The organism is Clostridium tanneri, assembly GCF_033659955.1.
Taxonomy (GTDB): Bacteria; Bacillota; Clostridia; order Clostridiales; family Clostridiaceae; genus Clostridium_AM; species Clostridium_AM tanneri.
In genome coordinates this window covers 1-57671 of the sequence record NZ_JARUJP010000009.1, presented here as the reverse complement: position 1 = coordinate 57671, position 57671 = coordinate 1, and the positions used below count along the sequence as shown (strand labels likewise).

General features: G+C 31.4%; 52 protein-coding genes and 1 tRNA gene (1 of these 53 running past the window's edge). 40 read left to right on the top strand and 13 right to left on the bottom strand.

The genetic code is table 11. The features are described 5' to 3' along the window. Positions 1 to 139 carry the final stretch of an MFS transporter gene (locus P8V03_RS09435; protein WP_318797977.1) on the top strand. It extends 1292 nt beyond the left edge of the window, so only the last 139 of its 1431 coding nucleotides appear in the window; the start codon falls outside the window, past its left edge; it ends in the stop codon at positions 137 to 139. Between the two features lie 80 nt (positions 140 to 219). Here the strand turns inward: P8V03_RS09435 and P8V03_RS09430 are convergent, their stop codons facing one another. Beyond that, the gene (locus tag P8V03_RS09430; protein WP_428978972.1) at positions 220 to 903 is read right to left on the bottom strand and encodes a methyl-accepting chemotaxis protein; all 684 of its coding nucleotides are present in this window, start codon (positions 901 to 903) and stop codon (positions 220 to 222) included. 338 nt (positions 904 to 1241) lie between these two features. On the opposite strand from P8V03_RS09430, the gene P8V03_RS09425 reads away from it, so the two are divergent. Continuing rightward, on the top strand, positions 1242 to 3548 hold the full coding sequence (locus P8V03_RS09425; protein ID WP_318797976.1) for an ABC transporter substrate binding protein: 2307 nt from the start codon (positions 1242 to 1244) through the stop codon (positions 3546 to 3548). Positions 3549 to 3741: 193 nt separating this feature from the next. On the opposite strand, the gene P8V03_RS09420 is transcribed toward P8V03_RS09425, so the two are convergent. After that, on the bottom strand, positions 3742 to 4422 hold the full coding sequence (locus P8V03_RS09420) for a Crp/Fnr family transcriptional regulator (protein ID WP_318797975.1): 681 nt from the start codon (positions 4420 to 4422) through the stop codon (positions 3742 to 3744). Between the two features lie 137 nt (positions 4423 to 4559). Here P8V03_RS09420 and P8V03_RS09415 point away from each other — a divergent pair, with 137 nt between their 5' ends. Together P8V03_RS09415 and P8V03_RS09410 are read left to right on the top strand one after the other, a co-directional pair. Continuing rightward, positions 4560 to 5366: an ATP-binding protein gene (locus tag P8V03_RS09415; RefSeq protein WP_318797974.1), complete on the top strand. Its 807-nt coding sequence runs from the start codon at positions 4560 to 4562 to the stop codon at positions 5364 to 5366. Between the two features lie 274 nt (positions 5367 to 5640). Next, entirely contained in the window at positions 5641 to 6123 is a 483-nt protein-coding gene (locus P8V03_RS09410) for a hypothetical protein (RefSeq protein WP_318797973.1), read from the top strand. Between the two features lie 74 nt (positions 6124 to 6197). On the opposite strand, the gene iadA is transcribed toward P8V03_RS09410, so the two are convergent. Beyond that, the gene (gene iadA, locus P8V03_RS09405; protein ID WP_318798041.1) at positions 6198 to 7388 is read right to left on the bottom strand and encodes a beta-aspartyl-peptidase; all 1191 of its coding nucleotides are present in this window, start codon (positions 7386 to 7388) and stop codon (positions 6198 to 6200) included. A gap of 247 nt (positions 7389 to 7635) precedes the next feature. On the opposite strand from iadA, the gene P8V03_RS09400 reads away from it, so the two are divergent. The 3 genes from P8V03_RS09400 to P8V03_RS09390 all read left to right on the top strand — a co-directional run bounded on the left by P8V03_RS09400 (position 7636) and on the right by P8V03_RS09390 (position 10427). After that, the gene (locus tag P8V03_RS09400; protein ID WP_318797972.1) at positions 7636 to 8028 is read left to right on the top strand and encodes a zinc ribbon domain-containing protein; all 393 of its coding nucleotides are present in this window, start codon (positions 7636 to 7638) and stop codon (positions 8026 to 8028) included. Positions 8029 to 8635: 607 nt separating this feature from the next. Beyond that, entirely contained in the window at positions 8636 to 9385 is a 750-nt protein-coding gene (locus P8V03_RS09395; protein ID WP_318797971.1) for a flagellar motor protein MotB, read from the top strand. Between the two features lie 145 nt (positions 9386 to 9530). Continuing rightward, positions 9531 to 10427, top strand: a complete 897-nt coding sequence (locus P8V03_RS09390; RefSeq protein ID WP_318797970.1) for an HD domain-containing protein — start codon at positions 9531 to 9533, stop codon at positions 10425 to 10427. 70 nt (positions 10428 to 10497) lie between these two features. On the opposite strand, the gene P8V03_RS09385 is transcribed toward P8V03_RS09390, so the two are convergent. The 3 genes from P8V03_RS09385 to P8V03_RS09375 all read right to left on the bottom strand — a co-directional run bounded on the left by P8V03_RS09385 (position 10498) and on the right by P8V03_RS09375 (position 12866). After that, complete coding sequence (locus tag P8V03_RS09385) at positions 10498 to 11436, bottom strand: dipeptidase (protein WP_318797969.1); 939 nt, start codon at positions 11434 to 11436, stop codon at positions 10498 to 10500. A gap of 97 nt (positions 11437 to 11533) precedes the next feature. Continuing rightward, complete coding sequence (locus P8V03_RS09380; RefSeq protein WP_318797968.1) at positions 11534 to 12529, bottom strand: biotin--[acetyl-CoA-carboxylase] ligase; 996 nt, start codon at positions 12527 to 12529, stop codon at positions 11534 to 11536. A gap of 166 nt (positions 12530 to 12695) precedes the next feature. Then, positions 12696 to 12866, bottom strand: coding sequence for a hypothetical protein (locus tag P8V03_RS09375; protein WP_261670100.1), 171 nt, complete (start codon positions 12864 to 12866; stop codon positions 12696 to 12698). 258 nt (positions 12867 to 13124) lie between these two features. On the opposite strand from P8V03_RS09375, the gene P8V03_RS09370 reads away from it, so the two are divergent. The 3 genes from P8V03_RS09370 (at position 13125) to P8V03_RS09360 (ending at position 14621) form a co-directional block, all read left to right on the top strand. Further along, the gene (locus P8V03_RS09370) at positions 13125 to 13346 is read left to right on the top strand and encodes a helix-turn-helix domain-containing protein (RefSeq protein ID WP_261670101.1); all 222 of its coding nucleotides are present in this window, start codon (positions 13125 to 13127) and stop codon (positions 13344 to 13346) included. Positions 13347 to 13412: 66 nt separating this feature from the next. Then, positions 13413 to 13607, top strand: coding sequence for a hypothetical protein (locus P8V03_RS09365; protein WP_261670102.1), 195 nt, complete (start codon positions 13413 to 13415; stop codon positions 13605 to 13607). A 102-nt stretch (positions 13608 to 13709) separates the two neighbouring features. Beyond that, positions 13710 to 14621 (top strand): ribonuclease Z, encoded by a 912-nt coding sequence (locus P8V03_RS09360; protein ID WP_318797967.1) that lies wholly within the window; start codon positions 13710 to 13712, stop codon positions 14619 to 14621. Between the two features lie 63 nt (positions 14622 to 14684). Here P8V03_RS09360 and P8V03_RS09355 read toward each other — a convergent pair whose 3' ends face one another. Next, complete coding sequence (locus tag P8V03_RS09355) at positions 14685 to 18785, bottom strand: AAA domain-containing protein (RefSeq protein ID WP_318797966.1); 4101 nt, start codon at positions 18783 to 18785, stop codon at positions 14685 to 14687. Between the two features lie 206 nt (positions 18786 to 18991). On the opposite strand from P8V03_RS09355, the gene P8V03_RS09350 reads away from it, so the two are divergent. The 5 genes from P8V03_RS09350 to P8V03_RS09330 all read left to right on the top strand — a co-directional run bounded on the left by P8V03_RS09350 (position 18992) and on the right by P8V03_RS09330 (position 23469). Further along, entirely contained in the window at positions 18992 to 19849 is an 858-nt protein-coding gene (locus tag P8V03_RS09350; RefSeq protein ID WP_318797965.1) for a YitT family protein, read from the top strand. Between the two features lie 165 nt (positions 19850 to 20014). Continuing rightward, positions 20015 to 20242 (top strand): DUF1450 domain-containing protein, encoded by a 228-nt coding sequence (locus P8V03_RS09345; RefSeq protein ID WP_318797964.1) that lies wholly within the window; start codon positions 20015 to 20017, stop codon positions 20240 to 20242. 287 nt (positions 20243 to 20529) lie between these two features. Beyond that, entirely contained in the window at positions 20530 to 22188 is a 1659-nt protein-coding gene (locus P8V03_RS09340; protein ID WP_261670380.1) for a glutamine--tRNA ligase/YqeY domain fusion protein, read from the top strand. A 252-nt stretch (positions 22189 to 22440) separates the two neighbouring features. After that, positions 22441 to 22923 carry a hypothetical protein gene (locus P8V03_RS09335; protein WP_318797963.1) on the top strand — a complete coding sequence of 161 codons (483 nt, stop codon included), beginning with the start codon at positions 22441 to 22443 and terminating at the stop codon, positions 22921 to 22923. Positions 22924 to 23067: 144 nt separating this feature from the next. Continuing rightward, the gene (locus P8V03_RS09330; protein WP_318797962.1) at positions 23068 to 23469 is read left to right on the top strand and encodes a bacteriohemerythrin; all 402 of its coding nucleotides are present in this window, start codon (positions 23068 to 23070) and stop codon (positions 23467 to 23469) included. Between the two features lie 81 nt (positions 23470 to 23550). On the opposite strand, the gene P8V03_RS09325 is transcribed toward P8V03_RS09330, so the two are convergent. Then, positions 23551 to 24051 carry a hypothetical protein gene (locus P8V03_RS09325; RefSeq protein WP_261670109.1) on the bottom strand — a complete coding sequence of 167 codons (501 nt, stop codon included), beginning with the start codon at positions 24049 to 24051 and terminating at the stop codon, positions 23551 to 23553. Positions 24052 to 24316: 265 nt separating this feature from the next. On the opposite strand from P8V03_RS09325, the gene P8V03_RS09320 reads away from it, so the two are divergent. After that, the gene (locus tag P8V03_RS09320; protein WP_261670110.1) at positions 24317 to 24583 is read left to right on the top strand and encodes a CPCC family cysteine-rich protein; all 267 of its coding nucleotides are present in this window, start codon (positions 24317 to 24319) and stop codon (positions 24581 to 24583) included. A 75-nt stretch (positions 24584 to 24658) separates the two neighbouring features. Here the strand turns inward: P8V03_RS09320 and P8V03_RS09315 are convergent, their stop codons facing one another. Continuing rightward, positions 24659 to 25222 carry a DUF1256 domain-containing protein gene (locus tag P8V03_RS09315; protein WP_318797961.1) on the bottom strand — a complete coding sequence of 188 codons (564 nt, stop codon included), beginning with the start codon at positions 25220 to 25222 and terminating at the stop codon, positions 24659 to 24661. A 223-nt stretch (positions 25223 to 25445) separates the two neighbouring features. Between P8V03_RS09315 and P8V03_RS09310 the strand changes: the two genes are divergently transcribed. Further along, positions 25446 to 25519, top strand: a tRNA-Gly gene (locus P8V03_RS09310). A 42-nt stretch (positions 25520 to 25561) separates the two neighbouring features. Here P8V03_RS09310 and P8V03_RS09305 read toward each other — a convergent pair. After that, positions 25562 to 26023, bottom strand: a complete 462-nt coding sequence (locus tag P8V03_RS09305) for a DUF441 domain-containing protein (RefSeq protein WP_261670112.1) — start codon at positions 26021 to 26023, stop codon at positions 25562 to 25564. Positions 26024 to 26270: 247 nt separating this feature from the next. Between P8V03_RS09305 and P8V03_RS09300 the strand changes: the two genes are divergently transcribed. The 10 genes from P8V03_RS09300 (at position 26271) to P8V03_RS09255 (ending at position 37673) form a co-directional block, all read left to right on the top strand. Continuing rightward, entirely contained in the window at positions 26271 to 27845 is a 1575-nt protein-coding gene (locus P8V03_RS09300) for a ClC family H(+)/Cl(-) exchange transporter (protein WP_318797960.1), read from the top strand. Between the two features lie 238 nt (positions 27846 to 28083). Further along, a complete protein-coding gene (locus tag P8V03_RS09295; RefSeq protein WP_318797959.1) occupies positions 28084 to 29361 on the top strand; it encodes a 4Fe-4S dicluster domain-containing protein in 1278 nt (425 codons plus the stop codon). 543 nt (positions 29362 to 29904) lie between these two features. After that, a complete protein-coding gene (locus P8V03_RS09290) occupies positions 29905 to 30405 on the top strand; it encodes a TspO/MBR family protein (protein ID WP_318797958.1) in 501 nt (166 codons plus the stop codon). Between the two features lie 84 nt (positions 30406 to 30489). Further along, positions 30490 to 31200, top strand: coding sequence for an MBL fold metallo-hydrolase (locus P8V03_RS09285; protein WP_261670116.1), 711 nt, complete (start codon positions 30490 to 30492; stop codon positions 31198 to 31200). A 269-nt stretch (positions 31201 to 31469) separates the two neighbouring features. Continuing rightward, positions 31470 to 31655 carry a hypothetical protein gene (locus P8V03_RS09280; protein ID WP_261670381.1) on the top strand — a complete coding sequence of 62 codons (186 nt, stop codon included), beginning with the start codon at positions 31470 to 31472 and terminating at the stop codon, positions 31653 to 31655. Between the two features lie 348 nt (positions 31656 to 32003). Then, complete coding sequence (locus P8V03_RS09275; protein ID WP_261670117.1) at positions 32004 to 32840, top strand: ABC transporter substrate-binding protein; 837 nt, start codon at positions 32004 to 32006, stop codon at positions 32838 to 32840. 188 nt (positions 32841 to 33028) lie between these two features. Beyond that, entirely contained in the window at positions 33029 to 33679 is a 651-nt protein-coding gene (locus tag P8V03_RS09270) for an amino acid ABC transporter permease (protein ID WP_261670118.1), read from the top strand. Next, a complete protein-coding gene (locus P8V03_RS09265) occupies positions 33672 to 34394 on the top strand; it encodes an amino acid ABC transporter ATP-binding protein (protein WP_261670119.1) in 723 nt (240 codons plus the stop codon). Before P8V03_RS09270 ends, P8V03_RS09265 begins: the two co-directional genes overlap by 8 nt. Positions 34395 to 34500: 106 nt before the next feature. Continuing rightward, positions 34501 to 35658 (top strand): M20 family metallopeptidase, encoded by a 1158-nt coding sequence (locus P8V03_RS09260; protein WP_318797957.1) that lies wholly within the window; start codon positions 34501 to 34503, stop codon positions 35656 to 35658. A gap of 257 nt (positions 35659 to 35915) precedes the next feature. Then, positions 35916 to 37673, top strand: a complete 1758-nt coding sequence (locus P8V03_RS09255) for a helicase-related protein (protein ID WP_318797956.1) — start codon at positions 35916 to 35918, stop codon at positions 37671 to 37673. 119 nt (positions 37674 to 37792) lie between these two features. Here P8V03_RS09255 and P8V03_RS09250 read toward each other — a convergent pair whose 3' ends face one another. Then, on the bottom strand, positions 37793 to 39025 hold the full coding sequence (locus P8V03_RS09250) for an aminopeptidase (RefSeq protein ID WP_318797955.1): 1233 nt from the start codon (positions 39023 to 39025) through the stop codon (positions 37793 to 37795). A 204-nt stretch (positions 39026 to 39229) separates the two neighbouring features. On the opposite strand from P8V03_RS09250, the gene P8V03_RS09245 reads away from it, so the two are divergent. The 9 genes from P8V03_RS09245 (at position 39230) to P8V03_RS09205 (ending at position 50288) form a co-directional block, all read left to right on the top strand. After that, positions 39230 to 39691, top strand: coding sequence for a hypothetical protein (locus P8V03_RS09245; RefSeq protein WP_261670123.1), 462 nt, complete (start codon positions 39230 to 39232; stop codon positions 39689 to 39691). Between the two features lie 211 nt (positions 39692 to 39902). After that, the gene (locus P8V03_RS09240) at positions 39903 to 40568 is read left to right on the top strand and encodes a B3/B4 domain-containing protein (RefSeq protein ID WP_318797954.1); all 666 of its coding nucleotides are present in this window, start codon (positions 39903 to 39905) and stop codon (positions 40566 to 40568) included. A 67-nt stretch (positions 40569 to 40635) separates the two neighbouring features. Continuing rightward, a complete protein-coding gene (locus tag P8V03_RS09235; RefSeq protein ID WP_318797953.1) occupies positions 40636 to 43059 on the top strand; it encodes a hypothetical protein in 2424 nt (807 codons plus the stop codon). A 39-nt stretch (positions 43060 to 43098) separates the two neighbouring features. Further along, entirely contained in the window at positions 43099 to 45123 is a 2025-nt protein-coding gene (locus P8V03_RS09230) for a Ppx/GppA phosphatase family protein (protein WP_318797952.1), read from the top strand. An 18-nt stretch (positions 45124 to 45141) separates the two neighbouring features. Then, the gene (locus P8V03_RS09225; RefSeq protein ID WP_261670127.1) at positions 45142 to 46857 is read left to right on the top strand and encodes a protein kinase domain-containing protein; all 1716 of its coding nucleotides are present in this window, start codon (positions 45142 to 45144) and stop codon (positions 46855 to 46857) included. Positions 46858 to 46878: 21 nt separating this feature from the next. Next, positions 46879 to 47541: a vWA domain-containing protein gene (locus P8V03_RS09220; protein WP_261670128.1), complete on the top strand. Its 663-nt coding sequence runs from the start codon at positions 46879 to 46881 to the stop codon at positions 47539 to 47541. A 14-nt stretch (positions 47542 to 47555) separates the two neighbouring features. Continuing rightward, the gene (locus P8V03_RS09215; protein WP_261670129.1) at positions 47556 to 48533 is read left to right on the top strand and encodes a PP2C family serine/threonine-protein phosphatase; all 978 of its coding nucleotides are present in this window, start codon (positions 47556 to 47558) and stop codon (positions 48531 to 48533) included. Positions 48534 to 48562: 29 nt separating this feature from the next. Further along, positions 48563 to 49582, top strand: a complete 1020-nt coding sequence (locus P8V03_RS09210; protein WP_318797951.1) for a pyruvate kinase — start codon at positions 48563 to 48565, stop codon at positions 49580 to 49582. A 70-nt stretch (positions 49583 to 49652) separates the two neighbouring features. Beyond that, complete coding sequence (locus P8V03_RS09205; RefSeq protein ID WP_318797950.1) at positions 49653 to 50288, top strand: hypothetical protein; 636 nt, start codon at positions 49653 to 49655, stop codon at positions 50286 to 50288. Positions 50289 to 50367: 79 nt separating this feature from the next. Here the strand turns inward: P8V03_RS09205 and P8V03_RS09200 are convergent, their stop codons facing one another. Continuing rightward, positions 50368 to 51081, bottom strand: coding sequence for an HAD family hydrolase (locus tag P8V03_RS09200; RefSeq protein WP_318797949.1), 714 nt, complete (start codon positions 51079 to 51081; stop codon positions 50368 to 50370). Positions 51082 to 51345: 264 nt separating this feature from the next. Between P8V03_RS09200 and P8V03_RS09195 the strand changes: the two genes are divergently transcribed. The 3 genes from P8V03_RS09195 (at position 51346) to P8V03_RS09185 (ending at position 55080) form a co-directional block, all read left to right on the top strand. Beyond that, positions 51346 to 52098 (top strand): DeoR/GlpR family DNA-binding transcription regulator, encoded by a 753-nt coding sequence (locus P8V03_RS09195; RefSeq protein WP_318797948.1) that lies wholly within the window; start codon positions 51346 to 51348, stop codon positions 52096 to 52098. Further along, on the top strand, positions 52095 to 53006 hold the full coding sequence (gene pfkB / locus P8V03_RS09190; RefSeq protein ID WP_318797947.1) for a 1-phosphofructokinase: 912 nt from the start codon (positions 52095 to 52097) through the stop codon (positions 53004 to 53006). The genes P8V03_RS09195 and pfkB overlap by 4 nt, the downstream gene beginning before the upstream one ends. Before the next feature lie 181 nt (positions 53007 to 53187). Further along, positions 53188 to 55080: a PTS fructose transporter subunit IIABC gene (locus tag P8V03_RS09185; protein WP_318797946.1), complete on the top strand. Its 1893-nt coding sequence runs from the start codon at positions 53188 to 53190 to the stop codon at positions 55078 to 55080. 113 nt (positions 55081 to 55193) lie between these two features. Here P8V03_RS09185 and P8V03_RS09180 read toward each other — a convergent pair whose 3' ends face one another. After that, a complete protein-coding gene (locus P8V03_RS09180) occupies positions 55194 to 56054 on the bottom strand; it encodes a TerC/Alx family metal homeostasis membrane protein (protein ID WP_261670136.1) in 861 nt (286 codons plus the stop codon). A gap of 411 nt (positions 56055 to 56465) precedes the next feature. Here P8V03_RS09180 and P8V03_RS09175 point away from each other — a divergent pair, with 411 nt between their 5' ends. Next, entirely contained in the window at positions 56466 to 57629 is a 1164-nt protein-coding gene (locus P8V03_RS09175; RefSeq protein ID WP_318797945.1) for an iron-containing alcohol dehydrogenase, read from the top strand. The last annotated feature ends 42 nt before the right edge of the window (positions 57630 to 57671 follow it).

Sequence of the window (57671 nt, the reverse complement as noted above, 5' to 3'; positions counted from 1 at the left end):
TGTGCCAGGAAGACCGGATGTGTTTATTCATGCTATGAAATTTGTATATCTTTCAGCAGCTGCCTTATGTATTTTAGGAATGACACTTACTATTTTTAGAATAAGAGATAAGAAAAGAACACAGCTTGTGCTGCACTAAAGTACTTAGTGCAGCATTGAAAGGTAATTAACAATACTTTTAAAGAAATTAATATGGGACTTAGCATAATATTGTAGATCTTATTCAGTTAGATCCATTAGCTTAGCAGCCATAGAATTTAAATTATGTATTGCAGCATCCATTTGCTGAATTTGAGAAAGCTGTTCTTTAAAGGTATCTGTAGTTGAAGTTATGCTATGAGAAATATTATTTACGGATTTTTCGATTTTTGTTAGTGTACTATTAATTTCATTAATGGATTTGTTGCTTGAACTGGATAGCTTTCGTATTTCCTTGGCTACCACAGAAAAACCTTTTCCCTGTTCTCCAGCTCTAGAGGCTTCTATGGCAGCATTGAGGCCTAGGAGATTTGTTTGCGAGGCAATATTTTTTACAAAGCTAAGAACTTCATCTGTGTTTTTTGCATTATGAGCAGCTTCTTCAACTTCATATAGCACCGTATCATTTGCTTGGACAGCAGCCTCTATTCCAGAAGATATCAAACTAGAAACTTTTGAAATATCTTCAATAGCTTCTGACAAGATTTTAGACAGCTTTAGAATCTCATAATGTCTTTTTAAACTTTTAACTAGAACTATACTTCCAATTATAACTCCCTTTTCATCTTTTACCGGAATTCCGGTGGCCTTGATTTCTACTCCAAATACTTCCTTTGGCACTATAAGAGATAGTGTCTTTTTGGCTTTAATGCATTCATAAGCTGCTCCACCTGGTCTTAAAGGGTCTCCAGGTTTAGCATTCATATTAATATTTTTACTATTTACTACCTTTATAAAATGTTCAGTTGAAGACATGGTAAAGGCGATTTCATCTTCAAAAAAATCCTGCATGTAGGGCATCATTTCATTAAAAGCCTGCTGGAGTTTACTTTCTATTCTTAGTTCTTCCACAATTATTCCCCCCTTAGTATGAATTAAATATTAATGTCTGTATTCCATATAGTTATATATATAATACCACAATAATTTTTACTATTAAAAAGGTTTTTATAAGTTTAATTAGGTGCAATTATATGAAAAATGGTATAATATATAGAAATAAAGTTAATTTTTACAAAATATGCTTTGGGGGAATTATATAAATGACAAAAAAGAAGAGATATTTATTTACAGTAATGTTTTTCATGATAAGTACATTTTTTTTGGCTCAGCAAAAATCCCTTGCAGCTGAAGGTGAGAAAAAATATGTGCTTATATTGAATTCCTATAATGAAAGTTTCCAGTGGACAGGTGAAATCGTACAATCAATAAAAGAATCTATAAGATATAACAAAGAAAAACTCTTTATAGATATAGAATATATGGATGCTAAAAGAAAGTGGAATGAAGAATACTATGAAAAATTGTATGAATTTTATAAGTATAAATATAACGACAGAAAATATGATGTGATAATTTGTAGTGACAATGATGCCCTAAATTTTCTTCTTAAATATGGAGAAAGTCTTTTTCCTAAAACACCAGTAGTATTTTGTGGCATTAACAATTTTAGTGAAGATAGTATAAAAGAAAAAACTTTATATACAGGTATAGTAGAAAATTTAGATTTTAAAAACACAATAGACGCTGCTTTAAGGCTTAATCCTAGGGTAGAAAAAGTAATTGTTTTAGCAGATACCACCACTACCGGAATGCAGGAAGTTTTACAATTACATAAAGTTATTCCGAATTATAAAAATTTAGATTTTATGTTTTACTACTGCTCTAATATGTCTGATATAAAAAAAACATTGTCTAGTGCAGAAAAAGATACTGTAGTACTGCTAATGGGTATAATAGAAGAAAGTCATGGCAAATATATACCTTCTAAGGAATTTGCAGAAATTGTTGCAAAATACTCACCGGTACCGGTATATACTCTATGGGAATTTAACTTAAATACAGGTGTATTAGGAGGTGCAATTACAAGCGGCAAATATCAAGGAGAGAAGGCTGGAGGGTTAGCAGGGGAGATTTTAAAAGGACAAAGTATAAAAAATTTGCCTATAATACGAGAATCTGAGAGTAGATACATGTTTGACTATAATGCTATGAGAAAGTTTAATATTAAGGCGCAAGATTTACCTACTAGTAGTATTATTGTAGGTAAACCAAGTACTAGATACAATATACCTAAAACATATGTTTTATATGGGCTGCTTGTTTTAATCATAATATCTATTATAGGTAACTATGTATTAGTATTTAACATAGCTGAGCGCAAGAAATCGGAATATCTTCTTAGAGAGAGAGAAGAACAGTATAGAAAGCTTTTTGAGTTATCTCCAGACGCAATTTTGGTGAATAAAGATGGTATTATAAAGCTAGCTAATAAAGCGTCATTAAGACTTTTCGGAGTGGAAAGCTATGATCAGTTGTTAGAAAAATCCTTAGATGATTTTATACCCTCCAGCATTGGAAATCCTTATCAGCTAAGGAAAATAGATAATAACTATAATAGTACAGTACTAAGAGAAGGAAAAATAATGAGAAAAAATGGAACTATTATAGATGTGGAAATATCAACTACTTCTTTTCCTTATAAGGGAGAGAATATGGTACTTACAGTAGAAAGAGACATAACAGATAGTAAGAGACTACTAGAGACTCTTGAATATGATAAAATAAAAACTGAATTTTTTTCTAATATTTCTCATGAACTTAGAACCCCATTAAATGTTTTATTAAGTGCAATTCAACTATGGGAATTATACCATAGGAAGGGAGAAGAATTTGATAAAAAAGGGTATAAATATATAGATATAATGAAACAAAATTGTTTTAGATTATTAAGGTTAATTAGCAATTTAATCGATATAACCAAAGTGGATTCTAACTACATACAGCCTAACTTTGAAAGGCGTAACATAGTAAGTCTAGTGGAAGATATAACTTTGTCTGTAGCTGACTATATAGAAGATAAAAATATAAAACTTATTTTTGACACAGAGGTTGAAGAAAAATTTCTATTTTGTGATTCAGATAAAATAGAAAGAATAGTACTAAATCTACTCTCAAATGCTGTAAAGTTTACAAATCCAGGGGATTTTATTTATGTAAATATTTATGACAAAATTAATTATATTGCCATTTCTGTTAAGGATACAGGAATAGGCATTCCTGAGGATAAGCTTCAAATAATTTTTGAGAGGTTTAAACAGGTAGACAAGTCTCTTTCAAGAAACAGAGAGGGAAGTGGAATAGGGTTATCCTTAGTAAAGGCTTTTGTAGAGATGCATGGTGGAAGAGTTTCTGTTAAGAGCAGTTATGGCAGCGGAAGTGAGTTTATTATAGAGCTTCCAGTTACAGAGCTGGCGGAAGAAGAGTGTGCAGTAGCTTTTGAAGAGAATAGTAGTAAAAATTTTGATGAAAGAGTGACTATAGAGTTTTCTGATATTTATAAGGAGTAGGAAGCATAGTCTTTGCAATTATTATACACTGTGAAACTATGATAGCACTATGAATTTTAAGTGTATTCATAGTGCTATTATTAAAAAAATAAATCAGTTCTTAAAAAGTTTTGGTGTTTTCCATTTTCATTGAACCTCTGGAACTCTTAAGAAAATAACCTGAGGATATATATCTAATTAAGACTTAATGCTGTTAGTTAATTAAAATGTCTTCAAGAAAGTCTAAATCTACTATTGTGATTAAATTCCTTTCAAAATCTATTATTCCTTCCTCCTTCATACTAATCAATTCTCTAGAGAGAGAGGGTCTTGGAATACCAAGCTGTTCCGCCATTTCTTTTTTTGTGCACTTTAGAGAAAAGGTTAGCTTATTTTCACTTTTATATTGGTCTAAAATATATGATGCAACTTTCTGTCTTATAGTCTGATAAGATATATTTCTTAGTTTCTTGTTTAGCATAAGAATTTTGTTAGATAAAAGTGTCATAAAATTACTTAAGAAATCAGAATTTATACTGCATAATTTCAATATGTTATCCTTTGATATAAACATAATTTGGCATTGTTCTGAGGCTAATATGGTTGCTGGGTAAGTATTTTTATTTGAAAATATTATAACCTCACCAAATATGTTTCCAACTTCTAATTTAGACATTGTAATTGTTTTGCCTGATCCATAAATTCTCTGAACTTCCACAGTACCTTTTATCACTATGCCGATACTTGAGCAGTGAGAGCCTTCAAGAGCTATAACTTCTCCTTTATTAAAATTGTTTAAACTATAATTAATATTTACTAGCGTTTCCTCTATAGATTTTTCGGAAAACCCCTTCATCAAAATACAATTTTTAAGTATATTTATTATTTCCTTCATAGAAAGTACCTCCTGATATTAAGTTTACTTGACAAAAGAATTATAGGTTTTAAAATATAATAGTGTAACATCTGTTACTGAATTTATATTTGTATTTTATTATAATAAAGTTATTAATACAAGTGGAGGGAACAATTATGATAAGAAGAATTGTAGATATAGATGAAAAAAAATGTAATGGTTGTGGACTATGTATCCATGCCTGTCATGAAGGAGCTATAGAGCTTAGAGATGGTAAAGCTGTGCTTATCAGTGATGAATACTGTGACGGGTTAGGAGATTGTCTGCCAGAATGTCCTACAGATGCAATAAAGATTATCGAAAGAGAAAGTTTAGAATACAATGAGGAATTGGTTATGAAAAAAATAGCTGAGAAAAAACAGGCTGTAAAAGAAAATAGTTTACCTTGTGGTTGCCCTGGAACAATGGCTAAAAAAATAGAGAGAAAAAATCCTGTAGAAGAGACAAAATTAGATTGCGGTTGCCCTGGAACTTCTACAAAAAAGATTGAAAGAAAGGCTTTAAATGTATTATCAGATATAAAACCAATGAAGAAGGTATCAGCTAAGGGGACTTCAACATCTGAATTAAATCAGTGGCCAGTTCAATTAAGGCTTATAAATACACAGGCATCATATCTTAAAGGAGCTAATTTATTGGTTGCTGCAGATTGTACTGCTTATGCCTTTGCAGATTTTCATAAAGAATTTATAAAAAACCATATTACAGTTATAGGATGTCCTAAGTTAGATGATATTAAATACTATGAAGAAAAGCTAGCAGAGATTATTAAAGTAAATGATTTAAAAAGTATAACAGTAGTAAGAATGGAAGTTCCTTGCTGTGCAGGTATTGTAAATGCGGTAAAGAAAGCTATGCTTGATGCTCAAACTATTGTTCCTTATAGAGAAGTAACTATATCCACTGATGGAAATATACTATAAGTTATAGTATAGGCATGAAAATCTTTTGTATATAGAATAACTATGAAAAATTTTTATATTTAATTTATATAATTAAAGAAAGCACTATCAATTCTTAAATAGAATTTGAGAGTGCTTTTTATGCACATAATTTGAATATTTTCCTTTTCGTTTATGTTTACAACTTTTTTTATATATTGGCAATATCTTATTTAGTAAATACGGTATATATATATTTAAGGAGGAAAAAATACTTTTGTACTTAATTATTTAGTAAACAAGGAGGAAAAGAATAATGGACGAAAAAAACAGGGAAATTTTAAAAAACTTTTACGAAAAAAAGGCAGATGCAGAAGTTGCAAGGGAACTAAGCACTGTTAAAAATCAACAGGATTCTTTGGAACATACTCTAAGTGAAATTAAATCTACTTTAGGAAATGTTATAAAGGATAAAAAGAATTCATCTGATAACCAGGGTCAGTCTCAACCACAGAATAATCAACAAATATCAAGTCAGCTTACACAGGAGATAGAAGGACTTAGAAACCGTGCACAACAGCAGCAGCAGCAAGTTCAACAACAATTACAATCAACAATTCAACAGGCTATGCAAGCTTTAAATGAAGCTAATGATCAAATACAAGCAAACACTGCACTTACACAAGCTAACCAGCTTATAGACCAAGTTCAAGGACAATTAAACCAAATGGGACAGCAAGGACAGCAGGGACAACAAGGACAACAAAATCAACAGGGTCAAAAACGCAATAATAGTTAAAATATAAAAAGATAGAAGGTTATTAGATATATGTTAAAAATAACCTTCTATCTTTGTTTTATATTAAATCAGAGTTAACCATTGATGTTTTGAGAAGTCCGATTTTCAAAATTGCCATAGACAACAGGTTTATAGTTATTCACCATTATTCGTCCTTTACATAGAACTGTATGTATTTTAAATTTATTATCCATTAAAATTAAGTCAGCATCATAGCCTTCTCCAATTATACCTTTATTGTTTAGCTTTAAAAGCTTTGCTGGAGAAGAGGTTAAAGGAATAAGTGCCTCTTCAATAGATAAATCCCTATCTGATACACATTCCTTGATAATATCTAAGTTAGCAGAGGGTAGTTCAGTTGTAATTTTTAGAAGTTTGCCATTTTCATCAAATATTGGCATACTTCCTCCGGCATCGGAACTCATAGTAATATTGTAAGGAGATATACCTTCATTAAGCATGGTTTTATACACTTCTGACGCACTAACGGCATCATCACCGCCTGGTTTTATTCCCGTTGTTATGTCTACAAACCCTCCACTCTTAGCGTATTCTACTGATTGTTTGTAGACAAGACTATTTCTATTTACATGAGTAGGCAGTAAGTTTTCAAAGGGAATTTCTGATTCGCTAGCAATATCAAAGACTGGAGTGAGTCCATTTTTTCCATCGCCAACGTGAATATGTAAGATACCACATTTGCCAGCAATCATTCCACCAACTCTAGCTTCACTAGCTAAGTGGATTAAATCATAGTCTGAAGGGTGACTGTCTCTATGATCAGAAATAGCAATTTCGCCAACACCAATTATTTTATCTACGAAGATAATATCCGTTCTTGCACTGTCTGTTATTGTTCTAGTAGGCATTTGGTAGCAACCGGTCCAGCAAAGGGTACTTAACCCTTCTTCTTCAAGACCTCTAGCTTTAGCTAATAGATTTCCCATACTTCTTGTACTACCATCAGTGCCAAGTAAGCCTATACAAGTAGTAACTCCGCTTAAGGTAAAGTCTGTTAAATTCAATTCTGGAGTTCTTGTTGCGAAACCACCTTCACCACCACCGCCTGTGATATGCACATGCAAATCGATTAATCCTGGCACAGCTATTAAACCACTGCCATCTACTATTTGAATTTCGGGAAAGTTTTTAGTTGGAAGGTTTATTTCTGAAGATAAATAGACTATTTTATCAAAGCTAATTAATATATTATTTTTGCCTAAAGACTTAGGTGAAAAGACCTCTACATTTTTTATTAGAAGCATTGTTTCATCTCCTTTGATATTTGTAAATGAGTTATAATTCATAGGTATTTTCACCAAGTTTTACTTTTTATATGCGAGAACTATTATTCCTAAAGAGTAGAGATAAGATTATGTAAAGATAAAGTTATACATTTAATATATTAAAATTATGTGTAAAATAGAAAAGATATGCTAAAATATTAATCGGAATTAAGTTTGTGGATATTACAGTGGTTTTTTGAATAAGTTACAGAAAGGGTGATACAGTATGTTTTTTGTTGGAGTTTTTGGGATAGAGGATAAGCAAAAAGAGATAAAAACTATAAAAAACTTATCCTGTAAAAATTGCTCAAATAGTTCGGAATTAGTTCTATTCAAACAGTATAGTTTTTTTCATTTCTTTTTTATACCTATGTTTAAGTGGAATATAAGATATTACTTAATATGTAATGGCTGCAATACAATTTATGAAATTCCAAAGGAAAAGGGAATAAGGGCTGAAGAAGGGGATGATACTGCAATTACCTATTGGGATTTAAATAATGTTAACATACCATGCTATGGTACTTATAATAATAAGCATAGATGTAAAAGTTGTGGAGAAGAAATAGAGGCAAATTTTGAATACTGCCCACATTGTGGAAAAAGACAATTAAGTTAATGGGATAGTCCTATAAGCATTCTATGTAGATTTTTAAACAATTTAAGAAGAGGCCTATAGGCCGCTTCCCTTAACATCCGTTATTTCCACCAAAAGGTATAACATTAAAACTCTTTCCAAAAAGTCCTTTTGTATAGACTATTTTAGCACCATCAAAGAGATAAGAACTATCAGGTTCAATTATAAATTTAATATCATCTATAGTATGAACTTCATCATCAGCTTGTGGCTCATCCAGAGCAGCACCTAGAACTGGGCCACCTCATCCAAAGCCTTTTACCATAAGTCTAACAGCACTTTTATTTTGTTTTTCTAAATTTTCTAATAAGGCGTTTTTTGTATTATCATCAAATAAAATATTCATAATCCAACCTCCTTACCCATACGGGGTATCTGTATCTTTATTTTATTATATTATTTAATTTATCCACTGTCAATAAAAATATGGTATGAAAATAACTTAATAGTAACCTTAAAAATACTAACTATTAATATTCAACAGCTTCTTTAATATTGATACTTTTATGGAAAAAATTTCAATAAACTCTTTAAGTTTCTTTGAATTAATGCGAAAATTATACTAACAATATAAATAGGGGGGAAGATTATGAAAAGGAAAAAGGAAGAGAGAGGACCTAATCTGGAACGATGGATGCTTACCTATCTGGATTTAATTACTCTTTTAGCGGCTTTTTTCATACTGATGTTTTCCATAAGCAATGTGGACAAAGAGAAGTACAAGCAGCTTGCAATTAGTCTGAACCAGTCTATGGGCTCGCCAAATAGCAGTATTATTGATATGGGAAGCATTCCAGCTACAGCTAGCGAAAATCCACCTAACATTGTAGAAAATATTGAGCCAGGGGAAAAAGTAAAGCTTCAGGAGTTAAAGGATAAAATAGATAAGTATATTAAAGAAAATAATCTAAGTGGGGATATAGAAACCACCATTGAAGATAGAGGATTAGTAATAAGTTTCAAGGATTCAGTGCTATTTGATAGCGGCACCGCCGTTATTAGACCTGAGTTTGAGAAAAAGGTTATTGAGGTAGGAAGGATGCTTACTACCTTAGGAAACAACTTTATAAGAGTTGAAGGACATACTGATAATGTTCCAATAAACAATTATCAGTTTGCTTCAAATTGGCAGCTTTCCGTTATAAGAGCTAGCAATGTCACTGAGTTTTTAATAAATAACTGTGGAATAAAAGCTGATAAAATTGGGGCTACTGGTTATGGAGAAAATAGGCCAAAGGCATCTAATGACAATGAGGTTGGAAGAAGCAGAAATAGAAGAGTAGACATTGTAATAGTGAATACAAAATTTAATGAAGTTGAAAATAATAAGAATCAATAAAGTATACTAACACTGCGGCGGTACGTAGTGTTTTTTTATATACTATTTTTAATTAACATCTAAAATACTGGTTTTTTAATAACTTTATTAAAAAAGCTACATAATATTACTGATAAAAGACGAACTTTAAGGAGGGTAATTGATATTGAAAAAAATATATATGAAAGAGGTAAAAGCTGGAGAGAGCGTAGATTCTACTTTTATGATACTGAAAAAGCTCTATCGTGACGGTAATAAAAGCATAGTGATTTTAGGAGATAGAAGTGGAGATACAAAGGCTTCTATTGAAGATAAGGAAGATATATTAAAAGTAGGCAATGTAATAAGGGTAAAAGGAACATTATCTAATATATTAGAAATTAAAAGCTTTGAAAGAATATCTGAATTTTCACTGGAAGATTATCTCCCTTATGTTGAAAGACCAATAGAGGATATTATGAGAGAAATAGACGAGATATCTAAGGAAGAATTTAAAAGCAAGGAAGCTATAGCGCTAAATGAATATTTTTTTAATAATCCTGTTTTTCTAGAAAAATTCAAGAAAGGTATAGGTGGAGTAAGTCAGCATCATAATTATATTGGTGGATTAGCAGAACATACCTTAAACGTAATGTATATTACTAAAATGCTAGCCTATAGATATGATGTCAGAAACAAAGAAATTGCAATACTATCAGCAAAGCTTCATGATATAGGTAAAACAGAGGAATATTTTGTGGAAGGACCTTTTTCCTTCACTTTAGCTGGAGAAATGGAAGGACATATAGTAATCGGAGTGAGGATGGTAGAAGAAGCTTTTAAAGCCGATGCTAATTTTTATAGTGAAGATTTTAAAGAAAGAGTAAAGGGATGTATAGTTCAGCATCATGGTAAACTGGAATACGGCTCACCAAAAAAACCTAATACGGAAGAAGCGCATATTGTAAACTTAGCAGATCAAGCAGATGCTTTTTTAAATAAGATTTCACAGATTAAAAAAGGAGCAGCTCCTAATACTTGGTCAGAATATGATAGAAGAATTGAGGGTAAAATTTATATTTAAAATATAAAATCCAAATGAGGCTAGCCTTCATTTGGATTTTTATTTATGGAAAGGAGATAACTAAAAAAGTTTATAAAACCTCTCTAATAACTCTCAAAATATTTTTATAAAATATTTTTTCTATTTCATCTTCTGAAAAACCATTTCTACTCAATCCATGGAATAGCTTATCCATTTCTGATATATTAGTAATTTCACTAGGTAGATCTACTCCGTCAAAATCAGAACCGATTGCTATGATATCGATGCCACCAATTTTTTTAATATGTTTAATATGGGTTATTATATCAGAAACTGTTGCAGGAATGTTATCTCCTAAAAAAGATTTTTCAAAATTTATGCCCATAACTCCACCTTTTTCTGCTAGAATTTTAATCATTTCATCTGTAAGATTTCTAGGGTGATTAGTTATGGAACGGGCATTAGAGTGGGAGGCTACAAAGGGTTTTTTAGACAGTCTAGCAACATCATAAAAACCCTTATCAGACAAATGAGATACATCTATAATCATGGACAGATTATTCATTTCACGAACTACTTCTTGTCCAAAGGATGTTAAGCCTCTATACACAAATTCTGGCTTACAGTTAGGATAGCCTATTTCATTAGGAAAGTTCCAAGTAAGAGTTATCAACCTCACACCTAATCTATAGAAGTTTCTCAGATTGTATAAGCTTCCATTAAGAGCGTCGCCACCTTCAATAGTTAAAAAAGCAGATATTTTTCCATTATTTTTATTTCTATTTAAGTCTCTATAGTTTTTTGCAATTGCTATACTGCTTTTATTTTTATCTAGTTCTAAGTAAAACTTATCAAGCATTTTTAGACAGCTGTCCAGGGGATTCTCAGTTTGCTTTTGATCAATATATAAAGCGAAAAATTGAGCTAGAGAGTTTCCTTTTTTCATTTTATCAATGTCTACGCTTAAGTTGTTTCTTAAGAGACCTGATTCATCTCCACGTCTTAAAAGCTCATATATAGTATCACAGTGAAAATCTATTAAATTCATAATCTAACCTCCTAAAGGTCATTTTTCACAATCTATTTATAAGGTTTTCAGAATTTTTGACTATTATACATTATATGCTATTTTATCATATAGGTAACTATCTTGGCGTATAGCTTCCCGTTAACCCTCTGATAGAAACTTCACCTGAAACAATTTTTTCAACTATTCCATCGGTGTACTGCACCATTAATTCACCTTCATCACTTAAATCTACAGCTCTTGCATAGGTTTCCTTACCTCTATTGATTATTTTAATTTCTTTACCTAATAGAATAGAATTTTTTTTACAAATGCTAACGGAAGTTTTTATAGTTTCTTCCTTTTCAAACTCATCATAGAGTAGTTCAAAACTATTTAGTAGTTTACTGACAAGTTCTTTTCTTTTTATGTATTTTCCCGTTTCTAAGCTTATTGAAGTGGCAGTATTTTTTAGCTCCTCTGGAAAGTCCGAACTATCTGTATTTACATTTATGCCTATTCCCATGACTACATAGTTGACCTTATTTAATTCGCCACTCATTTCTGTAAGAATACCGCATACTTTTTTTTCATTTAATATTATATCGTTAGGCCATTTTACATAGGCATTTATATCTAGTTCATTAAGAGCTTTTATAACAGCAGCGGCCCCAACTTGAGTTACCTTCGGAACGTTAAGCGGATCAGTGTCCGGTCTTAAGATAATAGACAGCCATATTCCTTTAAATTTAGGAGAGGACCAATTACGACCAAGTCGACCTCTCCCTTCTGTCTGTTCCTCACTTATAATTACTGTTCCATGAGGGGCATTACTAAGGGCTAATTCTTTAGCTTTATTATTTGTTGAACCAAGGGTTTGAAAATACATAATGTTTCTGCCTATATATTTTGTAATTAATTTTTCGTTTAACTCTTCAAATGAAAGCAGATCTGGGGAAGATATCAGTCTATATCCACGCTTTGATACAGATTCTATTTTATAGCCATCTTCTTTAAGTATATTTATATATTTCCATACAGCGGTACGAGTAACCCCTAATTCTTTGCTTATTCTTTGTCCGGATATAAAGCTTTTTTCATATTCCTTCAGCAAATGAAGGATTTTCTCTTTCATTTTATCACCTCTTCATATTGTCTTATTAATTATACTACAAAATTTTAATCTGTGTATTTATATAAATATATTTGTTAAGTTATTTACAGAAAAAAAGACACTAAATTTCCTTAGTGCCTTCTCAAAGATGAAATTCTGCTAAATACACTTCTCAATTAATTATATTTTATGCATTATGAGAAAGTTTTGAGCGTTTAGTAAATTTTTTGCCATTTCCATGTGCACCAATTTTTTCACCATTTATAATTCCTATATCTCCACCATGTTGAGGATACATCTTTCTTAGTTCAGCATTTGACTTATGGTCACTTCTTAAATGATTTTTATTGTTATCCATAAACAAGCACCTCCAAATAAAATCAAATTCACATTAATAATTTGCACTGTTGACATAATTATATACTAAGCAAAGTTTTTTACTAATGTATATAATGCTTTTATAATACAAATTTTTCACAGCAAGGAGATGATGATTTAGTTTAAAATTTATTTTATAATTCATATGTTCTAAAATTTAAAAAATTATCTATAATTTTTATTATAAAGGCGTTATAATCTAGTTAAGGAACTTAATAATTAAATAGGGGGTTTTCTTATGTTAGACGGAAAAAAGATTCGTGAAATGAGATTAAGTTTAGGTTATACAACCTTAGATATTCAAAATCTCACGAAAAACCAAAAATTTGAAACTTCAATTTCAAAATCTTATTTAGAAGAGTTGGAAAGAGGAGATAAGAAAAATCCAAGTTTGGTAAAGGTAGTTGTTTTGGCCAAGGTATTAGGGTGCAAAGTGGACGAACTTATATTAAGTGCCTAATAGTAGAAGTAAAATAAGTATAAAACCTCTTTTTGTGGAAAATCTAATAAAGAAAGAGGTGATTTTATGAATGAAAAAAAGAAGCAGATAAGCTTTAATGATATTTCAAAGAGTTATTTAGTTGAATCTGGAGAGGAAGTGGAGAAAAGCTTTATAAAATCTTCAGATATTATAGAAGATAAGGATGGTAATTGTACTGTGTTAGGTGAGAAGATAGAGGCTAATGCATGCAGTATGTTAAAAGAGGACTATAAATTATAATATTGTAAACAATGTTCTTAAAAATAGTGAATTTATGATAAGGCTGAGCCGCAAGGCTCTTTTTCTTTATATGAAAAATTAAGTTCTAAAGGAGGTGTTAATATGCTTGATATTTGTCTGTTAGGCTGTGGAGGAAGTATGCCTGTGCCTTATAGATATCTTACTTCCATGATAGTGTCTTATAAAGGAAGAAAATTGCTTATAGATTGCGGAGAGGGGACACAAGTAAGCTTGAAGATGCTAGGATGGGGGATGAAAACCATAGATACTATTTTATTTACTCATTTTCATGCAGACCATGTTGCAGGGTTACCAGGTCTGCTTTTAACAATAGCAAACTCAGATAGGACAGAGCCGTTAAACATAGTAGGACCAGAAGGCCTTTGGGAAGTGGTAAATGGACTTAGAGTTATAGCACCGGTACTTCCCTATAAAATTAACATACTAGAGTTTAAAGGGCAGGGCAGAACTACCCAGAAGATTGGAGATTTTAATATCAATATAATGTCTGTTGAGCATACCGTTCCTTGTTTTGCCTATTCTTTAGAAGTACCTCGAGGAAGAAAGTTTGATAAAAATAGTGCAATTAAAAATGATATACCTATGATATATTGGAATAGACTTCAGAAGGGAGAAGAAATATATCATGAAGGCAGACTGCTCACTCCACAGATGGTCCGTGGAGAAGAGAGAAAAGGACTTAAGGTGAGTTATAGCACCGATACAAGGCCTGTAGAAGGGTTGAAAAAATTTATAAATGAATCAGATATCTTTATATGTGAAGGAATGTATGGAAATGATGATGACATTTCAAAGGCTTTAGATAATAGACATATGCTTTTTTCAGAAGCTGCTGCTTTAGCCAAAGAGGGGAATGTAAAAGAGTTATGGCTTACCCACTTCAGTCCCTCTATGCCAAATCCTCAGGAGTATATAAAAAATGCTCAGAGTATTTTTTATAATACTATTATAGGAGAAGATAGATTTACCAAGACATTAAATTTTGAAAATTGAAAAGGCAATAGTGTTAGTCTACTGCCTTTCAAAGATCTTAAATTACTAGAATTTTTCCTTAAACTATTCATTTGTAAAAGATGCTTCTGCTAGAGATAGACTTTGTTCCTTAGAAAAGGAAGGTCTAATCCCATTAGCTTCAAGCTCTGTATAAAGTTTTTCCATACACTTCTTTGGTTGATAGTAGAACTGGCTCTCCCTTATTATAAAGAAATTCCATCCAACTCTTTGAAGAGTCATACGTCTATTATGGTTTTCCTCCCAATTTAAGGAGAAAGCAGTATTTTCACAACAACAGTCTACTGCTAGTCTGCTGTTAGTTCCTTCAATTACAAAATCGATCTTATACCTTCCAACTCTTACATCGGTTTTAACTTTATAACCTCTAGATTTCAATTCAGTATATATATCCTTTTTAAAACCAGAAGATAAAATACTATTACCTTCTACATAGATCACAGGTTTATTTTCATTATTCATAAAATAACCTAACAGTGACGCTCTTACACATTTTGAATTTAAGTCTTCAAAATCTACAGAGTGGAATAGGAACATTTGATTTTTAGCTCTACTAGAGGCAACGTTAAATCTTCTAATGTCTGACTCTTTAGTTAAGGCAGTAAACTTTGCATTTTTTGCTATTACAAGTGATAGAAACATAATGTCTCTTTCATCTCCTTGAAAAGAGTATGCATCGCCACAGAGAATTTTCCTATTTATCATTTCCTCAACACCAAGCTTTTCTTTTAACATGTTTTCTATAAGTTCACTTTGTGCTTCACCTAAAAGAGAGATAACTCCCATAGTCATATCCTTGTATTTATCATCTTTACAGCAGTCTATTACCTTATTTACTAATGCTTCAGCTTCCTTCTGATTAATATTTTTGCCACTATCTTTAAAGCCCTCTTCAACTTTGACAGAGAATACAGCAGGATTAAAGGTATCTCTTTTTTCAGGGCATCTTAAAGGTATAATTTCATTTGAATAGCATAAGTCATTACTGAAACCTATTATCTCAGGAGCACATCTAAAGTGTTCCTTAAGCACTAATCTGCTTGGAAATACTCTTAAGGCAGTATGATAAAGGCTTGTCTTTAAGTCGAACCATTCTCCATGAGGTATATCTTTAAGGTATCTGTTTATCAAGTTTTCAACCATTTCATTATCTTTACCAATAGCCTCAGGACTTATCTGACATTCATCGCCTACAATGACAGCTCTCTTTCCTCTAAGAAGAGCAGTTATTGCCGAAATATCACTTTGGCTGCTCTCATCCATAATTACCACATCAAATAAATCATTTTCTAACTTTATATTTTCAATTACTTTGTTCAAAGGCATAATCCAAACAGGGATCACCCCTTTACATTTTTCCATTTCCTTTTGGGCTAATTTTCTATATTTAGCAGCCTGTTTACCAGTACCTTTACCAATCCTTTTGATAGATTCTAACCAGGTAAATAGACTTCTCTTTTGAGATTCTGTTGTTCGAATTATTTGATTATACCAGGTCTTCTTAGCAACTATTTCTTTTATAAGAGTTTTTTCTCTTATTTTTTCAGCTTCCATATCTTTTTCAATTTGCTCTGGTCTTAATTTACAAATTTCATTTAATAAAGATACAGATGCTCTCCATTTCCAAGCTTTGTCCCAATTTATATACTCAGTATTTAAATCATTGCTTTCCCATTTTGTTAGCAGTTTTTTAGTTAGAACAGGGCAGGTCTCCTTTAATTTGCTAAGGATTCTACTTATTTGTTCTCCAGCGTCTTTTAATTCTTTAAGCCTCCATAGAGTATCATATAGTTTTCTGATTTTAATTTTATCAAAATCTGCTATCCAGTCTGATGCTTCCATTAAGTAATCATTGCTTAAAAACAACTTTCTTGCGTTTTCAATATATTTATTTAACTCCTCATACTCTTTTATATATTTTATAGATTGAAGGCCATTTAGCAGATACTCATAAGCCTGTTTATTGAATAAGTTCAAATCTACAGGTGTTTTAGAGTTTCCAAGCAGTTCTATAACGGTATTAGCATATTCTTCTTCCCAATCTAGTATTGATTGAAGTTCTATAACGTTGTCAGAAATAGTGCTTAACAAATTATTATCTGCTGTAGTTACTAATTTTCCCCCATATTCTTTTACTGTGTTATTCCACAAAGTCCTTAATTGTCTTTCTAAGTTTTCCTTTTCGATAGCTTTAGCAAATATATCACATTGTTCTTTTGAATTTATTGTTCTATAGTCTACTTCACACTCTTCTATTATGTAGTTAACATTACTATGAAATACCTTAAATATAGAGCTAAGTTTTCCTTTAGACTCTATATGTTTATAAATCACCTCAAAATCACTTTGAAGTTTATTTATATCCATATTGTTTGGAAATTTTATATTATGGGAATTTACAATCTGTTTAAGTACACTTATCTGTCTTACGTAATTATTTAAGTTTAGAATTATATCTTTCCAATACTCCTTAGAGGCATCGTTACTATAACAGGATTTCATAACAGATTTAAGCCAGCAGTTCTCTATTTGGCTTATTTTCTCTTTAGCCTTTATAGATAATTTTAACAGTTGATCAAGATTGCTTTCACTAGTATCTATAATCCAGTGATTTACATCTTCTCTGTACTTATGAATGTTTAGTTCTAATTCCTGAAGCCTGTCCAGCTTATAAACTAGTTCTTCATAAGATGGAATTTTATAAAGCAAATCTCTTGTTTTATTTAACTTATCAATTTCATCTTTTTTACTTTCTCTTAGAAGTTTTATTAAAAGGTTAAATTCCTCCTCAGTAATGGGACATCTGGTTTTAAGATGGATTTCGTCTTCTATCCAATTATATTTTTCATTACTTCTTACCCATTTTGCCAATTCTGTTACTGATAGAGTCTCAGTTTTATAGCTTACAGTTTTATTTTCAAAGGATTCTGCTTCTTTTAAATCCTGCTTAAGGTGTTCTAAAGTTTTTCTACATTCCTTTAGCTCATTTTCCAATGGGGCAATTTCCTTTATCAATGAAGCTGGATCAATAGATAAGTTTTCAGTTATTTTTCTTACTGCTTCATCTAGTTCCTTTAAGGCCTTGGCATCATTACCAAGAAGGCTCATGCATAAAGCTTTAATTTCATCAGGAATTTTATTTGAAAGCACTTTAAGTGCCCTGTCAGTTTGACTTGTAACTAAAACTCTTTTGCCATGGGCCATCAAGTGACATATTAAGTTTACAATTGTGTGACTCTTTCCCGTACCAGGAGGTCCTTGTACTACAACACCAAAATTTTTAGCTAATCTTTTAGTTATTTCTTCCTGTTCTTCATTTGCAGGAAGGGGAAATAGTAAATCTTTGCCGATGGATTCCCATTCATTGTAATCATCGTTAATTCCTACAGCGTTTATTTCTTTAACTAAAGCCTCTACTGTTTTTGGAATAGGCTTATTTTCATCTATATAATTTAAGATATCTCGTAATTCCATATCCCAAAGCCTTGTGTCTATATTCCTTAGAATAATACAAGGAGCATTATAGAAGGTTGGAAGCATTTCCGTTTTGATATCTGCTGTTGCTGCAATATCTTTTTTAAAATCAATTGATGAGGATGTATTACCTAGACTGTTTAAAATTCTTTGTAAAATATTTTCAATATCTTCTATTTTTCTTGCATCAATTCCCATATTCTTTATTTCAAGATTGATATTTATTAATTCATGGAGATTAGGCAAATCTAGACCCTCTAGCACTCCAAGCTCTAGATTCGTTATATTATTATAGGGCGTAAGAATAAATAGTCCTTTTTCAGCATTGAAGTTTAATGACATTTTTGTGGTGAAAATTGGATGTACAATTTTCTCATCATTTACTTTCCAAGTTAAAAGGCTGTGGCCCCAAACAATTTCTAAGTCCTCACTATTTTTTTCCAATTCGCAATATATTTTAAAAAGTGAATTGTAAAGTTCTTTATGTTCTTTTCCTACCTGCAACCAATTTTCATCTTCATTTTTATTTAGCATACAGCCTTTTTTATTATATAAATCCGCTTCCCAAATAATCTTATTATATTTGGTTACATCGCGTATTATTTTTTTGTCCATGTTTTTTATACTAAGTAAGTATAAAAAAATATTTTTTATCTTCTCTCTTGTATTCAATTTGAACCCTCCTGTAAAAAATGTAACAATTCATCTTATTATACCATACTTAATGGATTTATTACTTTATTTTCTCAATAAATGTTATACCTGAGAGTTCCTTTGTCTAGTTGAGAGAGAGGTTTTATCCTATTAGATAAAATTTTGGTAAAAAGGGGAAATAAAAAACATATACTAATACTAGAGCAATTAGCAAGGAGTAGTGTATGTTAAAAAAACACTATACAGGCATAGCATTAGCTAGTAAAGTATTTTTCTTAATATTAGGTTCTGTGCTTGTGTCAGTAGGACTAGAAATATTTTTAATACCAAATAATATAATTGACGGCGGAATAACTGGGATATCCATTATTTTAAGTTATTTAACAAGAGTGCCTCTAGGAATATTTATATTTTCACTAAATATACCATTTCTTATTTTTGGATATAAGCAAATAGGAAAAACCTTTGCCTTTACAACTTTATTTTCAGTAATAATGTTATCTATCGGAGTTACTCTTCTTAATCAAATTCCAAGGATAACTCATGATGTTTTACTAGCTTCCGTCTTTGGAGGAATAATATTAGGGGTAGGAGTTGGGTTAATAATTAGACATGGAGGTTCTCTAGATGGAACAGAAATAGTTGCTATAGTATTAGATGAAAATATAGCATTTTCAATTGGAGAAATAATTATGTTTTTTAATCTTTTTATATTAAGCAGCGCAGGATTGGTTTTCGGATGGGATAGAGCAATGTATTCCTTAATTACTTATTTTATTGCTTTCAAAGTAATTGATATAACCGTTGAAGGTTTAGATGAATCTAAGGCAGTATTTATTGTATCGGAGAGATATAAGGATATAACAGAAGCTCTAATGGCAAGGTTAGGTAGGGGAGTAACTTTACTTGATGGAAAAGGGGCCTATAGAAATACAAGAACTAATGTTATATATGTTGTTGTAACTAGACTGGAAATCGCTAAGTTAAAATCTATAGTACATGGTTTTGATAAAGATGCTTTAGTTACCATTGGAAATGTAGAAGTTACAGGGAAAAGGTACAAGAAAAAGCCAATACATTAGTTTTCATAATGAAACTGATAAGAGTTTACCTATCCAAATATGCAAATGATTTTTATCTGTTTATTAAGCCGCTTAATAACCTTTTAATATTATGCTTAAAGAATAAATAACTTAAATTTGTGCATATTGATAGATATACTGATGAGTAAAGTAGGAGGATAAGTAGTGTTTACAGAAATATTTTTTTGCGAAAACAATGTAAGTAAGGGACTAGAAGAAATAGTAGAAAGGTTAGAAGAAGAATATCCAGATGTTATTGTGTATATAGAACCATGCTTAGGACGCTGCGGCCAGTGTATAGATAACTTATATGCTGTTATTGATGCGGAAATGATTATAGGGGAAAGTCCAGAGGAATTATACAAAAACATAAAAAAGGCATTAGAGGAGTAAAAAAGAACTCTAGCATTACTTATAAGTTGGAGTTCTTTTTATCCGATGACTACCCGCTCTAATACTCCCTCTTCTCCAAGAGGGAGTAAAGAGCGGCTACGTCCCTGGATTCGTTTAACTAAGGAATCAGGTGGGGTTGAAACCCCATCTGATTCGAGTTTTACTTCATTAAAAAGTGACAAAATTAATATATTTATATATTAACATAGAAAATAATGTATTTTTATGATATATTAAATTCATTAAAATGAAATACAAATATGACATCAGAAAAGAAGGGAGATAACATGGAAAACAAAACTACCTCATCAAATTTTATAAAAAATATCGTTATTGAAGACCTAAAATCAGGAAATTATAAAGAAATAATTACTAGGTTCCCACCAGAGCCAAATGGTTATTTACATATTGGTCACGCTAAGTCCATAATATTGAATTTTGAATTAGCGGATGAGTTTAAAGGCAAAACAAACCTACGTTTTGACGATACAAATCCAACTAAAGAGGATATAGAATATGTGGAGTCAATAAAAGAAGATGTTAAATGGCTTGGCTTTGATTGGGAAGAACTTCACTTTGCTTCAAATTATTTTGAGGAAATGTATAACAGAGCAGTACTTCTAATTAAGAAAGGAAAAGCTTATGTAGATGATTTATCTGCAGAGCAAATTAGAGAGCACAGAGGAACATTAACTGAGCCAGGAAAAGAAAGCCCATTTAGAAACAGATCTGCTGAAGAAAGTTTAGACTTATTTGAACGTATGAGAAAAGGTGAATTTAAAGATGGAGAAAAAGTCCTAAGAGCTAAAATAGACATGGCATCACCTAATATAAGTATGAGAGACCCTATTATATACCGTATAGCTCACGCTACACATCATAACACAGGAGATAAATGGTGTATTTATCCAATGTACGCTTTTGCACATCCATTAGAAGATGCAATTGAAGGTATTACTCACTCAATTTGTACATTAGAGTTTGAAGACCTTCGTCCACTATATGATTGGACAATTAAAGAATGTGAAATGGAAAATAAGCCTAAACAGATTGAGTTTGCAAGATTAAACTTAACTAATACAGTTATGAGTAAAAGAAAGTTAAAGCAATTAGTGGAGGAAAATTTAGTTGATGGCTGGGATGATCCTCGTATGCCGACTATAGCTGGTTTAAGAAGAAGAGGCTATACCCCAGAAGCTTTAAGAAACTTCTGTGGAGAAGTTGGAGTAGCAAAGTCTCAGAGTATAGTAGACTCTCAAATGCTTGACCATTTTGTTCGTGAAGACTTAGAGAAAAAGACTCCAAAAGTAATGGGAGTTATAAACCCAATAAAGGTTGTAATTACAAACTACCCTGAGGATCAAGTTGAAATGCTTGATGTGCCATACAATGTAGATATACCGGAGCTTGGTAGCCGCCAAATACCATTTTCTAGGGAAATATATATTGATTCAGAAGATTTTATGGAAAATCCACCTAAGAAATACTTTAGAATGTTCCCTGGCAATGAAGTAAGATTAAAAGAAGCTTATTTTGTTAAATGTAATGAAATTGTTAAGGATGAAAAGGGAAACATAGTGGAATTACAATGTACTTATGACCCTGAAACAAAGAGTGGATCAGGTTTTACAGGAAGAAAGGTTAAGGGTACAATTCATTGGGTAAGTGCTAAACATGCCATTCCTGCTGAAATAAGATTATACGAACCTTTAATATTAGATGAAGAAGATGACAATGAAAAGTCTTTCCTTGAACAGGTTAATCCTGATTCACTACAAGTGTTAAATGGCTTTGTAGAGCCAGCGTTGAAAAGTGCAAAACCACAGGATAAATTCCAATTTATAAGACAAGGATACTTCAATGTAGATCCTAAAAATACAACAGAGGATAAAATAGTATTTAACAGAATAGTACCTTTAAAGAGTTCTTTTAGAATTGAAAAATAGTTTTAATGGCGAAAAGCATGGGTTTAAATATCCATGCTTTTTCTTTTATATAAAACATTAGTGCTAAAGAAAACTATAAGAGAACTTCTGTAGTTAATTTAAAAAAATAATACAATAACTTACTTATATTGAAATTAATTATTAGGTTATTTATATTGAATTATCTACTATTAAATTAATACTTATGCTGGAGTTGAGAATACTATTAGTACTAAAACTTTATAAAAATTATGTAAGAGGATGGAGTCGTATATGATGCATATTAAAGGTGGTATTGAAAAAGCCTTATGGAGTGTTGCTATTCCAGGATTTGGGCAATTGCTTAATAAAAAATATCTTAAAGGAACAATACTCATTTTTTTGGAATTTCTAATAAATGTAAAGGCTAATATTAACACAATAATTGTATTAAGTTTTTACGGCAAGACAGAATTAGCAGTAAAAGAAGCAAATTATCAATGGCTTATGTTCTACCCCTGCGTATATATGTTTGCTATTTGGGATGCTTATAGGGATGGTGGAGGGTATGATGAGCCTTTGCTATACTTGCCTTTTGCAGTTGCAGCATATGTAGAGACAATAGGTGTGATATATTCTAAGACTCTAAAAGCTTTTGGAGTTTTGTTAGGACCTATATTTTTACCTATGATTTTTATTTTTTTAGGGTTAATCATTGGTTTTTTTATAAGGTTCCTGCTGCTTAGAAAAAAACACTATGTTAAATATAAACAGTAATACATAATAGTCCAATCAAGCATTTTTGATTTGGCAAAATATAATATACTACTGGATTCCACACAAATTTCTGGTATAATTGTAAATTAGGTAGTTAGCTATTTTAGCTAATAAGAAAAATATTATTCTGTTTGGAGGCAAGTTATGTTTAAATGGAAGAATGAGTATGAAACAGGTGTGGAAAAAATTGATGAACAGCATAGGAAACTATTTGAAATTGCTAATAATGCCTATGAGCTTTTAAATAATGACCTTTATATTGATAAGTATGACAGAATTATTCAAATTATAGAGGAGCTGAAGGAATATACGGTTTTTCATTTTACCACAGAGGAAGAGTATATGGTTAGTATCGGTTATAAAAAAATCTTATCTCACAAGGTAGAGCATGATGATTTTATTAAGAAATTTGACGATATTGATTTCAATCGTATAGATTACGGTCAAAATGAATACATAATGGAAATGTTGGAGTTTATTTATAAGTGGATTGACGAACATATACTTATAAAGGATAAAGAACATAGTCCAGGAAAAATTGCTTAAAGTAATTTAATAGTATTTAGTGTACAAATAAGCCTGTTTTTAAAGTTTTATAACAGGCTTATTTGTAAAGTTTTAATAATCTTACTTTTTAGTAAAATATTTACGATAGATTTTATTAGTACAACCATAATCAATTAGAACTACTTGATTATCTATTAGTCCCCAAGAGCTTAAATTTTTTACATCCCCATATAGAAGGTCAAAGGACTGTACTAATTGCTGAATATTTTTATAAAAAATATTATCTTCTCTTATTCCAAGTACATTGAAGACATTTTGCTTTCTCTCCTCTCTTTTTTTTGCAAGAGGAACTGCCCTTCGCATAATTAATATATCATCCTTGTACCATACTACTGGACATAAATATTTTTTTAAGTGATCCTGCACATGATTATAAATATAATGTTCAGTTTTACACTGTTTATCACCGCCAGCAAACTTTGACATCTTAATAACGTAATCATCATCCAATGCATATATAATTCTTCCAGCGCCTTCTCCTAAGTATTGAAAATTTTTATCAATCTCATCACTGTTCATTAAGAAAATTTCTTCAAAAAGCAACATTTCCAATGAACTCACTGTTTTACTACCTCCTTTCTCTATAATAAACTATTTAGAACCTAGGAATAGATTATAAACAATCATATACTTATGAACTTTATAAGTATATAATATTCAGATTGCAGTATTTGGTGATAATTTTCACAGAATTGGTTCATTATACAACCTCTCTCAAAACTTTTCAGTTGAGTTTTTATAGTCATTACCGAATAAATATAGTGTGATTATTATTAAAAACACTTCATTGTAATTAGACTGAAAAAAGAAAATTGGAGGGTAAAAGATGATTAGATATACTTGTCCTTGCTGTGGATATAAAACTTTAAGCGAAGAACCGCCAGGTACCTATGACATATGTACTATTTGTTTCTGGGAGGATGATAAACTTCAATTTGAAAATCCCGACTATGATAAAGGTGCAAATGGAGTTTCATTAAGACAGGCGCAGAAAAACTTTATAGAATTTGGTGCAAGTGATAAAAAGGTATTAAAGTATGTAAGAAAACCTAATAAAAATTCTGTAAAGGATGAAAACTGGAAACCATTATAAAAAGCATTTAATATGTTAACTTATAAGCCATGTATTTAGTTACATGGCTTATAAGTTAACATTGTAAAATCAGGTTTATCGGTAAAGATAAAGGCGAAGACGTTTTTTATTATGTAGTTCTCTTTTAGCTTTAATTATGGAATTAGATATAACCTTTGCAAAGGTATATACTTCCTTTAGCTTAATAACAGGTTTTTCTAGAAGTGTATACTCCAGTTTGTCTGCTACTATACAATTAATGCTTGTGTTTCCGATTTTTAAAGGTAAATTAGTTTTAGAAGACTTACCATATGTAATAGGATGATCTCTTAAATATAAGTATCCTACGTCTTGCTTAAAGGATAGTACCGAGTCAATTGTTAGAATATGCAGCTTATCTTTTTTGAAATTTTCTAAGTTGCTTTCAATATTTAAAGTATGAATAGGAGAGTTTAAGGTTCCACATAGGTTAATATTAAGAGATTTTTTATTTTTATTAATTAGAGTTCCTGTAAGAGGTCCTAATAAATCTGCAACAGAGAAGCCTGTGCCTAAGCATAGAATTAATGTATTCTCCTGTATCAATTCATCTTTTATAAGCATCTTAGCAATATTATCCTCTGCATTTTTATCCGCTACATTTATCTTATATGCAATCATAGTATATTCACCTTCTACTTATAATTTAGTTACAAAGATTGTTATTTTTATTATGTATTACTATCTCTAAATTTATAATAGGAAATTTCTATCTGTTGATTATTAATAAATTATAACGTCAAGATTTCCAGGGCAAAAAATTATTATAGACAACAAAAATGTTGACAAGCTAATTTGAATAGTGTATTATAAATGTATAATTAATAGCAACTAATATAAGCATGCGGGTGTAACTCAATGGTAGAGTGCTAGCCTTCCAAGCTAGTTACGAGGGTTCGATTCCCTTCACCCGCTCCAAAAAAAACTGATGACTTTTAGTCATCAGTTTTTTTATTTAAATTATGAATTTTTAAATATCAAATTTATAATCTTTACAACCTCATAAGCAATACCTGAGGCTATCAACGGTCCTACTGGTGCACCACCTAAAAGAGCTATTCCTACAATAGACCCTATTATAACACCAGACATAACGTCAATGCTGCCTTTCAAAAATCCAATACCTTTAGCAGCTAATACTGCTACAAATATTCCAGATAAAAGAGATACCATACCGTTAATGTTTAAAAGATTTTTTATGTTGGTAACAATGGAGTCTCCTGACTTTACTATTGGAACAAGCATCCACATCATTAAAAATATCATACCTACATCTAAAAAATATTTTTCTATAAACAGCAAAGGCTTTTCATTATTACTAAAGGTTAAAATTAAAATAATGATAGCTGCTATAGACATATTTTTATTCTTAGCAAAAAAGGAGAAGACAGCTAAAAGAATTAAAATTATTTTGCACAACATAAACTCACCTAAAAATTATTACTTACACTTACTATGTTATTTTATTATATTATTTTGTTTACAAATGTTTATAATTTTATAATGAATAAAGAGCATAAAGCTAAGTAAAAGCATTATGGAAAACTATAAGAGGTATTTACAACTCTAATCCCAAAAGAGTGGCTAGTGGAGGCATTGAAATTCATATTTTATCTAGCTATAATAATTATTGTGTCAAAAATTCAATATATAACTGAGGTGGAAAATCATGCATATGGAAAATAGACATAATACCTATAATACACTGCACCTCTGGCATAATTTTAGGCTTAAACTAGTAGGAGAGGGAATTATAGTTGGCGCATTATCAGGATTATTGGTAGTTGCTTATAGATTATCATTGCAAAAGATAGAAATGATAACCAAAAGTATATATTTAATGCAGCTGGAAAAAACATGGCTTATACCAATATGGTTTGTTTGTTTGATAATTGGAGCCTGCATTGTGGGGGCTATGGTGAAAAAAGATCCTATGATTAGTGGCAGTGGAATTCCTCAAGTAGAAGGAATACTATTAGGACTACTTACTGCAAATTGGTGGAAGGTAATTATAAGAAAGTTCATAGGAGGAGTTATTTCTATTGGAGCTGGTCTATCCTTAGGAAGAGAGGGTCCCTCTATACAGTTAGGAGCTTCTGTTGGACAAGGATTTAGTAAAATTTTTAAAAGGATAAAAATTGAAGAAAAGTATTTGATGACAAGTGGTGCAAGTGCAGGATTGGCCGCAGCTTTCAATGCTCCCCTGGCAGGAGTAATTTTTGCATTAGAAGAGATTCATAAAAACTTTTCTCCATTAGTATTAATTTCTGCAGCCTCTGCTTCAATAACAGCAGATTTTATTTCTAAAGAGTTTTTTGGACTAAAACCAGTCTTTCAATTTAATAATTTATCAGCACTTCCTTTAAATTATTACGGATATATAATTATATTAGGAATAATTCTTGGCTTTTTAGGGGCATTTTATAATAGTATTTTATTAAAGACTCAAAAGCTATATTCCAAGCAAAAGTGGTTACCTATTCAGTTTAGAACAATTATTCCCTTTATGCTAGCAGGAGTTTTAGGTTTAACTTTACCAGAGATATTAGGAGGAGGGCATGAATTAGTTATATCTTTAATTGAGAAGAGCTTTATGTTAAAATTTCTAATTGTCTTATTGATAATAAAGTTTGCTTTTTCTATGATTAGCTTTGGCTCTGGTGCTCCAGGAGGAATATTTTTTCCTTTGCTAGTAATTGGAGCATTAATAGGTATTGTATATGTAAAAATTCTTATTTATGCCTTCGGTTTTGATTCTAATTATATAAATAATTTTATCATATTAGGAATGGCAGGTTATTTTACTGCTATTGTTAGAGCCCCAATTACAGGGAGTATCTTAATTACTGAAATGACAGGGTCCTTCACTCATTTACTTTCTTTAAGCACTGTTGCTATTATCGCTTATATTGTTGCCGATTTATTAAAATCTAAGCCAGTTTATGAGTCATTATTGGAGAGAATTTTAAATAATAACAATCATCATAATATAGTAAAAGATTCTAAGGCTAAAAATATAATTGAGATCCCAGTACATCACGGCTGTTCCTTAGAAGGGAAAGAAATTAAGCAGTTTAATTGGCCAAAGCAATGCTTATTAGTAGCTATTAAAAGGGGAGAAAAAGAGATTATTCCAAAGGGAGACACGATTATTTATGCTGGAGACTATTTAGTTGTTTTGATAAATGAAGAGGATAGAGCAGAAATAACGAAAACTTTAGTTTATGCTGCGGAAACTCCTTAGAAAAGATTTTTAGTGACAAAAAAATTTAAAATTTAATATCTGTATTCTTAGTATGGTCTTTAAGGTAACTAAAACTAACCCCTATTGAGTAAACAATAGGGGTTAGTTTTAGTTAAAAAGAAAGGTTTAGAACTACTTAATGAATTATTGCTTATAAATTGGCAATAATTATTAAACAGCAGCATAGTAATTTAGTATATGAATATAACAAATAATCTTATTTAGAGTAGGTGAAAATATGTCACACCACAATATTAAGTCTAGTTATAAAAAATTAGAGGAAAGACTAAACCGATTTCCACAAGGAGCTCCTCCCTCGAAAACGCTATATAAAATTCTCAGTATTTTGTTTAGCGACAAAGAAGCTGAGCTTGTTGCCCAGCTTCCAATAAAGCCCTTTACAGCAAAAGCAGCAAGTAGAATATGGAATATGGAAGAAGCAAAAGCCCGTATAGTATTAGATCAACTAGCAAGCAGAGCTATATTACTAGATACAGACCATAACGGAGTGCAGGAATATATGTTGCCTCCACCTATGGCAGGTTTTTTTGAATTTTCCTTAATGAGAACTAGGGGAGATATTGATCAAAAACTTCTTAGTAAGTTATTTTATCAATACTTAAATGTTGAAGAAGACTTTGTGAAAGAGCTATTTCTAAGTACAGAAACAAGACTTGGCAGGATATTTGTGCAGGAAAGTGTACTTTCAAATGAAAATGCAGTACATGTACTTGATTATGAGAGAGCTAGTGAGGTAATTAAAACCTCTTCTAATATAGGAATTAGCATGTGTTACTGTCGACATAAAATGCATCACTTAGATAGAGGATGCAGTGCTCCACTAGATATATGCATGACCTTCAACAATGTTGCAGCCTCGCTAATAAAACACCAGTATGCTAGAAAAGTAGATGTTTCAGAAGGTTTAGAACTATTACATCAAGCCTATGAGAACAATTTAGTTCAATGTGGAGAAAATGTAAGGCAAAATGTAACTTTTATATGTAATTGCTGCGGTTGCTGCTGTGAAGCTATGGTTGCAGCTCGTAGGTTTGGTATGCTGCAGCCAGTACATACTACTAACTTTATTCCTCAAGTTGATGTGAACACCTGTGTAGGTTGTGGTAAATGTGCAAAGGTATGCCCCATAGAAGCTATTGAGATGGTTAACTTAGAGAAGGGCAATAACATAGGGAAAAAGGCTAAAATAAAGGAAGATATATGTTTAGGCTGTGGTGTTTGCGTAAGGTCCTGTGCTAAAAAAAGTATTCAGTTAAAAAGCAGAGATAAAAGAGTAATAACACCAGTAAATTCAGTCCACAGGTCAGTTTTAATGGCCATAGAAAAAGGCCAATTGCAGAATCTTATATTTGATAATCAAGCCTTTGGCAGCCATAGAGCCATGGCAGCAATATTGTCTGTTATACTGAAACTTCCTCCAATGAAACAGGCAATGGCAAGCAAACAAATGAAGTCAGTATATCTAGAAAAATTAATTAGCAAATTAGATATATGAAGTTAAGACTTGAATCAGATGGGGTTTCAACCCCATCTGATTCTTAGTCGTACGAATCCAGGGACATAGCCGCTCGCAACGTACTCTTGGAGAAAAGTAGCGAACCAAAATCTTTGATTTTGTGTGAGTCACTTTCACACCCTGCGAGGGAGTACTAGAGCGGGTAGTCATCGGATAAAATAAAGGTAGGTTAGCTCGGTGAATAGGTACAGAATTTAGCAGATAAAAATTTATACAATTAATAAAAAAACAAAGCTACAAAGTATATTATATACACTGTGGCTTTGTTTTTTATCATTAAAATAATGAGTGACAGCAAATTGTAGGAGCCAACCATGGAAGAAATAACTTACAAAAAAGTAAAAAACCAAGGGATGGGAAAAATATTTATCATAATTGTTTAAAGCAATAGAATAAGCCTTTCTTAGTAACCATATTAAATATTATGGAAACCAAACAAAAAGTAAACTATTAAAAAATACATAAATCCATGCTTAACATAAATATAATATTAATAATATTATTATGAAAGGGCGTATATATATGTTTAATGTTTTTAAAGTTGAAGGCAAAAAATCACTAGGACTTCTTTTGCTGATAATAATTATAATTGAAGGGCTAGGTTTTATTTCTGGATTTTTAAGTATGACTAATATGAGTACATATAAAAATCTTATAAAGCCCACCTTTTCTCCACCTGGATGGGTTTTTCCTATAGTATGGGGCATATTATATTTGCTAATGGCTATCGCATTTTATCGTGTAATTCTTAAAGGAAAGTCAGGCAGTAATATAGGAAAAGCTAAAAAATATTACTTTATTCAATTAGCATTAAATCTTATTTGGTCAATTATTTTCTTTAGATTTAAGCTTTATGGACTTGCTTTCGTAGATATATTACTTATGGTTATATTCATTTTATTAACTATATTTCAATTCCATAAGATCGATAAGATTTCTGCCTATCTATTAGTACCATATGTTCTTTGGGTGTCTTTTGCTGGTGTTTTAAATTTTTATATATGGATGTTTAATGAAATGTAAAAGAACTATTCTTATAAAAAAGCGATGAATTTTAAATGAAAGTTGGATATAATATTATCAAATATGTAAATAAAGGAGTAAGATATGCAGATATTAAACTTTATAGGTAGGGGAAGTGCCTTTAATACTCAGGAAGGTAATACAAGTTCATACATAAAACAAGAAAAAAATATGCTGTTATTAGACTGTGGTGAAAATATATTTACTAGAATAATGGAAAAGGGCTTAATGGAAAATATTAAAAATATGTATGTTCTTATAACTCATTTGCATCCAGATCATGTAGGAAGTTTAGGAACGTTGATATTTTATTGTTACTATATAAAGAAAATTAAAGTTAACCTTATATATGAGAAAGAATATGAACTTGTAAAAATGCTTCAACTACAAGGAGCAGCTAATTTTCTATATAATATTAGGAAGGCTGAAGAAACAGAAGGATTGGAAAGCTTGGATATTCTACAGTTGAAACCTTTTAAAATGGAACATGCTTCCGAGATAGATTCTTTTGGTTATCATATAGAATTTAAGGATAATAAAAAAGTTTTTTATGCAGGAGATACTAATAATTTAAGGACAGAGCTAATTGAAAAATTAGAAAGCTGCTACTATGACCAATTTTATGTTGATACTTGCTTAGCTGATTATCCAGGTAACACTCATTTATCATTGAATAGGATATGTAGTCTTATTTCTAAAGAATATAGAAGTAAAGTTTTTTGTATGCATCTAGATTGTCATGAGTTAATAGAAAAAGCCAAAGAAGAAGGATTTAATGTTGTAGAGGTGCTTTAGTGAAAGAAATACTAAGTATAACATTAAAGTAAGTTAAAAACTTTCTATTTAGTTGAATAAATTATTGATTTAAGTAAATAATAATAACAGAAAGTTATGAGAAGAACATAATGTTGCTCTGCAAGGTGCAGTTGGAAGTTATGTTTCTTGTCACAACTTTGCTAAAAGGCAAGGGAGATAGCTTATCAAAAAGTTATCTCCCTTGTCATTTTTTAAATATGGTATAATAAAAGTCAATGTTCAAGAGAGAGGAGTATGAAGCTAATAATATGGAAGTACATATATTTTTAAAAGGAGAAAAAGATCCCGTTATCTATAAAGGAGATAGAATTGATATATTAGATTTTCAAATGAATGGGGTAAATTTCAAGCAAATAAGATACTTTAATAAAGGTTTTAGCAAGAGTGAATTAGTAGAAGAAACAATCATAGAAAAGATTTTAAAGAAGGATTAAAAAATTGACAGAAAGTTATGTATAAATCAAATATTTATGCATAACTTTTTTATATATTAAAGAAAGATTTAAGTGTTATTTAAGATATAGTTATGAGAATGTTTACAAAGAAAGAGTGTATAGTAGCTAGAGATACAGACTGATAACAGTGCAAAAATAAGCCCTCCTATAGTAAGAGTTTTATTTTATGAACCTTCCTTTAGTTAATAATGGCATGTACAAAGCTAATTAATGACAATCAACATAATAATACATAAAAATGCATAAAAACTATTGAATAATTATATAAACCGTTATATAATTATTCATAGAGATATTATTATTGTAACTAGGCAGGGGGAAAATAAAATGTTAAAGAAGAGTTTAAAGAAATTTATTGCAATGTCACTAGTAGTAGGATCGATGGTTACTTTTGCTGCTTGTGGAAGCCAAAGTACTTCTACAAGCGGTAGTGGAGACAAATCCCAATCAGCATCTATGGAGAGAATTAAGAAGAATGGAAAGCTTGTACTAGGTACAAGTGCTGACTACCCTCCATATGAATTCCATAAATCAATAAATGGAAAAGACGAGATAGTTGGCTTTGATATTGAAGTAGCAAAGGAAATAGCAAAGGATCTAGGTGTAAAGCTAGAAGTAAAAGATATGAAATTTGATGGACTACTTGCAGCTTTAGATCAAGGAAATGTTGATATAGTTGTAGCTGGTATGACTCCAACTCCAGAAAGAGAAAAAAATGTTGATTTCTCTAATGTATATTATCAAGCAGTTCAAACTATAGTTGTAAGAGCTTCTGATAAAGACAAGATTAAATCAACAGATGATTTAAAAGGCAAGAAAATTGGAGTTCAAAAGGGTGCTATTCAAGAGCAAATAGCTCAAAAGCAAGTTTCAGGAGCACAGCCAGTAGCATTAGGTAAAATATCAGACTTAATGTTAGCATTAAAAAGCAATAGAGTTGATGCAGTAATAGTTGAATTACCAGTAGCTACATCAAATGTAAATGCTAATAAAGACTTAGTTATATCTGATATAAAGCTTCAAACTGAGGAAGCTGGTTCTGCAGCGGCTTTTAAAAAGGGAAGTTCAGATTTAGTAAAAGAGGTTAATAAGACTTTAGATAGATTAAAGGCTGAAAAGAGCGTAGATAAGTTTGTAACAGACGCAAACAACTTAGTAGAATAATTTTCAAGGAATAGTTCTAGTACCTTTATCATCTCCTAGTATAAAAAGGAGAGAGTTAACCTTAATTAGCAATAAAGAAAATGTTAGGCATAATCGGGGGCCTAACTTTTTCTTTCTACAGTAAAATATGTAGTACTATGCCATACTAGGCAAATTTAATAACAATAAAAGATAGGGAGGACAAAATTTTGGATTTCAGTTTTTTATCTGAGTATTATTCATTTTTTATAAACGGAGTAAAGTTTACAATAGTCTTAGCATTTTTTACAGTACTTTTTGGATTTATGCTTGGATTACTTCTCTCACTAATGAGATTATCAAATAAAAAAATATTAAATGTAATAGCAGCATCTTACGTAGAATTTATTAGAGGAACTCCTCTACTTGTTCAGTTATATATAGTATTTTATGGATTGCCCCATTTAGGCATTGCACTTCCAGACTTTGCTGCAGGTATTATAGCGTTGTCAGTAAATAGTGCTGCATATATAGCAGAAATAATACGTGCTGGTATTCAAGCGGTGGATAAGGGTCAAATGGAAGCAGCAAGATCTCTTGGAATGAAATCAGGAATGGCAATGAGATATATAATTATACCGCAGGCAGTTAAAAATATTTTGCCAGCCTTAGGTAATGAATTTATAGTAGTTATAAAAGAATCTTCTATAGCTTCAATAATAGGTATACATGAACTTATGTACAATGCAGATACAGTTAGAGGTAACACTTTCAAACCATTTGAACCTTTAATAGTTGCTGCTATCATGTATTTCATATTAACCTTTAGTTTATCAAAAGTAGTAGGTGCCTTTGAAAGGAGATTGAAGACAAGTGATTAAAGTAAATAGTTTGCATAAAAAGTTTGATAAATTACATGTTTTAAAGGGAGTAGATGTACAAATAGAAAAAGGTGAAGTAGTTGTAGTTATAGGTCCTAGTGGATCAGGTAAAAGTACATTTTTAAGATGTTTAAACTTACTTGAAGAGCCAACAGATGGAGAAATTGTATTTGAAGGAATTTCAATAACTGATAAGAAAACTGATATAAATAAGTTGAGACAAAAGATGGGAATGGTGTTTCAACAGTTTAATTTGTTTCCACATCTATCAGTATTAGATAACATAACTATAGGGCCTAGAAAACTTAAAGGGATGACCGCTGAAGAAGCTAATAAGATAGCCTTTGATTTACTAAAAAGAATAGGACTTGATGATAAAGCAAATAATTATCCAGGACAGCTATCTGGAGGACAAAAACAAAGAATAGCTATAGCAAGAGCCCTTGCTATGGCGCCAGATGTAATGTTATTCGACGAGCCGACTTCAGCACTTGACCCTGAAATGGTAGGGGAAGTTCTTGATGTTATGAAGGAGCTTGCCTCTGAAGGAATGACTATGGTAGTAGTTACTCACGAAATGGGATTTGCTAGAGAAGTGGGAGACAGAGTCTTATTCATGGATGGAGGCGTAGTGGTTGAAGAGGATATTCCAGAGAATATATTCACAAATCCTAATCATCCAAGAACTAAAGACTTTTTAGCTAAAGTTTTATAGATGTTATAAGCAAGTTTTGCTTTAATAAAATTTTTATGAAAAATCAAAAGAATTGAAAGCACAGCTTACTATAAGCTGTGCTTTCTAAATATTAAAGGAGGATTATATGAAAGATTTAATAGTTAAAGAATTAGAAAGAATGAAAGAACAGCTTTGCAATATAAATGACTATATTTATAATAATCCAGAACTAGGAAATGAAGAATTTAAAGCAGTGGAAAAATTAACATCATTTCTGAAAGAAAATAATTTTAGTGTTGAATTAGGTATAATAGAAAGGCCTACAGCTTTTAAAGCTGTTTATGACAGCAAAAAGGAAGGTCCTAATATTGCCTTTTTATGTGAGTATGATGCACTGCCACAAATAGGCCACGGCTGCGGACATAATATGATTGGAGCTATGGGAATAGGAGCTGCAGCAGCTCTAAGTAAGGTACTGGAGAAGATAGGAGGGCAAATTACTGTTTTAGGTACTCCAGCAGAGGAGTGTGATGGAGCAAAAGTGGATATGGCGGAGAGAGGAGTGTTTAATAACGTAGATATTGCTATGATATTACATCCAGCAGAGTCTACTTTTGAAAGCGGCAACACTCTTGCTATGGACGCACTTCAATTTCAGTTTAAAGGAAAGGCAGCTCATGCCGCTGCTGAACCGGAAGCTGGTATTAATGCATTAGATGGCGTAATACAAACCTTTAATGGAATAAATGCTTTAAGGCAACATGTTACTTCTGATGTAAGAATCCATGGTGTTATAAAGGAAGGTGGAATTGCAGCTAATATTGTTCCAGATAACGCAGTTGCTCAATTTTACGTAAGAGCATCTACAAGAAAAAATTTAAACAGCGTAGTTGAAAAGGTTAAGAACATAGCTAAGGGTGCTGCTCTAATTACAGGAGCTGAGTTACAAATTAGCAATTACGAGATTTCCTACGATAACATGATAACCAACAAAACCTTATCTCAAACCTTTAATAACAATCTAAGATATGTTGGGGTGAAAGATATACTCCCACCTAGAGCCAGTTATGGATCTGTTGATATGGGAAATGTAAGTAATGTAGTCCCTGCAATCCATCCCTATATTGGAATTCATTGTGAAAATGCAGTATCTCACAGTAAGGAATTTGCAAATGCAACTATAACGGCGGCGGCTCATGAAGCACTTGTTAAAGGAGCAACTGCACTGGCACTTACAGGGTATGATGTAATTACTAACAATAATCTTTTAGAAAGGATTAAAGATGAATTCAGATCTAAGTAATAATTTTAGGAGAAAAACATTAATATAACTTTAAAGGGTTTTTCTCCATCATTAATATCTATTTGGTTGTAAAAAATATAAGCCACCTTAACAAAAATGTTACCCTTTTGGAGTTTTTATGTAAATAAAGATATCATTTCTTTTTTATTATTTAATAATGTAAACATTTAATGTTATTATATTAGTTGGTTACTATAAATAAAAGATATAGTTTACGGCAAAATAATATTAATAAATTCACCTTAGGAGGACGAGTTATGAAAAGGGGAGCAGTAGAAAGAAACTTTAGAAAAATAAAAAACCAAATAGGTCAGATAGAGGAAATAGTTAAGCATACTAAAACAAATGCATTATGGGAACATGAAGCAGCAATAAGAAAAAAAATAAGACTTTTAAAAGAATTTGAAGATGCAGGTATTAGAGATTATAATTATGTTTTTGACAAATACCTAGATATATTAGAGTATATATCAGAAAGACTTATAGAAGATTATAATAGAAAAAACAATACTAGCTTTAAGGTTCATGAAGTAATTAAAGATAACTTTGATAACTATTTAAAATCAGGAATTATGGGAGTACTGATAACCAGTCATATTCCAGCACTAGTATCTAAAGAATTTGACAGGGTATTTCCGGACAATCCAAAAAATGAATATGAAGATACCAGAAAGCTTAAAAGAAAGTTCTATCTTCACCTAGGAGAAACAAATACAGGAAAAACCTATAATGCTATGAGAAGATTAAAGGAAGGAGAAAATGGAATTTATCTTTCACCGCTTAGAATACTTGCTTTAGAAAATTTCGAAAGATTAAACAGTGAGGGAGTTAGGTGTAATCTCCTAACAGGGGAAGAAGAAATATTAGTTGAAGAAGCTAAACATATATCTTGTACAATAGAAAAATTAGACCTAGATAGAGATTACGATGTAGCAGTTATAGATGAAATACAAATGATAAATGATGATCAAAGAGGAGCAGCATGGACAAGAGCCCTACTTGGAATAAAGAGCAGAGAAGTACATATATGTGGAGCTTTAAATGCAAAAGATTTGCTTATTAGTATAATAGAAGATTGTCAGGACGAATATGAATTTAAAGAGTATAAGAGAAATATACCACTGGAAATGCAATATGAGAGTTTTTCCTATAAGAAAGCTGAAGATGGGGATGCTTTAGTGGTATTTTCTAAGAAAAGAGTATTAGAATTAGCTTATTACTATGCAGAATTAGGTATTAAAGCCAGTTTAATTTACGGGGATTTACCACCAGAAGTTAGAAGAAAACAATATGAACAGTTTATAAATAAGGAGACCACAATTTTAATAACTACTGACGCCATAGGTATGGGAGTTAACCTTCCTATAAAGAGAATAATATTTATGGATGTGAAAAAATTTGACGGAAACGAATTTAGGTACTTAAACTCTCAAGAAGTTAAGCAGATTGCAGGGAGAGCAGGAAGAAAAGGAATATATGAAGTAGGCTATGTAGCATCCTATGGTGATAGTCAAAATTTTATAAAGGAAATGATAGATGCAGAGGATAGAAAAATCGAAGAAGCAGTGTTAGGTCCTAGTGAAGCTATTTTAAAAATCAAGAATTTATCTCTTAGAGAAAAACTAGCTTTATGGAGTACTAGAGAAGAGAAATATCAGCTATATAAAAAGATGGATATAGGAGAGTATTTAATAGTTTTAGATAGTATAAAGTCCTATAGGCTAGAACAAAGTATAGAGTGGAAATTATTAAAAATCCCCTTTGATGTATCTAGTTCAGCATTGATGGATACTTTTTTAAGTTATATAGATGAAGTGTTTATTGCTAAAAGTGCAACTATAACTAAACCACTTAGTAAATTTAAGGAACTTTATGAGCTTGAACTTTATTACCAAAAAATCAACTTATACTATTCATTTTCAAAGACATTGAATTTGAAATTTGATGAGGACTGGGTATATAATGAGCGTTTAGCTGTAAGTGAAGATATAAATAAGATATTAATAAGTATTTAGCATAAATGCTGAAAAGTAGCTGTTTGTAGAAACTAGTTCAAATCTTTAAATATAATTGACTATGAAGATTATTTTTTTACTATAAAAAAGTTTATTCATAGTCAATTAAGGACTACTTACTAAAAGGCCCAATTTCCATGTTTAAATATATCAACTATTTCTCCACTGTTAGTTTCTCCAGTAATATTAAGATCAGCAGATCCTATCATAAAATCAACGTGCGTTAACGAAATGTTTGCACCTGCTTTGCTAAGTTCTTCGCTGCTCATTTCACTACCACCTTCAAGGCAAGTTGGGTAGGCCTCTCCTAGAGCTAAGTGACAAGATGCATTTTCATCAAATAAAGTATTGTAAAAAATCACATCTGAATTGGAGATTGGCGAATCGTAGGGTACTAGTGCAACTTCTCCTAAGTAGCAAGAGCCTTCATCGGTGTCTAAAAGTTTTTTTAGGGTTTCATAGCCTTTTTCCGCTGAAAAGTCAACCACTTTGCCTTCTTTAAAAATTAATGTGAAATTTTCAATGAGATTACCACTGTAGTTTAGAGGCTTGGTGCTTTTAACCTTACCATTGACGCCAGTTTTTAATGGAAGGGTAAACACTTCCTCTGTTGGCATATTTGCAACAAAATAGGTGCCCTTTGAATTATGTTCTCCACCACCAGCCCATAGATGTTTTTCAGGCAATTCTATAGTTAAATCTGTATCTTTTGAAAGAAAGTGAAGCTTTCTTAGTTTTTTATCATTTAAGAAATCTACTTTATTTTTAAGATTGTTTAAATGTTCACTCCAGGCTTCTAGTGGGCTATTTTTATCAACTCTTACTATTTTAAATATATTTTCCCAAAGTTTCTCCATAGCTTTTTCTTCAGGTAAATCTGAGAATACCTTTTTAGCCCAGGACCCTGTTGGAATTGAAACTACTGACCAAGAAACTGTACTATTCATTATATATTCTCTATATTTTTTCAAAGCAATAGATTTAGCTTTATTTGCTTCAGAAATTCTCTTTGAGTCCACATCTTTTAAAAGTTCTGGATTTGAAGCTGATATGGAAAGAAAGGCAGCATCATTTTTAGCAAGATATTCATAACCATCAGCCTTCCATTTAGGAAAACTACTAAAGGATTCCTCAGGAGCATTTAGAAACTTTATAAGAGTAAGTTCTTCATCATTCCATTCTACATGGACATCCTTAGCACCAGCATTATAAGCCTCTTTTGCAATAAGCCTTACAAAATCCGCGCATTCAATTGGTGAATTTATAACAAGTATTTGACCCTTTTGAAGGTTAACTCCAACTCTAACGGAAAGTTCTGCATACTTTTTTAGAAAATCGTTTAAGTTATTCATTTTATCTCTCCTTTTTAAACTATAAATCCAATGATAATTATTAAGATTATACCACATTTAATTGATTTAAATACATATATTTAGCTAATGGAGGTAAATATATGCATTTATATATCTTAACTATAATAATTTTAATCTTCCTGTGTCAAATATTAATCTACCTACATATTATAACTAGTGTAATTCTAATTAGGAGTGTTAAGAGTGTATTTTAGAAATGAAGACTTTTATTACGACTACGAAGATGTTGAAGAACTAAGAGACTATGAAGAAGTATGTCCATTTTATGAAATGTGCCAGCAGTATGAGGAAGATTTGCTTATGAGACAGGAATTTAATCAGCCTCCAAGACCAGGATTTCCGAATTTCCCACCACCTCCAGGACAAGGAGCTCCAAACTTACCACCACCTCCAGGAAGAGTTCCTCAAAAACCATCAGCAGGATTTGGAGGACCTGGAGGACCACAGACTTTTGCAGTTTCTCCAGGCTCAATTAGACGCTGCAGAAACAGATTCGTATATATATGGCTGAGAAATGGCAATTCTTTTTGGGCATATTTAACTAGAATTGATAGAACAACTGCCTCTGGATACAGATGGAATGGAAGAAGATGGGTTTACTTTGGCGTTGACTTAAGAAGAATCGATGAATTTGTTTGTAGATAGTAAATAATATATTTAACTTATAGAGTAAATTAAAAAGGACCTAATGCTGGCTATGGCATTAGGTTTTTTTATTTAATGCAGATAATATTTCATATTAATAGGAAAAATAAAAATTAGAAGAAAAATTAACAAAAATTTGATATAATTACTAGAATAAGATAAAATTAATGCAGATGCACTAAAGATTTATTACTAGGAAGGAGCTTAAAAAATGGTTGCGATAAAAATATCAGATGACATTAGAAGTGTACTTGGAAAAGTTCTAACAATTGGATATGTTGAAGCACAGGTAGAGGTAAAAGACAGTAATGAAAACTTATGGGAGGAAATTTCTACTGTTTGTAATAGAATTGCTGAAGATAATTCCCTTCAGGATGTTTTAAAAATAGAGAATATAGCTGCTGCAAGAGCTGCATATAAGAAGCTAGGAAAGGATCCTAGTAGATATAGGGTTTCCTCTGAATCTCTGGCAAGACGTGTAGTAAAGGGAAAAGGACTTTATAAGGTAAACAATATAGTAGATATTAATAATCTAATTTCAATAGCATCATTTCACCCTGTATGTGCTTATGATATGGATAAAATAGATTCAGAAATTTACTTAAATATTGGAGAAGAAGGAGACTGCTATGAAGGAATAGGAAGAGGAGATATTAATATATCCTGCTTACCAGTATTTCAAGACAGTAAGGGAAAGTTTGGAAGCACAACTTCTGATTCTGTAAGAGCAATGGTTACGAAGGATACAAAAAATTTAATTATGGCTATAGTCTCTTTTAACGGAGATAGGAATTTAGATAAGTATATAGAGTACTGTAAAGAGCTTCTAGTAAAGTATGCAGAGGGAAAAAATATTCATTCTGCAATAATTTCATAGAAAGCTGCTATTTTATAATACAGCTTAATGGGAAAAGTCATAATAAATTATAAGGTGTGATGGGATTTTGGGTAGGGAAATTATAGTAAATGGTAGGGCTTATTCAGAAGATGATTTAAAGAAGGCCACATTAGACAGTATTATTAAGATTTGCAAGGAATTAAAAATGAGTTTTCCGGAATACGGTCATCTTCTTTATAAAAGAAATGTTTTAATTGAAAAAATATTTCAAATAGCTGATTGTAATAGTGAGGATGTAAATAATAAGGGAATAGTTAACCAATCAATTGATTATGAAGAAGAGAAAAGCTTGGTAGATATAGACTTAGGTGAAGACACAACTAAAGAAAAGATAGATTTTTCAGAGGAAAAATCCATATTCTCTTTAGAGGAGCTCTTTAAAAGGAGCTTTAGAGAAGAAAAAAATAACGATGCTCAGGATTGTTACATAGAGGAAAATGAAAATATAGTAGAAGACAAGGAAACACAAGCAGAAATAGAGTGTCAATTTGAAGATAAGATACTACAAGATCTTCCAAAGGATAGTGATTCTAGAAGCTACAACTTTGAAGATTTAAAAGCATTAGATTACCGCTCTTTAGCAGATATTTGTTCAAGTTTGCAGTTAATAAAAGAAGAAACGGATGATTCCTATTACGGATATGATAGATCAGAATTAGCAATGATGATTTTAGATTGTCAAGGGAAAGCTTATGATGAAATCGAAGTTAGAAAGTATTATGATGAGTATTATGATGAGTTTGAAAAGGAAACCCTTTTAGAGAAAGTAGAAGAAAGAAAAAGCTCACATGAAAAGTACAATAATTCTACAGATTCTCTATCACAGAAAATTGGATACGACGGGGAGTTATATGTTAGCTTTACTTCTACTTCTATTTTGTTAAAAGTAGAAATAAGAAAAGAAGGAAAGTTTATCTATTATAATATACCAAATGTAATATATGTAGAGGACATATATTTAGATGAAGTAGATGTTCTATTTGGGGAGGATTTACAAAATGTCTTAAAAGATAAACTTTTGAAAGGAACATTTATAGTCAATTTTGATAAATGGCTTCAGGAACTTGGAAACAATGAAGAGAACAGTGAAGAAATTAGTACTATAGAAAGGCAGAAGGTTTTAAAAGCTTTCTTTAATAAATTAATAAGCAAGATAAACAATGACTTAAATATAGCTATCAGTTCTCTGTATATTTTAACAAAAAATAACTCAATTGCTAAAAAAATATTAGATGAATGTGATTTGAAATGTAAGTCGGTGGGTTCATTGGAACTAGATGATATAAGTGCAATTATTTATGAAATGAGTACAACGGATAAGAAAGCAGGTAGTAACAAGTATCTAGGAATAAATCTAGAGGAAAACAAATGTGAACTAGTTGAATATAGCAGTAATATGAAAGAAGGAGAATTTTCCTATATTTTAACTATAGATAAGAAAATATTAGAGCAAAGCTTTGTATTAAGTATTAATAGATTAGCGGAAAAAATAGCCTGTTATATGAAATACAAATTAGCAAATTCTTTTAACGATGAAAGTTCACTTTTCCTAGAATGTGAAAAAATATTTAGGAAGATAGACAATAATGAACCTTTGGAACACATTAATAAGGAGTTAAACCTGCACTTTGAAAAGGCTCAATTACTATTTCCAACAGACTTTAATCAGTTAGAGTTAGATGAAGATTACTACAGAATCAGAAATAACTATTATATATTAAAATTAGCAGCTTTAAACATAATGAACGGAACTGAAGGAACTATTAAATTAGAATTATATAGAAGAGAAAATCAATCTCTCCTAGTATATGAAAAGGAAATACTAATCAAAAGTGAAGAGATAAAAAGAATTATAGCTGGTGAAATGTACTTAGGAATTAAAAGCATACTACATGATTATAATGAAAAAGTTATTCTTGTAGGAGAAGAGTTTTTAGTACAAGCAGTGAGGGAGGTAGTAAAGGAATTTATACCTGGAAACATGGTAAAAAGTTCTTCAGTTTATGACTGTATTGAGGCTGCCAAAGAGTATTCTAAAGAAGTTATTAAAGGCACTATAGAAGCGGTAGTTACAAACCATAGAGAAAATATAAAATACATTGTTTCTACTAAGAATTTCAAGGGTGAGGAAGTTATTCTTATCGATGAGGAAAAAAATATAAACTACGTAATGAAAAATATGATGACCAATGAAGTGGAATTTTACTTAAAATCTGGCTGTGATAACCTAGAGGTAGTTAGTAACTATATTTTTAGAAACAAGCAATATACAAGAAGAGAAGAAACTTCATTAGAAAAGTATATAGAGCTATTTGGTATAGATAATATAGCCAATATTTCTAAAAACACCAATAAATTTATAATTAAATTAAATGAAAATAAAACAGAATTATTTGTTCTGTCAGTACAAAACAGAGATGATGTGGAGTATATAGGTGATTTAGAAATTTTTCATATATCAGAGAGCTAAGTTACAGTACTAATTTTAGTTGAAGAAAAAGGTGAAAATATGTTTAAAAATTTTTTTGGTAAATCATCAAATTATTACTATGATGAAAATGATAACAGGATAAGCAAAGATGAATTAGAAGAGATAGGTTCTGGTGGAGAGGGAACTGTATTCAAAACTAAGGATGATAAGATACTTAAGCTCTATTTCGAAGAGAGACTTACACAAGAGCTAGAAGAGAAGATTAAGCTCATGGTAAGTAGAAGGATAAGTTATTCTGGAATTTGTTGGCCAGAAAATATGGTTTTTAACCATGAAGGGAAATTCATTGGATACATCATGTGTAAAGCAAAGGGCTATGAATTACAGAAATCTGTATTCATGAAACCGCTTTTACAAAAAAGGTTTCCAGATTGGACAAGAGTCAATCTTACTAATTTAGCTATAAACATTCTAAAAAAACTGGACTTTTTGCATGAAAATCATGTAATAGTTGGAGACTTGAATCCGTTTAATATTTTGGTGAATTCTGAAGAGGAAGTTTATTTTGTGGATACAGATAGTTATCAAATTGGAGATTATAAATGTTCAGTCGGAACTCCTATCTTTACAGCACCGGAGATACAAGGAAAAAACTTTGGATCCTTTTTTAGAACAATTAACCATGAATATTTTGCTATAGCCACATTACTATTTATGATTTATCTTCCTGGGAAAACCCCATATTCTTTTCAGGGTGGAGAAGATGTTGTAGATAACATTATAAAGAAAAATTTCTCTTATCCCTTTGATGAAAGTGCTAATTTTTTAGCGCCAAAGGGACCATGGGAATTCATCTGGAATGAGTTATCTTATGAGCTAAAGGAGGCCTTTTACAATACTTTTAAGCTTGATACTAGATTGTCACCGAAAGAGTGGATTAAGTTATTAGAAGGTTATAAAAAGGAACTAGTAAATGACAACTATGAAAAACACATTTTTCCTGATTCCACTACTAAATACGTTGAAGATATTTCTGTTTCAATGAATAGAAGAAATGAAGGTTTTGGTGAAATAGAAACTGTTATTAATGAAAGTTTAAGATATGATCCTAATATTGCAGTTATAGAGTTAAGTACTAAAGCTGTAAAAATGTTAATTGGTGATTTAGAACAAATAAAGACTAGAGGATTTAATTTTAAGAGCTTTAAAAGAGAGGCCAAGCTTACCAATACAGGTAAGGGATTAGATGCTGAAAATAATATGGATTTGGAATTTTTTAAAGCAAAAGTAATACCAGTAATAGATCATTTTAAAAGTGCACTTAAGGCACACAGGGTAGATATTGTGTATACTGTAGCTACTGCAGCAATAAGAAGTGCTAAAAATAATAAGAATATACTTAAATTGATAAAAGAAGAGTGCGGTTTAAATGTTAAGGTGTTGACAAAGGAGGAAGAAGCAAAAGCTACTCTAGATGCTTTCATGTTTAGCGGCAAAAGTTATATTGAAGATACTGAACAGAGATTTATTTTAATCGACCAAGGGGGAGGCTCCACAGAAATAACCCTTTTTGAAAAGGGTAGAATATTAGAAACTTATAGCTTAGATCTAGGCACTGTTGTTTTAGAAAACAGACTGTTTGTAAATAACAATATAGATACAGATATAAGAAGAGCATTTAAGGAAGTTGATAAGCAGATTAACAACAAGCTAAGATACTATTTTCAGAAACACGCTCCCAATGCAGAAGATGCTACTTGTATAAGCGTGGGCACTGTAATAACAAGAGCTACTGGTAAGGCTACTAATAAGAGACAACATGGAACAAAAATAACTCTAGAATATATTGAAAATAAAATTAGAGAGACAGAGGATGAAATAGCTATAAAATATAATAGTGTCGGAGACGTATATGAGGCTATTCACGGGTCTACCGAAAAAAACGAGAATACTGCAGAAGATCTAGCAATAATGAGAATGGGACTATTTATGTACAAGGAGCTTATGAAAAGATTTAATATAAAAGAACTTCTAGTTAGCGGTACTGGATTATGGTATGGCGTTTACTATGATAAATATAAGGAAATTTATGAGTGTTCATAAATTGTGAGGTGAACAAAGATGAATCTTGATACAATTTTAAAAAAATACTTAATCTTTGTTGATACCTGTAGCTTTATGTGTGACCAGGCAGAGGTGTTTTTTCAAGGCAATTTTATTAATCAGCTAGAAAACCGTGGAAGAAAAATTTTAGTTCAATATAAGGTTGCAGAAGAAATAAACAGGCTGCAAGAAAGTAATAAGAAAGAAACTAGAGATAAAGCGAAAAAAGCAGGAACTTTGGTTAATAGGCTTATAAGAAAGCAACTAATAGATCCAATCGGTACAGAAAAGGATAAATTTGCTGATCACACTTTTTTAAAGGTATTTATGGATAAGGTTACTGAATTCAACATGTGTTTAATCACCCAAGATAGTAAGCTTGCAAATGCTATTTTGGCAATAAAGAATCAACAGGCGGTTTTTGGCAAAGACATACTAGTTTTTCGGATTAATGAAGATTCAAACTTAAGAGACTGGGAAGAAATATTTAAAAATAGAGAACAAAAAGGAAGGTCAGGAGACAATTCCTTTGACCGAACTGAAGATAACAAGGACAAAGCTAAGAGGCTTGCAAATAAATTGATATCTGCTATAGATAATGGAGTAAAAGCAAAAGAAAGATATCAATTGAAAAGTAATATAACCCCTGACAATAACAAACTTTTAGGAGTATTAAAGGTGCCAGAGTTAAATGATGTTGTATCCTCTGGTAAACATGGTATGTTAAAGTTGGTAGAGGAAATTGGCGATGGGGGAGAAGGAAAAATATATGTTACAGATAACGGATTGATATGTAAGATATATTACCAAGAAAAGCTAACTGAAAATAAAAAGGATAAGATTCTTCTAATGCTTCAATCGGATATATCTATAAAAGGCATATGCTGGCCTATAGACTATGTTACTTATAAAAACAACTTTGTAGGCTATCTAATGCATAGGGCTACAGGAAAAACACTACAAACAGCAATGTTTGTTAAACCACTACTTTTAAAGAACTTTCCTTATTGGACAAGAAAGCACCTAGTAGAGTTGTGTTTAAACATCTTAGGAAAAATCTACTATTTACACAGCAGGAATATCATAATTGGGGATATAAACCCAAACAATATACTAATTAAAAGTGAAAAAGAAGTATATTTTGTTGATACAGATAGCTATCAAATAGAAGCTTATCCCTGTCCAGTAGGTACCATTAATTATACTGCTCCAGAAATTCAGAGAAAAGATTTCAAAACTTTTTTAAGAACTTTTGAGCAGGAATACTTTGCAGTTGCTACACTTATGTTTATGCTTTTACACCCTGGAAAACCTCCCTATTCTCATCAGGGGGGAGGATCTCCAAGTGAGAATATAAGATCAATGAATTTTTCCTATCCTCTTGGAGAGCAGAGTAATAAAAAGGCGCCGGATGGACCTTGGAGATTCATATGGAGTAATTTGCCATACGCTACAAAGGAACTGTTTTATAATGTATTTAGAAACAATAAGAGAGTGGATACTAAAACATGGATTGAAAATATGTGTTACTACTTAGTGCTTCTTCAGTCTGATTTTGCCTCAGAAGAATTGTTTCCAACAGAATATAAAAAGGTGACCACTAACACTGTGGAGGCTACCTGTGTAATATGCAAAAAAATAGTTAAAGAAAATAAACATCATATAGATAAGTTGAAGAAGCTTAATAAAGATTATATATGTCCAAATTGCGGTTCAAAACTAAAGAATTCATAATTACTAGGAGGAGATTATATCATGGATTTAAGAGAAAAATTATTATTTGACAACCCAACTACAAGACTGCCAGTTTGCTTGGTACTAGATACAAGCGGTTCAATGTATGGAACACCTATAGCAGAGTTAAATGAAGGTATACACTTATTTTTCAAAGATGTATTAGAAGACGATGTTGCTAGATATTCAGCTGAAATAGCTATCGTTACCTTTGGAAGAGGTGGGGTACATAAGATAGTTGATTTTGACAGCATTGAAAATCAATCAATACCTGTTTTAGAAGCAGATGGGCTAACACCAATGGGAGAAGCTGTTAATGCAGGATTAGATCTGCTGGAACAGAGAAAGAAAGAGTACAGCAATGCAGGAGTTGAATACTTTCAACCTTGGTTGGTTATTATGACAGATGGAATTCCAACAGATGATATTGAAGATGCAGCAAATAGAACTAGCGACCTTGTAAAAAATAAAAAATTAACTATATTCCCAGTAGGGATAGGTGATAATTTTGATCCTACAGTACTTGCTAGATTTTCACCATTATTTGCACCACAGAAATTAAGAGGGTATGAATTTAAAAAGTTCTTTAAATGGTTAAGTAAGAGTGTAAGTAGAACTTCAACTTCCATGCCAGGAGAAAAAATAACGTTACCTCAGAGAGACTGGAATGAAGTAAGCTTATAAGAGAAGGAGAAACTATGGAAAAGCTAGAAATTGGACGTTGGAAAGTTGCTGGGGCATCAGTAGAAGGACTGTCCCATGAAAAGGATAGCACACCCTGCCAGGATAAAGTTGCTATGGCTGTTGATAACAGAACCGCTGTAATAGCTCTAGCTGATGGAGCTGGTTCTTGTAAGTTATCTCACTATGGAGCTGAAATAGTTGTAAATAAAGTAAAAACTATGTTTATAGATAGCTTTGACAGGGTTTATAATATGGATGCAAAAAGTGCAGCAAGATATATTATAAGTAATATTGTAAGCGAACTTAGGGAAAAACTTAAAGAGTTTGAGGGAGCAGTATTGAAAGACTTTTCTTCAACAATGTTATTTGTGGCTGTAAAGGACGATAGGTTCATTGCAGGTCATGTTGGAGATGGAGTCATTGGATATATTTCAAAGGATCAAGCTAAAGTTCTTTCGGAGCCAGAAAACGGCGAATTTTCAAATTCTACTTTTTTTGTCACCATGGATAACTCAGAAAGATATCTGAGGCTATCTAGAGGAACTATTGGAAATGCCAGTGGATTTCTTTTAATGTCTGATGGAACTGGAAGCAGCTTTTATGATAAAAAAACTAGAACCTTAGCACCAGCCTCAAATGCAGTTTTAGGTTGGTTAGATGAAAACTCAGCACTTGATGTGAATAAAGCTATCGAAAAAAATTTAAGAGAACTTATTAGAATGAAAACTAATGATGACTGCAGCATGGCAATCATGGTATTATGTAAGAAGAACTTGGATGAGTTCAGAGATAGGGATATTGAGTTTAAAAAAGACTTTTTAGAGCTAAGTGATGACAGGGCAGTAGAAAACTGTATTAAAGTCTACGAAGCAGTAAAAAAAAATAGGATAATTAAGAAAACTACCTTAAGAAGGGTGGCAAAAAGTATAAGGTTATCTAAAAAGATTGTATTTAGACATGTTAAAAGAATGGTCAATATAGGCATACTATAAGTAAAGTACTAGAGATGAGGTGTTAATAATTGCATATAGTTTGTTCTATTGGTTCATGGGTTAACTCAATAGAAGATGTAGATAAATTAGTAGAAGCAGGTATGACTGTACCTAGATTTAACTTTTCACATATTGATTATGAAAAGTCAGAGAAGCTTATAAGTGAAATAAAGAAAAAATATCCCGAGATGCCTATTTTTCAAGATTTACAGGGAAACAAGTTAAGGGTTTCGAAGCTATTTAGAAATCAAATTAAAGTAAATGAAGGTGATATTGTATATTTCTGCACTGAAGAACTATACAAAAAATATCAGAGAACAGATAAGTATACACTTATCCCTGTAGCTTATGAAGGTGAATTTAAAGATCTGCAAAAGGCAAGAACTATCTATATGAAAGATGCTACAATGGAATTTACCGTCCTTGGTAGAAATGAAAATGCTATTAAAGTACAGGTAAAAAAAGGTGGCATGGTCAGAGGAGAAAAGGGGATAAATGCTCCTGGCATGGATAGAAGTAAGCTTGGGTTAACAGAAAAGGATAAGAATGATATAAAGTGGGGACTAGACCGGGGGATAGATATTATATGTCTATCTTATGTAACTAGTGATGACAGTATTAAAGAATTAAAAAGCTTTATTAAAGATTATCAAAAATACAATAAAGATATAAAGATGCCTATAATTTGGGCCAAAATTGAGTGTAGAGATGCTGTAGAAAATTTTGATAAAATAGTAAAGGTAAGCGATGGCATTATGATAGGCAGGGGAGATCTGTTAGCAGAGTTGGAACTCCATGAAATTCCTTTAGCTCAAGATAAAATTGTTACAAAGATGAAAAAGAGTGTAAAGGAGCTAATTATTGCTACCTATGTATTAGATTCCTTAAAAAAAGGCAGTATGCCAACTATAAATGAAGTTAACGATATATATAATTTCATGAAAAATAAGGTTAATGGTTTTATGTTATCCGGTGAGGTAACTATTTCTAGAACCCCTATTGAAAATATCAAGCTTTTAAAGGATTTAGTTACAAGGTTTGAGAATTAAATAGTCTTTGAAGATATTATTTTTTATCAGCTTACTTTTTAAAATTTAGACTGTAAATTGCAATTAAGGAGTGGTAGTTATTAATTACTCTGAATTATTTAATAAATATAGAATACTAGTAGATACTTCCAGTTTTCTCTGTACTGGAGCAGAAGAGTTTTTTATTCATAAAGCTGAAAGGGAATTAAAGAATAGTAATAAAAAATTTATCATACAGTACAAAGTAGCGGAAGAAATAAATTTGTTAACTGATAGTGAAGATGAAAAGGCAAGAGAAAGAGCTAAGAAAGCGGTTAAGCTTGTTAATTATATGTATTTTCAGGGGGGAACTTTAGAGCACTACGGAACAGAAGAAGATTCCTATACAGATACGCAATTTTTAAAGATATTTACACAGTTTGGTAAGAACGCAGATTTAGCTCTTATAACTCAGGATAGATCATTAGCTAAGTCTATTCTAGGGATTAAAAATCAAAATGATATCACATCTACAAAAGATATAGCAGCTTTCAGAGTTTCCGATGATGGAAACCTAGTTAATTGGGAAGAATTGATAAAAGAAAAAAAAGTAAGAACTGTTAGTACAAGATGCTTCAACTGCCATAAATGGTTTAAGGAAAATAAGTGGTTTATAGATAAATTATACGACAACGGAAAAAAAGTATACTGTCCTGAATGCAAAAAATTATTTATACCTGTAAGGTAGATTTTTAATAAAAAGGGGTATCTCCAAAGGAGATGTCCCTTTTTGCTAATAAATTCAAAGAAGATTTATTTATATAGGACTAAAAATCAGCTCTTGGTAACTCTTTTACAAATTGGAAAAAGTCTTCATAATTTCCCTTGTAATCTGTAATTATAGCGTCTTCTGTTCTATGTAACATGTTATCTGTTATTAGATAAGTCTTCATTCCAAGATTTTTGGCTACAAGGTCTTCTTGCACGTCATTTCCAACCATAAGACATTCTACAGGAGATTTCTCTATATCTTTTAGTATTTCCTCGTAGTACTTTAACTGAGGTTTGCAGTAGTGATTGGTTTCAAAGGTACTTATATATGAAAATTCTTCTGGGTCAAAACCAGCCCAGCGTATTCTATGATAAATTGCTTTCGCTGGAAACATAGGGTTTGTGGCTACAACTATTTTATAACCTTTTTCCTTCAGTATTTTAACACTTTCTTTAATACTTTCAATGTTGTGAACTGCTTCTCTTACATTCAAGAACCTTGTATCATAAAATTCATCAAAACGATTCTTTAGAACAGATATATCGGCTTCCAATCTTTTCCCAAAGTCCTCCATAAAAACTTCTTCATTGGTTCTAAATTCAGTATTTTTAACCATAGCCTTTGTCGATTCCCAAATATTCTTTGCAAACTTTTCAGGTTCCATTATATCGGAAAAGGTATCTGTTAGTTCTCTAAAATATAGTTTTTCAAATAAAATCATATCCATAGAAAGTAGTGTTCCATCAAGATCAAATAAAATAGTATTCATAGTTGTCCTCCTTCATGGCTTATATCAAAATTTAAAGTAAGGGAGTAAGTGTATTTAGAAAATCTCCCCAACATATTAAATAATTTTAACATAATAATAATAGTATTACTACAAAAGGTATAGGTTTTATTATTATAACTAAAGGTGTTGAAGTGTTTTGAAGGATTTGTGAAAGTATTTGATTTAATTTGAATGAAATTGATTGAAATTTTGTTTTTTATCTATTATAATGTTTACATAAGTTATTTAAGAAGGTGATTATAGTTGTTAACAGAAGAAAGACATAATGTGATACTTGAGCTTCTCAAAGAAAAAGGCGTAGTAAAGATAAATGAACTTGTGGAAGCAACAAACACTTCAGAGTCCACCATAAGACGAGACTTAACTATATTAGAAAGTACAAACAGCATTAAGAGAATACATGGGGGAGCTACATTAACTAAGGGAAGACTCATCGAACAAACTTACCTTGAAAAGGAAGTTCAGAGCGTAGATGAAAAAAGATTAATCGGTAAATATGCTGCATCACTTGTAAAAGATGGTGATTGCATCTACCTAGATGCAGGAACATCTACCTTCGAAATGATTCAATTTATTGATAAAAAAAATATAATAGTAGTTACCAACGGACTTAAACATATAAATGCTCTTGTTGAACGAAATATTAACTCTTATATTTTAGGTGGAAAAGTTAAAGAAACTACAAAAGCAGTTGTAGGCATAGATGCTTTGAAAAGTTTAGAAAAATTTAGGTTTGATAAGTCTTTTCTAGGAATCAATGGAGTTCATTTAGAGCAAGGATTTACTACACCAGATTCAGAGGAAGCTATACTCAAAGAAAGTGCTATTAAGCAATCAAGACAAGCTTTTATTTTGGCAGATGACAGTAAATTTGGGGAGGTAAGTTTTGTTAAAGTAGCGGATTTGGAAAAAGCTATGATTATTACAAACTCTCGGATAGAAGATTATGAAAATTATAGTAAAAAAACTAAACTAAAGGTTGTGGTAGAACAATGATATACACAGTAACATTTAATCCATCTATAGATTATGTCATTGATGTTGAAGAATTTGAAAAAGGAAAAGTAAATAGAGTTACAAAAGAATATAAGTATGCTGGCGGAAAGGGAATAAATGTATCTAGGGTTTTAAAAAATCTAGATATTCAAAGCAGAGCATTTGGATTTATTGGAGGCTTTACAGGTAGGTTTATAGTTGACTCTTTAAAAAGTCAAGGTGTTGAAACAGACTTTATAGAAGTTAGTGGTGACACAAGGATAAATGTAAAGCTTAAATCAAAGGAAGAAACAGAAATAAATGGTGCTGGTCCAGAGATAGATGAAGAAGCTCTAAACAGGTTATTCAAGAAAATTGATAAATTAAGTTCTAAAGATTTTTTAGTATTAGCGGGAAATGTGCAAAAGTCATTGCCAATGGATATTTATTCAATAATTCAGCAAAAATGTTCGCATAAGGCAGTAAAGGTTGTAGTTGATACTACAGGAGAAGCTTTAATAGCTACATTAAAGTTTAACCCTTTTTTAATTAAGCCTAACAATCATGAACTGGAAGAAATATTTAATGTAAAAATAAACAGTAAAGAGGAACTAATACACTATGGTAATGAGCTTAAAGAAAAGGGAGCAGAAAATGTAGTTATTTCTATGGCCAGTGAAGGTGCATTATTAATATGTAATGAAGGTGTTTTTCATGCATCTGCTCCAAAGGGAATTGTAAAAAATTCAGTAGGCGCTGGGGACTCTTTAATTGCCGGGTTTATTGCAAGTTATTCTGAAAAATCAAGTTTAGTTGAAGCACTTAAATTTGGTGCTGCAACAGGAAGTGCCACAGCATTTTCAATGGATTTATGTAAAATGGAAGATGTAAAGAAACTGCTCACAGAAATAACCATAACTAAGTTATAGCACGCTGTGATTGTATAGATATAATATAGAAAACAATTTTATATCATCAGCTAAATCAGGCATACCTATGTTGTATAAGAATAATTAAGACTACCTTAGTTTAAATAATAAAGATTATGTAAAGGTGTACAAAGGTAAATTAACCATAAAAATTTAAAAATAAAACAATGCGGAGGTAAAAATGAAAATTACAGAGCTTTTAAAAAGAGATACTATTATTTTAGACTTAAATTCTAAATCTAAAGCAGAAGTAATTGATGAATTAGTAAATAAACTAGATACAGCTGGAAGATTGAGTAATACGGAAGAATATAAAAAAGCTATATGGAAAAGAGAAAATGAGTTCTCAACGGGAATAGGTGATGGAATAGCTATTCCCCATGCTAAAACTACAGCAGTAAAGGTTCCATCTATAGCCTTTGGCCGTTCTAAGGAAGGTATAGATTATGATTCTCTAGATGGTACTAATGCTCATATATTCTTTATGATAGCTGCAAGTGAAGGGGCACATAATGAACATTTAGAAACCTTATCAAGACTATCAAGCTTACTTATGAATGAAAGCTTTAAAGAGGGACTTGTTAATGCAAAATCAAAGGATGAGATATTAAATCTAATTGATAATCAAGAAAAAGTTTATTTACAAGCTGAAAGCAATAAATCATTGTCAACAGAGAAGAAAACTGAAGAAAAAAAGTTAATCCTTGCTGTTACTGCATGCCCTACTGGTATAGCCCATACTTACATGGCAGCAGATTCTCTTAAAAATAAGGCAAGAGAAATGGGAGTAGATATTAAGGTTGAAACTAATGGTTCTACTGGAGTAAAGAATAGATTAACTGAAGATGAAATTAGTAGAGCAGCAGCAATAATAGTAGCTGCAGATAAACAAGTTGAGATGGCTAGGTTTGAAGGTAAAAAAGTAATTCAAGTTCCTGTAGCACATGGAATTAAAAAGGCTGAAGAACTTATAAATAGAGGATTACAGGGAGATGAACCAGTATATCATCATAGTGGAAATAGAGAAACTCCAGCAGGAGACAAAAGTGAAAAAATAGGTTTTTATAAGCATCTCATGAGTGGTGTGTCAAATATGCTTCCTTTCGTTGTAGGTGGAGGTATACTAATTGCAATATCCTTCATGTTCGGTATTCATGCTAATGATCCAAAGGATCCATCCTTTAATCCTATAGCAAAACTCCTAATGGATATAGGTGGAGGTAATGCTTTTGCCTTAATGGTGCCGGTGCTTGCTGGATTTATCGGAAGCAGCATAGCAGATAGACCTGGTTTTGCTCCAGCAATGGTAGGTGGTTTAATTGCAGCAAACAATGGTGCCGGTTTCTTAGGTGGATTAATTGCTGGTTTTCTTGGAGGTTACTCTGTACTATTAGTTAAGAAGGTATTCTCCGGGCTTCCAGAATCTCTTGAGGGTATAAAGCCAGTTCTTATATATCCTCTACTTGGTATATTCATAACTGGTGCAGTTATGCTGCTATTTATAGTAAACCCTGTTAAAGCCATTAACACAGCAATGCAAACATGGTTAGGATCAATGGGAACAACTAATAGGGTTATTTTAGGTTTAATTCTTGGTGGTATGATGGCTGTTGATATGGGTGGTCCAATAAATAAAGCTGCCTTTACCTTTGGTATTGCAATGATTGATGCAGGAAACTACTATCCTCATGCTGCTATAATGGCAGCAGGTATGGTGCCTCCAATAGGAATTGCTATTGCAACAACTATATTCAAAAATAGATTTACTAAGGAAGAAAGAGATGCAGGTAAAACTAACTATATAATGGGCGCTAGCTTCATAACAGAAGGAGCTATACCTTTTGCAGCTGCAGATCCAGGAAGGGTCATACCTTCAGTAATTGTTGGATCAGCAATATCTGGAGCATTAACTATGATGTTTAATATAGGACTACCTGCTCCTCACGGTGGTATATTTGTAATACCAATAGTAAAGGGAAATCCATTGCTTTATATTTTAGCTATCCTAATAGGAGCATTTATTACAGCCTTTATGTTAGGGTTTTTAAAAAAACCACTGGAAAATAATGAATAGAAGTTATTACAAATAACTTGTCAAAGAAAAACAACAGAATAAAAAAGCAAAGGTATAATTTACTTACCTTTGCTTTTTCATTATAGTAATAACATAAACCTTATCAATTGTTCTTACCTTGCAATCTTTTCCTCAGAATTACTGGAATAGTCAGCTTCCTCTTTACTTTTAACTATTGAGGTTATAATACTAATCGTTAGAATAGAGAATATTGTAATCAAGGATGCTACTATAGATATTTCAATGTGGAAGAATAAAATTGCTAGTTTTATTCCAGTAAATATTAATATGCTGGCAACACCATATTTCACATAAGCAAACTTATTATGAAGCTTTTCTAAAAGAAAGTATAGGTTTCTAAGCCCTAGTATAGCAAACATATTAGAGGTATATACTATGAAAGGATCAGTAGTTATAGAAAATATAGCTGGTATAGAATCTATAGCAAAAATAATATCGGAACCTTCTACAAGCAGTAGTATAGCAAACAATGGTGTAGCGTATAGAATTCCATTTTTTCTTGTGAAAAATTTTTCCCCTTCAAGAGTGTCAGAAACAGGTATAATCCTATTAAGAACTTTTATTATTTTACTGTCTTTAAAGCTATCCGCATTTTCTTCATTTCGGAACATTCTAATTCCGCTAAATATAAGAAGCAAACCAAAAATGTAAAGAATCCAGTGAAATTTGTTAACAATAGTTACTCCTAATACTATGAATATAAGTCTTAAAATAATAGCTCCAATGATTCCATAAGTAAGAACTCTTTTCTGATATTCTTCCTTTATCCCAAAACTTTGGAATATTAAAAGAAACAAAAATAGGTTATCTAAACTTAGACTTTGCTCAATTACGTATCCACCAAGAAAAGCTAAAGCTTTTTCCGTACCCATGAAAAAGTAAATTCCAATGTTAAATAGCACTGCTAATCCAACCCAAAAACCTAAATGTAGTAGTGATTTCTTCGTTGACATAAAATTGCCTCCCTTATAAAAAATTTATGTTAACCTAGGACAAAATAAAAGGCTTTTAACATAATTCATATTGGGCTATGAACTATGTCAAAAGTCTTATAACCTGAAACAGGCTTACAAAGCCAGATTTATAACACTAAATCGAATTGTTGACTTCGTAATTTAAATTACTCCCTTTTAACAGAGGATTATTAAAGTTCTAAATTAATAATAGCTTAACTAATAAGGTTATGTCAAGTAAAAAATAATATATATAATAATTATAAATATTGCGATAAGTGGTGAACGATACTATGTTGCCTTGGTGTGATTTATATAGAAATACCATATTCTATAAATGAATAAATAAATTTTACAAGATAAAAATAATTAGGTAGAATTATAGTGAAAAAAAGAGAGGGGTTAGACTAGATGATAAATTTTAATTACAACATTCCTACAAGGGTTTTTTTTGGAAAGGATCAGATTAAGGTATTAGCAAAGGAAATAAAAAAATATGGTTCCAAAGTACTGTTAACCTACGGAGGTGGAAGTATAAAACGAACTGGTATATATGATACTGTAATACAAATTTTAAAGGATAATAATATTTCCTACTGGGAACTTGGAGGTATAGAACCTAATCCAAGGATAACCAGTGTAAAAGAAGGTGTTAAGATATGCCGGGAAAATGATATAGACTTTATACTTGCAGTTGGTGGAGGAAGTACCATAGACTGTTCAAAGGTTATTGGTGCAGCCTTTTATTATGAAGGTGATCCATGGGATTTAGTTTCAGGTAAAAGTAGAATAGAAAATGTTTTGCCAGTAGGAACTATTTTAACTCTTTCAGCAACTGGTTCTGAAATGGATGCTGGTGCTGTTATTAGTAATTTAGAAACAAAGGAAAAACTAGGTTGTGGTCATCCTGGAATGTTTCCTAAGTTTTCCATACTAGATCCTACATATACCTTTACCGTACCAGCAAACCAGACAGCAGCAGGCACTGCTGACATAATGAGTCATATATTTGAAGTATATTTTAATAAGACAGAAGGGGCTTATCTTCAAAACAGAATGGCAGAAGCACTACTTAAAACCTGTATAAAGTATGGGCCTATTGCTTATAAAGAGCCAGAAAACTATGAAGCAAGAGCCAATATAATGTGGGCATCTAGCCTTGCAATAAATGGATTGTTAACCTATGGAAAGGAGACAAATTGGAGTGTTCATGGAATGGAGCATGAATTAAGTGCATTTTATGATATAACCCATGGAGTAGGTTTGGCTATTTTAACTCCAAGTTGGATGAAACACGTTCTAGATGACAGTACAGTTAATTACTTTGTAGACTATGGAGTTAATGTTTGGGACCTAGATAAAGATGGAGATAAATTTGAAATAGCCAATGCTGCCATAGATAAAACAAGAGAATTCTTTACTTCATTAGGAATACCATCAACTTTAACAGAGGTTGGAATTAACTGTGAAAACCTAGAAATTATGGCAAAGGCTGCTGTTAGAAGGGGATCTCTAGGTAATTTTAAGCCTCTTAAAGCAGAGGATGTTCTATCTATATTTGAAGCTTCCTTATAAAAATTCTACTAGTGATATTTACAATTTAATACAAAAGAAAAT

Coding starts and splice junctions, on each gene's coding strand:
- P8V03_RS09430 (WP_428978972.1), bottom strand. CDS start 903: ATGAATGCTAAACCTGGAGACCCTTTAAGACCAGGTGGAGCAGCTTAT.
- P8V03_RS09425 (WP_318797976.1), top strand. CDS start 1,242: ATGACAAAAAAGAAGAGATATTTATTTACAGTAATGTTTTTCATGATA.
- P8V03_RS09420 (WP_318797975.1), bottom strand. CDS start 4,422: ATGAAGGAAATAATAAATATACTTAAAAATTGTATTTTGATGAAGGGG.
- P8V03_RS09415 (WP_318797974.1), top strand. CDS start 4,560: ATGATAAGAAGAATTGTAGATATAGATGAAAAAAAATGTAATGGTTGT.
- P8V03_RS09410 (WP_318797973.1), top strand. CDS start 5,641: ATGGACGAAAAAAACAGGGAAATTTTAAAAAACTTTTACGAAAAAAAG.
- iadA (WP_318798041.1), bottom strand. CDS start 7,388: ATGCTTCTAATAAAAAATGTAGAGGTCTTTTCACCTAAGTCTTTAGGC.
- P8V03_RS09400 (WP_318797972.1), top strand. CDS start 7,636: ATGTTTTTTGTTGGAGTTTTTGGGATAGAGGATAAGCAAAAAGAGATA.
- P8V03_RS09395 (WP_318797971.1), top strand. CDS start 8,636: ATGAAAAGGAAAAAGGAAGAGAGAGGACCTAATCTGGAACGATGGATG.
- P8V03_RS09385 (WP_318797969.1), bottom strand. CDS start 11,436: ATGAATTTAATAGATTTTCACTGTGATACTATATATGAGCTTTTAAGA.
- P8V03_RS09380 (WP_318797968.1), bottom strand. CDS start 12,529: ATGAAAGAGAAAATCCTTCATTTGCTGAAGGAATATGAAAAAAGCTTT.
- P8V03_RS09375 (WP_261670100.1), bottom strand. CDS start 12,866: ATGGATAACAATAAAAATCATTTAAGAAGTGACCATAAGTCAAATGCT.
- P8V03_RS09370 (WP_261670101.1), top strand. CDS start 13,125: ATGTTAGACGGAAAAAAGATTCGTGAAATGAGATTAAGTTTAGGTTAT.
- P8V03_RS09365 (WP_261670102.1), top strand. CDS start 13,413: ATGAATGAAAAAAAGAAGCAGATAAGCTTTAATGATATTTCAAAGAGT.
- P8V03_RS09360 (WP_318797967.1), top strand. CDS start 13,710: ATGCTTGATATTTGTCTGTTAGGCTGTGGAGGAAGTATGCCTGTGCCT.
- P8V03_RS09350 (WP_318797965.1), top strand. CDS start 18,992: ATGTTAAAAAAACACTATACAGGCATAGCATTAGCTAGTAAAGTATTT.
- P8V03_RS09340 (WP_261670380.1), top strand. CDS start 20,530: ATGGAAAACAAAACTACCTCATCAAATTTTATAAAAAATATCGTTATT.
- P8V03_RS09335 (WP_318797963.1), top strand. CDS start 22,441: ATGATGCATATTAAAGGTGGTATTGAAAAAGCCTTATGGAGTGTTGCT.
- P8V03_RS09330 (WP_318797962.1), top strand. CDS start 23,068: ATGTTTAAATGGAAGAATGAGTATGAAACAGGTGTGGAAAAAATTGAT.
- P8V03_RS09320 (WP_261670110.1), top strand. CDS start 24,317: ATGATTAGATATACTTGTCCTTGCTGTGGATATAAAACTTTAAGCGAA.
- P8V03_RS09315 (WP_318797961.1), bottom strand. CDS start 25,222: ATGATTGCATATAAGATAAATGTAGCGGATAAAAATGCAGAGGATAAT.
- P8V03_RS09305 (WP_261670112.1), bottom strand. CDS start 26,023: ATGTTGTGCAAAATAATTTTAATTCTTTTAGCTGTCTTCTCCTTTTTT.
- P8V03_RS09300 (WP_318797960.1), top strand. CDS start 26,271: ATGCATATGGAAAATAGACATAATACCTATAATACACTGCACCTCTGG.
- P8V03_RS09295 (WP_318797959.1), top strand. CDS start 28,084: ATGTCACACCACAATATTAAGTCTAGTTATAAAAAATTAGAGGAAAGA.
- P8V03_RS09290 (WP_318797958.1), top strand. CDS start 29,905: ATGTTTAATGTTTTTAAAGTTGAAGGCAAAAAATCACTAGGACTTCTT.
- P8V03_RS09285 (WP_261670116.1), top strand. CDS start 30,490: ATGCAGATATTAAACTTTATAGGTAGGGGAAGTGCCTTTAATACTCAG.
- P8V03_RS09280 (WP_261670381.1), top strand. CDS start 31,470: ATGGAAGTACATATATTTTTAAAAGGAGAAAAAGATCCCGTTATCTAT.
- P8V03_RS09275 (WP_261670117.1), top strand. CDS start 32,004: ATGTTAAAGAAGAGTTTAAAGAAATTTATTGCAATGTCACTAGTAGTA.
- P8V03_RS09260 (WP_318797957.1), top strand. CDS start 34,501: ATGAAAGATTTAATAGTTAAAGAATTAGAAAGAATGAAAGAACAGCTT.
- P8V03_RS09255 (WP_318797956.1), top strand. CDS start 35,916: ATGAAAAGGGGAGCAGTAGAAAGAAACTTTAGAAAAATAAAAAACCAA.
- P8V03_RS09250 (WP_318797955.1), bottom strand. CDS start 39,025: ATGAATAACTTAAACGATTTTCTAAAAAAGTATGCAGAACTTTCCGTT.
- P8V03_RS09240 (WP_318797954.1), top strand. CDS start 39,903: ATGGTTGCGATAAAAATATCAGATGACATTAGAAGTGTACTTGGAAAA.
- P8V03_RS09230 (WP_318797952.1), top strand. CDS start 43,099: ATGTTTAAAAATTTTTTTGGTAAATCATCAAATTATTACTATGATGAA.
- P8V03_RS09225 (WP_261670127.1), top strand. CDS start 45,142: ATGAATCTTGATACAATTTTAAAAAAATACTTAATCTTTGTTGATACC.
- P8V03_RS09220 (WP_261670128.1), top strand. CDS start 46,879: ATGGATTTAAGAGAAAAATTATTATTTGACAACCCAACTACAAGACTG.
- P8V03_RS09215 (WP_261670129.1), top strand. CDS start 47,556: ATGGAAAAGCTAGAAATTGGACGTTGGAAAGTTGCTGGGGCATCAGTA.
- P8V03_RS09200 (WP_318797949.1), bottom strand. CDS start 51,081: ATGAATACTATTTTATTTGATCTTGATGGAACACTACTTTCTATGGAT.
- pfkB (WP_318797947.1), top strand. CDS start 52,095: ATGATATACACAGTAACATTTAATCCATCTATAGATTATGTCATTGAT.
- P8V03_RS09185 (WP_318797946.1), top strand. CDS start 53,188: ATGAAAATTACAGAGCTTTTAAAAAGAGATACTATTATTTTAGACTTA.
- P8V03_RS09180 (WP_261670136.1), bottom strand. CDS start 56,054: ATGTCAACGAAGAAATCACTACTACATTTAGGTTTTTGGGTTGGATTA.
- P8V03_RS09175 (WP_318797945.1), top strand. CDS start 56,466: ATGATAAATTTTAATTACAACATTCCTACAAGGGTTTTTTTTGGAAAG.